This is a genomic window from Streptomyces sp. NPDC001985, assembly GCF_040296845.1.
Classification (GTDB): Bacteria; Actinomycetota; Actinomycetes; order Streptomycetales; family Streptomycetaceae; genus Streptomyces.
The window spans coordinates 1-57,671 of the sequence record NZ_JBEOYB010000045.1 but is presented as its reverse complement, the minus strand read 5'-3'; the positions used below and the strand labels follow the sequence as shown (position 1 = coordinate 57,671).

Annotated in this window: 43 protein-coding genes and 3 tRNA genes (1 of these 46 running past the window's edge); 23 read left to right on the top strand and 23 right to left on the bottom strand. The window is 71.4% G+C overall.

Translation table 11 applies throughout. From position 1 onward, the window contains the following. The 4 genes from ABT122_RS21025 to ABT122_RS21005 all read right to left on the bottom strand — a co-directional run. Positions 1 to 2,851 carry the 5' portion of a helicase-related protein gene (locus ABT122_RS21025; RefSeq protein WP_351554214.1) on the bottom strand. 374 nt of this gene lie to the left of the window's left edge, so 2,851 of the gene's 3,225 nt are visible here — the first part of the coding sequence; the start codon lies at positions 2,849 to 2,851; its stop codon lies beyond the left edge, outside the window. Next, the gene (locus tag ABT122_RS21020; protein ID WP_351554211.1) at positions 2,848 to 4,758 is read right to left on the bottom strand and encodes a UvrD-helicase domain-containing protein; all 1,911 of its coding nucleotides are present in this window, start codon (positions 4,756 to 4,758) and stop codon (positions 2,848 to 2,850) included. Before ABT122_RS21020 ends, ABT122_RS21025 begins: the two co-directional genes overlap by 4 nt. Next, entirely contained in the window at positions 4,755 to 9,521 is a 4,767-nt protein-coding gene (locus ABT122_RS21015; protein ID WP_502976171.1) for a DEAD/DEAH box helicase, read from the bottom strand. Before ABT122_RS21015 ends, ABT122_RS21020 begins: the two co-directional genes overlap by 4 nt. A gap of 133 nt (positions 9,522 to 9,654) precedes the next feature. After that, positions 9,655 to 9,978: a hypothetical protein gene (locus ABT122_RS21005; protein WP_351554202.1), complete on the bottom strand. Its 324-nt coding sequence runs from the start codon at positions 9,976 to 9,978 to the stop codon at positions 9,655 to 9,657. Between the two features lie 530 nt (positions 9,979 to 10,508). On the opposite strand from ABT122_RS21005, the gene ABT122_RS21000 reads away from it, so the two are divergent. The 3 genes from ABT122_RS21000 to ABT122_RS20990 are packed head-to-tail and all read left to right on the top strand — an operon-like array spanning position 10,509 to position 14,571. Further along, complete coding sequence (locus tag ABT122_RS21000; protein WP_351554199.1) at positions 10,509 to 12,716, top strand: helix-turn-helix transcriptional regulator; 2,208 nt, start codon at positions 10,509 to 10,511, stop codon at positions 12,714 to 12,716. Beyond that, entirely contained in the window at positions 12,713 to 13,690 is a 978-nt protein-coding gene (locus tag ABT122_RS20995) for a hypothetical protein (RefSeq protein ID WP_351554196.1), read from the top strand. Before ABT122_RS21000 ends, ABT122_RS20995 begins: the two co-directional genes overlap by 4 nt. Continuing rightward, the gene (locus ABT122_RS20990) at positions 13,687 to 14,571 is read left to right on the top strand and encodes a DUF6339 family protein (RefSeq protein WP_351554193.1); all 885 of its coding nucleotides are present in this window, start codon (positions 13,687 to 13,689) and stop codon (positions 14,569 to 14,571) included. Before ABT122_RS20995 ends, ABT122_RS20990 begins: the two co-directional genes overlap by 4 nt. A gap of 4 nt (positions 14,572 to 14,575) precedes the next feature. Here the strand turns inward: ABT122_RS20990 and ABT122_RS20985 are convergent, their stop codons facing one another. The 4 genes from ABT122_RS20985 to ABT122_RS20970 all read right to left on the bottom strand — a co-directional run bounded on the left by ABT122_RS20985 (position 14,576) and on the right by ABT122_RS20970 (position 18,304). Continuing rightward, positions 14,576 to 15,652: a DNA cytosine methyltransferase gene (locus ABT122_RS20985; RefSeq protein WP_351554190.1), complete on the bottom strand. Its 1,077-nt coding sequence runs from the start codon at positions 15,650 to 15,652 to the stop codon at positions 14,576 to 14,578. A gap of 125 nt (positions 15,653 to 15,777) precedes the next feature. Continuing rightward, positions 15,778 to 16,749, bottom strand: a complete 972-nt coding sequence (locus ABT122_RS20980) for a DNA cytosine methyltransferase (protein ID WP_351554187.1) — start codon at positions 16,747 to 16,749, stop codon at positions 15,778 to 15,780. A 104-nt stretch (positions 16,750 to 16,853) separates the two neighbouring features. Next, complete coding sequence (locus tag ABT122_RS20975; RefSeq protein WP_351554184.1) at positions 16,854 to 17,291, bottom strand: very short patch repair endonuclease; 438 nt, start codon at positions 17,289 to 17,291, stop codon at positions 16,854 to 16,856. Further along, positions 17,288 to 18,304: an SEC-C domain-containing protein gene (locus tag ABT122_RS20970; protein ID WP_351554181.1), complete on the bottom strand. Its 1,017-nt coding sequence runs from the start codon at positions 18,302 to 18,304 to the stop codon at positions 17,288 to 17,290. Before ABT122_RS20970 ends, ABT122_RS20975 begins: the two co-directional genes overlap by 4 nt. Before the next feature lie 285 nt (positions 18,305 to 18,589). Here ABT122_RS20970 and ABT122_RS20965 point away from each other — a divergent pair, with 285 nt between their 5' ends. Together ABT122_RS20965 and ABT122_RS20960 are read left to right on the top strand one after the other, a co-directional pair. After that, positions 18,590 to 18,913: a DUF6412 domain-containing protein gene (locus tag ABT122_RS20965; protein WP_351554178.1), complete on the top strand. Its 324-nt coding sequence runs from the start codon at positions 18,590 to 18,592 to the stop codon at positions 18,911 to 18,913. A gap of 84 nt (positions 18,914 to 18,997) precedes the next feature. Further along, entirely contained in the window at positions 18,998 to 19,741 is a 744-nt protein-coding gene (locus ABT122_RS20960) for a YidC/Oxa1 family membrane protein insertase (RefSeq protein ID WP_351554175.1), read from the top strand. A 10-nt stretch (positions 19,742 to 19,751) separates the two neighbouring features. Here ABT122_RS20960 and ABT122_RS20955 read toward each other — a convergent pair whose 3' ends face one another. Beyond that, positions 19,752 to 20,843 carry a Gfo/Idh/MocA family oxidoreductase gene (locus ABT122_RS20955; RefSeq protein WP_351554172.1) on the bottom strand — a complete coding sequence of 364 codons (1,092 nt, stop codon included), beginning with the start codon at positions 20,841 to 20,843 and terminating at the stop codon, positions 19,752 to 19,754. A 488-nt stretch (positions 20,844 to 21,331) separates the two neighbouring features. Between ABT122_RS20955 and ABT122_RS20950 the strand changes: the two genes are divergently transcribed. The 5 genes from ABT122_RS20950 (at position 21,332) to ABT122_RS20930 (ending at position 25,830) form a co-directional block, all read left to right on the top strand. Continuing rightward, positions 21,332 to 22,258: a hypothetical protein gene (locus tag ABT122_RS20950; RefSeq protein ID WP_351554169.1), complete on the top strand. Its 927-nt coding sequence runs from the start codon at positions 21,332 to 21,334 to the stop codon at positions 22,256 to 22,258. 102 nt (positions 22,259 to 22,360) lie between these two features. Beyond that, positions 22,361 to 23,140: an HAD-IIA family hydrolase gene (locus ABT122_RS20945; protein ID WP_351554166.1), complete on the top strand. Its 780-nt coding sequence runs from the start codon at positions 22,361 to 22,363 to the stop codon at positions 23,138 to 23,140. Positions 23,141 to 23,278: 138 nt separating this feature from the next. Next, a complete protein-coding gene (locus ABT122_RS20940; protein WP_351554163.1) occupies positions 23,279 to 23,998 on the top strand; it encodes a hypothetical protein in 720 nt (239 codons plus the stop codon). 1 nt (position 23,999) lies between these two features. After that, positions 24,000 to 24,665: a class F sortase gene (locus ABT122_RS20935; protein ID WP_351554160.1), complete on the top strand. Its 666-nt coding sequence runs from the start codon at positions 24,000 to 24,002 to the stop codon at positions 24,663 to 24,665. A 163-nt stretch (positions 24,666 to 24,828) separates the two neighbouring features. Beyond that, positions 24,829 to 25,830, top strand: a complete 1,002-nt coding sequence (locus tag ABT122_RS20930; protein WP_351554157.1) for a glycoside hydrolase family 6 protein — start codon at positions 24,829 to 24,831, stop codon at positions 25,828 to 25,830. Positions 25,831 to 25,972: 142 nt separating this feature from the next. Here the strand turns inward: ABT122_RS20930 and glxA are convergent, their stop codons facing one another. The 3 genes from glxA to ABT122_RS20915 form a co-directional block, all read right to left on the bottom strand. Further along, positions 25,973 to 27,925, bottom strand: a complete 1,953-nt coding sequence (gene glxA / locus ABT122_RS20925) for a radical copper oxidase GlxA (protein WP_351554155.1) — start codon at positions 27,923 to 27,925, stop codon at positions 25,973 to 25,975. Beyond that, a complete protein-coding gene (locus ABT122_RS20920; protein ID WP_351554153.1) occupies positions 27,922 to 29,913 on the bottom strand; it encodes a glycosyltransferase family 2 protein in 1,992 nt (663 codons plus the stop codon). The genes glxA and ABT122_RS20920 overlap by 4 nt, the downstream gene beginning before the upstream one ends. A gap of 501 nt (positions 29,914 to 30,414) precedes the next feature. Beyond that, positions 30,415 to 30,488: transfer RNA gene (locus ABT122_RS20915), tRNA-Lys, on the bottom strand. A gap of 175 nt (positions 30,489 to 30,663) precedes the next feature. On the opposite strand from ABT122_RS20915, the gene ABT122_RS20910 reads away from it, so the two are divergent. From ABT122_RS20910 to ABT122_RS20890, 4 genes are all read left to right on the top strand, one after another. Further along, positions 30,664 to 32,388 (top strand): peptidoglycan-binding protein, encoded by a 1,725-nt coding sequence (locus ABT122_RS20910; RefSeq protein WP_351554150.1) that lies wholly within the window; start codon positions 30,664 to 30,666, stop codon positions 32,386 to 32,388. After that, positions 32,385 to 33,590, top strand: coding sequence for an SPFH domain-containing protein (locus tag ABT122_RS20905; protein ID WP_351554147.1), 1,206 nt, complete (start codon positions 32,385 to 32,387; stop codon positions 33,588 to 33,590). The genes ABT122_RS20910 and ABT122_RS20905 overlap by 4 nt, the downstream gene beginning before the upstream one ends. Before the next feature lie 382 nt (positions 33,591 to 33,972). Continuing rightward, positions 33,973 to 34,560: a lytic polysaccharide monooxygenase auxiliary activity family 9 protein gene (locus ABT122_RS20900; protein ID WP_351554144.1), complete on the top strand. Its 588-nt coding sequence runs from the start codon at positions 33,973 to 33,975 to the stop codon at positions 34,558 to 34,560. A gap of 448 nt (positions 34,561 to 35,008) precedes the next feature. Continuing rightward, positions 35,009 to 35,082: transfer RNA gene (locus ABT122_RS20890), tRNA-Lys, on the top strand. A gap of 75 nt (positions 35,083 to 35,157) precedes the next feature. Here ABT122_RS20890 and ABT122_RS20885 read toward each other — a convergent pair. The 6 genes from ABT122_RS20885 to ABT122_RS20860 all read right to left on the bottom strand — a co-directional run bounded on the left by ABT122_RS20885 (position 35,158) and on the right by ABT122_RS20860 (position 40,726). Continuing rightward, positions 35,158 to 35,916, bottom strand: coding sequence for an IclR family transcriptional regulator (locus tag ABT122_RS20885; protein WP_351554141.1), 759 nt, complete (start codon positions 35,914 to 35,916; stop codon positions 35,158 to 35,160). 166 nt (positions 35,917 to 36,082) lie between these two features. Beyond that, entirely contained in the window at positions 36,083 to 36,910 is an 828-nt protein-coding gene (ehuA, locus tag ABT122_RS20880) for an ectoine/hydroxyectoine ABC transporter ATP-binding protein EhuA (protein ID WP_451068845.1), read from the bottom strand. Then, positions 36,900 to 37,550 carry an ectoine/hydroxyectoine ABC transporter permease subunit EhuD gene (gene ehuD / locus ABT122_RS20875; RefSeq protein ID WP_351554138.1) on the bottom strand — a complete coding sequence of 217 codons (651 nt, stop codon included), beginning with the start codon at positions 37,548 to 37,550 and terminating at the stop codon, positions 36,900 to 36,902. The genes ehuA and ehuD overlap by 11 nt, the downstream gene beginning before the upstream one ends. After that, positions 37,550 to 38,302, bottom strand: a complete 753-nt coding sequence (ehuC, locus tag ABT122_RS20870) for an ectoine/hydroxyectoine ABC transporter permease subunit EhuC (protein WP_351554135.1) — start codon at positions 38,300 to 38,302, stop codon at positions 37,550 to 37,552. The genes ehuD and ehuC overlap by 1 nt, the downstream gene beginning before the upstream one ends. Further along, entirely contained in the window at positions 38,299 to 39,222 is a 924-nt protein-coding gene (gene ehuB / locus ABT122_RS20865) for an ectoine/hydroxyectoine ABC transporter substrate-binding protein EhuB (RefSeq protein ID WP_351554132.1), read from the bottom strand. Before ehuB ends, ehuC begins: the two co-directional genes overlap by 4 nt. A 91-nt stretch (positions 39,223 to 39,313) precedes the next feature. Continuing rightward, positions 39,314 to 40,726, bottom strand: coding sequence for an amidase (locus tag ABT122_RS20860; RefSeq protein WP_351554129.1), 1,413 nt, complete (start codon positions 40,724 to 40,726; stop codon positions 39,314 to 39,316). A 167-nt stretch (positions 40,727 to 40,893) separates the two neighbouring features. Between ABT122_RS20860 and ABT122_RS20855 the strand changes: the two genes are divergently transcribed. The 3 genes from ABT122_RS20855 to ABT122_RS20845 all read left to right on the top strand — a co-directional run bounded on the left by ABT122_RS20855 (position 40,894) and on the right by ABT122_RS20845 (position 45,249). After that, entirely contained in the window at positions 40,894 to 41,616 is a 723-nt protein-coding gene (locus tag ABT122_RS20855; protein ID WP_351554126.1) for a maleate cis-trans isomerase family protein, read from the top strand. A 600-nt stretch (positions 41,617 to 42,216) separates the two neighbouring features. Then, positions 42,217 to 43,293: an LLM class flavin-dependent oxidoreductase gene (locus ABT122_RS20850; RefSeq protein WP_351554123.1), complete on the top strand. Its 1,077-nt coding sequence runs from the start codon at positions 42,217 to 42,219 to the stop codon at positions 43,291 to 43,293. Positions 43,294 to 43,518: 225 nt separating this feature from the next. Then, the gene (locus ABT122_RS20845; protein ID WP_351554120.1) at positions 43,519 to 45,249 is read left to right on the top strand and encodes a glycosyl hydrolase family 18 protein; all 1,731 of its coding nucleotides are present in this window, start codon (positions 43,519 to 43,521) and stop codon (positions 45,247 to 45,249) included. 206 nt (positions 45,250 to 45,455) lie between these two features. Here ABT122_RS20845 and ABT122_RS20840 read toward each other — a convergent pair whose 3' ends face one another. Beyond that, positions 45,456 to 47,258, bottom strand: a complete 1,803-nt coding sequence (locus ABT122_RS20840) for a putative bifunctional diguanylate cyclase/phosphodiesterase (RefSeq protein ID WP_351554117.1) — start codon at positions 47,256 to 47,258, stop codon at positions 45,456 to 45,458. Positions 47,259 to 47,842: 584 nt separating this feature from the next. Here ABT122_RS20840 and ABT122_RS20835 point away from each other — a divergent pair. Together ABT122_RS20835 and ABT122_RS20830 are read left to right on the top strand one after the other, a co-directional pair. Further along, entirely contained in the window at positions 47,843 to 49,033 is a 1,191-nt protein-coding gene (locus ABT122_RS20835) for a M6 family metalloprotease domain-containing protein (RefSeq protein ID WP_351554239.1), read from the top strand. Between the two features lie 380 nt (positions 49,034 to 49,413). Next, positions 49,414 to 50,196: a calcium-binding protein gene (locus ABT122_RS20830; RefSeq protein WP_351554114.1), complete on the top strand. Its 783-nt coding sequence runs from the start codon at positions 49,414 to 49,416 to the stop codon at positions 50,194 to 50,196. A 52-nt stretch (positions 50,197 to 50,248) separates the two neighbouring features. Here the strand turns inward: ABT122_RS20830 and ABT122_RS20825 are convergent. From ABT122_RS20825 to ABT122_RS20810, 4 genes are all read right to left on the bottom strand, one after another. Next, positions 50,249 to 50,322, bottom strand: a tRNA-Lys gene (locus ABT122_RS20825). Continuing rightward, the gene (locus tag ABT122_RS20820; RefSeq protein WP_351554111.1) at positions 50,313 to 50,912 is read right to left on the bottom strand and encodes a bifunctional DNA primase/polymerase; all 600 of its coding nucleotides are present in this window, start codon (positions 50,910 to 50,912) and stop codon (positions 50,313 to 50,315) included. The genes ABT122_RS20825 and ABT122_RS20820 overlap by 10 nt, the downstream gene beginning before the upstream one ends. Before the next feature lie 286 nt (positions 50,913 to 51,198). Then, a complete protein-coding gene (locus tag ABT122_RS20815; RefSeq protein ID WP_351554108.1) occupies positions 51,199 to 51,540 on the bottom strand; it encodes a DUF8844 domain-containing protein in 342 nt (113 codons plus the stop codon). Between the two features lie 76 nt (positions 51,541 to 51,616). After that, positions 51,617 to 52,219: a histidine phosphatase family protein gene (locus ABT122_RS20810; protein WP_351554106.1), complete on the bottom strand. Its 603-nt coding sequence runs from the start codon at positions 52,217 to 52,219 to the stop codon at positions 51,617 to 51,619. A gap of 209 nt (positions 52,220 to 52,428) precedes the next feature. Between ABT122_RS20810 and ABT122_RS20805 the strand changes: the two genes are divergently transcribed. The 4 genes from ABT122_RS20805 to ABT122_RS20790 are packed head-to-tail and all read left to right on the top strand — an operon-like array spanning position 52,429 to position 57,446. Beyond that, positions 52,429 to 53,373 (top strand): phosphatase PAP2 family protein, encoded by a 945-nt coding sequence (locus tag ABT122_RS20805; RefSeq protein WP_351554103.1) that lies wholly within the window; start codon positions 52,429 to 52,431, stop codon positions 53,371 to 53,373. After that, on the top strand, positions 53,303 to 54,481 hold the full coding sequence (locus ABT122_RS20800) for a hypothetical protein (RefSeq protein ID WP_351554101.1): 1,179 nt from the start codon (positions 53,303 to 53,305) through the stop codon (positions 54,479 to 54,481). Before ABT122_RS20805 ends, ABT122_RS20800 begins: the two co-directional genes overlap by 71 nt. Beyond that, complete coding sequence (locus ABT122_RS20795; protein ID WP_351554098.1) at positions 54,472 to 56,058, top strand: hypothetical protein; 1,587 nt, start codon at positions 54,472 to 54,474, stop codon at positions 56,056 to 56,058. Before ABT122_RS20800 ends, ABT122_RS20795 begins: the two co-directional genes overlap by 10 nt. Before the next feature lie 14 nt (positions 56,059 to 56,072). After that, on the top strand, positions 56,073 to 57,446 hold the full coding sequence (locus tag ABT122_RS20790) for an AAA domain-containing protein (protein ID WP_351554236.1): 1,374 nt from the start codon (positions 56,073 to 56,075) through the stop codon (positions 57,444 to 57,446). The last annotated feature ends 225 nt before the right edge of the window (positions 57,447 to 57,671 follow it).

The following is a 57,671-nucleotide window of genomic DNA, read 5'->3' as shown; positions in this document are numbered from 1 at the left end:
CTCGATCCCTCGCACGCGCCGAGAAGGGCGTGACACTTGTCGACTCCACCTCCCGGTACAGGGCGGAGTGGAAGTGCAGGAAGTTCTCGTAGTGGGAGCGGTCCCTCGAACGCGAGGAGTTGAGCATGACCGCGACCAACCCCGGTCTGCTGCGGCCCACGCGACTGGTCGCCTGGATGTACTCGGCGGTCGTCTGGGGCTGACCCATCACGGCCATGAGACCCAGCCGGTCCACATCGACACCCACGGAGATCATGTTCGTGGCGAGCAGGACGTCCACCGCCTCCTCGTGGGGGAGTCGCTTCTCGATCTGCTTGAGACGCGCCGGGATCTCACTCGAATTGGCGCGGCTGGTCAGCTCCGTCTGCTCACGTATCTCCCGTTTCGGGACTCCGTCCCGCTCCGCCAGATACTCCAGATGGGACACGACGTCGTCGTGCACCTGAAGCTCCGCCGCTGCCAGGAGTCGCAGGCTGTTGAAGTACCCCACCAGGGTCCAGTACGCGTCGCGCACCTCGTCGGACGTGTCCGAGCGCAGCGCCTGGTGCAGCAGAGTCGCATAGGTGCGAATCAGCAGCGTCGCCTGACTGGTGCTCGGCGTGAGCAGCCCGACGTACTGCCGACTGGCCTTCGACTCCCGAGGGGTCTCCACGGCGAACCAGGAGTCACGGGAGTCCAGCCCGGCGGGTGGGAACTGTGAGACCTCGCGGGCGAAGAGTGCCCTTCCCTGGGCCGCCGCCCGACGGATGGTGGCGGTCGAGGCGATCACCTTGGGACGGTCGGCGAGCAGGTCCACCGCGGTCTCGTACAGCCCGGTCAGTGTGCCGAGCGGTCCCGAGATCAGATGGAGTTCATCCTGGACGATCAGTTCGGGCGGCGGTGTGCCGTCCCCGCGGTCCCGGTTGAAGAGCGCCGCGGTCCTCTCGCGCCAGGGCATGGACGCGAACTTGTCCACGGTCGCGATCACCAGGGTGGGGCGGGCGTCGTAGACGGACTCGTCGACGAGATGCACCGGGAGTCCGTCCCGGAAGTCGCAGGACGCGTCCGGGCAGCGGACATGCATCCGCAGCGCCTCCTCGTCCACCTCGTACTGGTGTGCGTCGAGCCTGGCGCCACACCAGGGACAGGCATGGAGTTGGACCGGATTGTTCTCCTGGAGTGTCCTGGCCTTGCGCAGCTCCGCCAGGCTCTGCTCCGCGACCTTCAATGTGTTGGGCGTCGCCGACTGCCCCACCCACATGCCGAGGGAGATGGGCTCGGTGCCCAGCCGCTCCCGGTCCGCGAGGCGAATCCGCTCCATGGCACAGATGAGAATCGCGGCCCGTTCGAACTGCTGCAGGGTGAGCAGACGAAGGGTGTAGCGCATCAGGACCGATACGCCGGCCCCTCGCGCTCCGTGCCGCATGCGGCGCAGGAACACGGTGAAGGCGATCAGTCCGAGGTACGCCTCTGTCTTGCCGCCACCGGTCGGGAACCAGAGCAGGTCGGCGATGCCGCGGTCCTCGTGCTCGGGGTCCACGATGCCCTCGAGGCAGAGAAGCATGAACGAGACCTGGAAGGGGCGCCACCGGCCTGATTCGAGGTCCAGGGGCTTCGACCGATTCTCTTTGATCCATGAGCTGCGCGCCCGCTGCTGTGCCATGGCCTCGTTCGCGAGCCGGAACGCTTGCATGGCATCGGGTCGCGATTCGAGCATCCGGATTCCGCGGCGCATTCGTTCCAGCGCCGATCGGCAGAGCGCGATCTGTTCCGACGCCGGCGACTCGAATCCCGTACCGGAGAAGGAGTCGGCCTCGGCCTGCTTGCGTTCGATCCACTCGGCGTAGCCCGCGACCAGGTCGTCGAGGGCCTTCACCACTTCGGTCGGGGTGCGCGTGGCCAGGCCTCGCATGGTGAGCGCCGAGTCGTCGATCTCCGGGTTGGAATCGGTCAGCAGTACCTCGTGGGCGGGCAGGAACTCGGTTCTGACCTCAGCGATCGAGGCTCGTGCCGTGTTCGGCGCGCCGACCGGGGGAGGAGTCCAGTCCCAGACGGCGGCGCACCCATGGCCCCTGGCGAAGGTCGGGGCGTGGCGGTGAAGCAGTCGTGCCGCCGCCTGCTCGCTGTCGGCCGCGCCCGGAGCGGCGGCCCGTTCGACGAAGCCCCGCGCTCCGTCGGGTGTCCTGACGATGATGCGGGGCTGGTACAGACAGAAGGCGTCCTGCAGTTCGCGTTCGCTGATCCGATGACTGTTGACCAGCGTGACGGTGATGGTGACAGTCCCTCCCGATCCCGAGGGGCGTCGTACGAGCGCGCGGAGTTCCACGCCGTCACTCAGGGGTGTCGGCGGAAGAGATCCCGGTTCGGCGGTGTCGATGGTGACCGGTGAGGTTCGCAGCGCGCGTCGACGCCAGTGCTCGGACTGCTCGGCCGTGCTGCGGACCTCCGCCCGCTTGGCCGTCAGCGGGTGCCCATCGGTGTCCACGGGCTCGTACACCGCGCCCTCCGTGGTCACGACCACCTTCGGTGCGACCGCCGGATCAACGGCGAAGGTGATGCCCATGGACGACGGTCGGCGGTCGTTCGCCAGAGAGACACCGAGGTCCGGCACGGTGTCCTCGATATCCCTTCGCCTCATGACGGGGGTGTTGTCGGGGCCGTCGTTCTCGGCACTGTCGGCGGCGATCTCCTCCTCCGCCGACTGGCTCGCGGCCCTGGGGAAGAGCACCCCGATCGGATAGGTCGTGATCGGCGGGTCGAGCGTGAGCACCTCGTCGTCGGTGCCGGGGCCGAGCAGTTCCCGGCGCAGCCGGGAGACGATTTCGTCCCGCATCTCGTAGTGCGCGGCGTGTCGGTTCTCTTCCTTCGTCATGCGCTCAGTCCTTTCGACTGGCTTCCGCCCCAGACATGCCGACCGAGACCGGACATCCGGGGAACGACCCAGACCCCGTGGTCCCCGAGCCCGGCCCGGGCACTCGAGGCCGTGCTGCCCGCGACACTCTCGAGTGTGTCCACCCGGAAGCCCGTGATCTCCACGGGCCAACGAATCTCCCAATTCCTGTTGATTTTCAGCGATGTGTGCAATGCCCGTCGAAAGCTCTCCGACACCACTCCGACCGGACGGTTCCCGTGGAGGACTGTGTACGGAGGGCTCTCGTCCGGGCCCAGCGGCAGCTCGTGCTGGAGCCGAAGGGTCAAATCGTCACCGGCGCTGACCGAAGTGAGCAAATGATCCTGGATCGCCAGAGGATCTGCCGGCGGCCCGTCCGTGCCCGGCGGGTGCTCACGCGAGACGTCACGGCCGTCCGCCTCGATTCCGAGGCGAACATAGGACTCCCGGCCGCCCGCGTACCACCGACCGGTATCCCGGCTCCGGCGGATGTGCGCGGTCGACGGCGCTGTCATGCGGAACAGATCCTCACGTGCCCGGGTCATCGCGACGTACAGCAGGCGTGCCTCCGCCGCCGGATCGACGTGGGTGTGGTGCTTCCGCAGCTCCGCGGCGGTCGGGGGTTCGACCACGATCACCCGATCGAATTCCAGCCCCTTGGCGCGATGGGTGGTGGACACCACCAGCGACTCGGGCTCCGCAGCGGCCAGCTCGTCCGGGAATCCGCCGTCCGCGACGAGTCGACGCACCGCTGCCAGGTCCAGCAGACCGCGTGTCCCTCGGGCCGCGCCGCGCAGGGCACGCCAGACGTGCGTGGGATCGATCGACGGGGCGAGTCGCACTTCGGCGAGGATCTCCTGGAAACGCAGTTCCGTGAGAGTCGCCGACCCGGTTCGTCGCAGCAGGTCCGCGACCCAGGCGGGCACCGGGCGGTCCCGCAGGGAGCGCCGAGTCCGATGGGGAACACCGTGCTTCTGGAGTGTTCCCGAGACGGACAGTGCCTGCCGATTGTCGCGGCACAGGATCGCGCAGCTGCCGGGGAAGTCCCGGAGCGACGCCAGGGTGAATTCGTCGCCGAGATCGCCGAAGCTCGGGCAGGCGAGCAGTCGGGACCGCAGTTCACGGTGGACTGCCTCGCCCTCGACGTCCGCCTCCTCCCGATTCGACGACAGGCTCTGAAGCGCCGGCCCCAGGGAGAGCGCCGTGCGGGCTTCCTCCGTGACGGCGCGGAAATTGGCCGACAGGCGCAGTTCGATCAAATCGTCGGGGTACGAGGCGCGGAGCCAGTCGAAGAAGTAGTTGGTCTCGGACGCGCGCGCGTCGGGATTGGACACCTGGAACCCGAAGACGGCCTGAGCCCCGTCACCGACGACGGTGAATCCGCAACTGTCCTGAAAATGGTCCAGCAGCGTCTCCACCATGTCCCTGCGCGCCCCGACCAGGTCCTGGACCTCATCGATCATCACATGGGCCGGGGCACCCGACTCGCCGGTCTCGACCGCGCCGCGGAGGATTGCCCCGGCCGCCCGCTCGATACGGGTCTCGAAGGAGAGACCGCTCCACTCGAAGTCCGGCTGTTCGCTCCTCAGCAGGTCGTACGCCCAGGAGTCGAAGGTCCGGACACGGACCCTGCGGGCCGCTGCCGCATGTGCGGTGATGCGTTCCCGCAACTCCCGAACCGCCGCACGGGAGAAGCTGAGAACGAGAATCTCCTGAGCCTCCAGTGCCTCGTCGTCATCGGTCATGAGCGCGTCGAGCCGGCGCACCAGGGTGTGTGTTTTGCCCGACCCGGCCCCTGCGGTCACCAGAACCCGTGCGTCCCATGGTTGACGCACTACCTCCCACTGCTCTGCGGTGAGCGCCGGGCTGTCCGTGTACACGTCGTTCACTTGGCTCTCCACAGGTGCTCGAAGAGGGTGAAGGCCAGGGCCTTTCCGTAGTTGGAGATGTTGTCCCGGACGTTGAGGATGAGGCATTCCTCCTTGCCGCCGTTACGAGGGCCGCGCAGCCCTCGGCCGATCATCTGTTGGTAGACGTTCGGGCTGTAGGTGGGCCTGGCCACCACGACGGCGCGGGTGGCGGGCGCGTCGAACCCTTGCGTCAACACACCGTAGTTGGTCAGGACACGGGTCCTTCCGCGCCGGAACGCGTCGATGCGGTGCCGGCGGTCACTGGCCGAGGTGGTCGAGTCGACCGCAGCCGCACTGATCGACCGGTCATTCAACTTCGACGCCAGGACCTTCGCGTGGTCGACCGATGTCGCGAAGACCAGCACCGGCCAGTCCGAGGGCATGGCCGTGATCTCGTCGATGATCCGGCGGTTGCGATCGTGGTCCCGCGACAGGCGCTCCTCCGCGGACTTGGACAGCACGCTCAACTGCTCGGTCCGGTCCTTCTCGTCCTGCGTCAACTCGATGGTTCCACCGGTCAACTCCTTGTGTGCGACCCGCGCCAACATGCCCAGTTCCTGGAGTTCCGAGTAGGGATCGTCCGATGCGAAGACGCCGTCATCGAGCCGTCGTCCGCCGAATCGCCGGACCAGCCGACGGGTCTCGTCCTCATTGGTGTTGCGGAACGGCGTGGCCGTCAGCCCGAGCAGATGGCGATCGGTGCGCGAGTGCGTGAGTCCCAGCTCGCCGAGGATGTGCGTGTACTGCGGGGCGATGGCCGTATGGGCCTCGTCCACGATCACCAGAGCGGCCTCGCGCAGCCAGGCGTAGGAATCCGTCTCCAGGCAGTTGCGCAGCTTGGCATCGGTGGCGACGACCAGATGCGGGCGATCCGCCACCGGACCCGCCTCATTGGTCGTCCAGAGCCGATTGATGGCGAGCGGTTCGTCCGCGCCCACCTTCGACCAGACGAACGACCAGCTCTGCACGGCCTGCTCGCACAGCTCCTCGGTCTGGGCGATCCACAGGATGGGGCCGCTCAGCTTCCCGTACTGCCGCACCCATCGGATCACGGCCTCGGCCGCCACCCGTGTCTTGCCCGCTCCCGTGGGAAGGGAGAGCATGCCGCGCTGCGGAGCGACCCGGTCCAGCATGACGAAGACGTTCTCGGCGAGTCGCTCCTGGTAGCCGTGCAGCCGGGGGAACTCGGTCGGGCCGGGAATGTCGAGGCGCGCGGCGAGGGACGGTGCCCGCATCCCCGCGAAGGAATCGGGGAAGCCGAGATCCGCCACGAATTTCACGGCGGCGCTCGCTCCGGTGAACGCCGACGGCGCGTGACTGGGGTAGGCAGCGGTGAGATCGCGCACATGGGCACGGAGCACTCCGTCGCCATGAGCGTTGTACGCCATCTGGGCGATTCGCCTGGCTGACGGTTCCGCGCCTCCTGGTTCGGCCATCTCGCTCTCCACCAGCCCGGTTGGCAGACCCGAGCGCAGGGCGTCGCCACCGATGAGCAGTTCCAGTTTCTCGACCACGCTCTCCGCGTCCCGCACGCGCCGCAGGGTCACCTGCAGCAGACGGTCCTCCTCCTGCTTGCGGTGCGCGTCCAGCACTGCTCGGCAGCCCTTCACACCCAGCCCCCAGCGCAGCTCCCGATCGACCGCCATGAGGGTGTCCAGGGGGTTCCCGGGGTCGAGGACGAGCACGGTCGTGCCGTCGAGGGCGCTGTTCAGGGGCGTCGGATTGATCCCCTTGGGGGTGCGCAGCACCTCCTCCAGCTCGGAGCAGCGCTGCAGGGTGTAGTTGTTGACCACATTTCCGAGTCTCTGGCGCAGGGCGGGGAACTCGTCCCGCAGCGGAGTCGGATCGCCCGTGGGGACGTGTCGCGTCTCTCTGGTGATCACATCGGTGAAGCGCAGCATTCCCCAGGTGTCGACCATCAGCTCTGCGTCGTCGGGCGTGCCGGCGAGCAGTGCCGGTACCTGTTCGGCGCGCAGGGTCCGGTACTCCTCCGAGGACGCGGCGACGGCGATGTCCGCGTCCTCGCGAGTGTCCCACTCCTCGCCGACCCGGCAGCGTGTCAGTGAGTCCTCCGGGAAGGGCACGCCGAGCCGGGTCAGCATCACATAGGTCCGCCCGACGAAGGCGTCGTCCACACTCCGGGTCAGCTGCTCCAGAAGCTGGGCCCACTGCCGCTCCGGCACTTTCTCCACCGTGGTCGGCAGGTGCAGTTTCCGGGCCTTCTCCGCGCTGATGTCCGCCACGGGCAGCACATCGCTGTACGCACCGAGCTGCGGTCCCACGGCATCGACGAGCGGGACGACGCCCTTGGAGGTGTGCACTCGACCGTGCCGGCGCAGCATCCACCGGAGCGGTGAGGCGACCGGGCTCCGTGTGGACGCCTGGGCCCCGATCTGGCGAGTCCAGGTGTCGATCACCCCGTCGTCCGGGAGCGCCTTCACGAACGCGGCCCTGCCGTCCTCGGACAGCTCCGGGAGAAGGTGGAGCGAGCCGGCGACGGCCGCGCCCTCCAGCTTGAGGCGCTGCTGCTGGGGTCGACTGGCATTGCTGGGGAGATTGCGGCAGTAGCTCTCGTACACCGCGTTCCGGTACTCCGCGAACCACGCCTCGTCCTCCGGGCGGTGGCCACTCGACGGCCGGTCGCGCAGACCGAACTCGCGGAAGACCTGAACATCGTCGGAGTGGAAGGTCATGTCCACCGCCATGGAGGCGTCCCGTGAACCGTCGGCGGGGACGACCGGGCCGGGGATCAGGCAGTTCCTCATCCGGTGGAATCCGCCGTCCGAGGTGCGCACGAAGAGCTTCTCCAGCGGATCGGGGACACGTGATCGCACCTCTCCGCTGACATGACTGCCGCCCGCGCTGTGGAAGAGCTCCCAGAACCGGGTCCACTCGCGCGCGGTGTAGTGGTCGAAGCCCTGATCGAGCACCCCGGTGAAACGGCCGCGCGAGTCCGCTTCCCTGATGCCGATCGCGTTGAGCGCGCTCGCCAGGGAGGCGTCGTCCGAGAGCGCGGCATCGACGTACACGAGGTCGTCCTTGAGCCCGTCCTCGTCAACGCGGCGGAAGACCTTCCCTGCGACCGGGGCGACCATGCCCGCCGATTCGGTGAGAACCACGCGTGCGGTCCGCGCCTCCTCCGCATAGTGCGAGTCCTCCTGGATCAACTCGGCGAGGATGCGGATCGCAGCGGCCGACGCCTCCGCGGTGCCGTCGGAGACGAGGGCCTCCAGCCACGTCCGCACCGATTCGCGCGTTCGCCGTGCAGCTCTGAGGATGTGCTCCACCTTGCCGGAGCGGATCTCCACGCTCTCCACGGAGGGGTGCACCCAGTCGGCGGGCCGACCCGGGTGGGCGTTCCACATCCGGAGCCACTGCGGTTTGAGCTTGCCCCGGTTGCCGTCGTCCGGATGGAACCTCAGCTCACGGGGGATTCTGAGGACGCCGTTCTGATCGGGGAGTGAGGGCCGTTCGGTCGCCGTCCGCCAGATCTGCTCGGTCAGATACTGGTCCGCCCAGTTGAGGGTCTCCGACCCCTTGGTGCGGCCGGGCAGCAGGGGGAGATAGGCGCCCGGGTCGTGCGGAGGGGCCAGTTCGGAGAGTGATTCGACCACGAGCCGCGCCGCCACCCGGATGATCTCCTGGTTGAATGGACTGGCGTCCAGAAGATTCTGTCTGTCCTCATTTGTCTTCCACGCGCCGTTCAGTGCGCCACTGAGGGTCATGGGGTACTTCGTAGGGAAGAAGGACCAGAACTCTCCGCGTCCCTTCTGAGAGCTCAGCACCTGGTCGCCGGAGAACGCCGGCACTGCCCAGGAGATGTCGATCGTTCCGCGATCGTGCATCTCGCCGGCGCTCGCCCGCGCGGTCGCGCTGGGGCTGTGCGTCGTCGTGAAGACCCGCCATTCGCTCTCGGTGAGATTCTGCTGCCCGGTCCGCTCCTCGTTGATGATGTGCACGGAGCCCTCGTGCCGGACCGTGATCTCCCGGCGCACCGACTCCGTCGATCGACGGTCCTCCAGTACCACCGTGCCGACATGGTGGGAGAAGAGCTGGAAGCGTGCGGGGAACTCGCGTCGGTCGTCGCCCTTGTGCTGGTACATGTCCCGCGCCAGGTTCTCGGCGGCGCCCTGGAGCAGGGGGAGGCGCACCACCGTGGTCGCCCAGGCGAGGAGCTCGTCCAGCACGGGATCGGTCTCGCGCTCCCGTTCGGCGTCCATGGGGCGGGCCATGCGCAGCACCGGCGTTTCGGCCATGTCGTCGAGATTGACTCCGCCGGCCTTGACGATTTCCGAGCGGGACCAGTCGCGGTCGAATCCGAAACTTCCCGATGTGCTGAAGAATTGCGGGGCGTCCGTGACCACCAGAACCGACTTGACACCCACTCCGAAGCGCCCGATCTGACCGCCCCTCTTCTTCGAGACACTCATTCGAAGAATGGTTTCCGCGCCTTCAGGCGTGACGGCCGTGCCCTCGTTCGCGCAGTACAGGTGGGTATTCGTGAGAACTGCGTGGACCTTTCCGCCCGGTTCGGACGCAATTTCGTCCGCGGCGTTCTGCACCAGCTCGAAGAGCTGTCGGTCACCGTACCCGCCCTGGCTGATCCGTCGTTCGCCATTCGCGTGTTCCTGTATGAGACCTGGGTCAACGCGATATGTTTCCAGGACGCGTGCGGACTGTTCGACGACTTTACTGACGACCGGCGAGAGGATTCCGGTGTCCGTCGAATCCGGGTGACTCACGAGGGTTTCCGTTCCTGTAACCGCTGACAAGGCGCTGGAAATTAGGGAAAGCGGAGCGCCGGCCGCGGATTGTGTGCGCGACCGACAACTCACGTGAACAGTGGCCAAGAAGCCCGAATCCGTGCCCGAACTCCTACGGTTCGAGGATGATGCGCACGGTGATGGAGATGGTGGGGCGGCGGCGGTTACCTGAGCCGGGGTGTCCCGGAGGGGCGAGAGGGGCGGAGCCGCCGCCGCGGCGTGCCCGTCCCGTCCTGCGCGAGGTGCTGTGAGCGGTGGCGGAGGGGGTGGCGCTGGCGCGGCGCTCCTCGGCAGTGATGAGGCGGCGGTAGGTGGCGATGGTTTCCCGCGTCATGCCGTGCATGTCGAGGAATTCGGACCGGAGGTACGGGTCATCGAGAGAGTCGTAGGAGGCGACCAGGTGACGCATCTTATTCAGCGCGGACTCTTCGGACACGACTGTCCTGCTTTCTCTGAAGAAAGGAGAGGGCGAATTCAGGGCGCACTGCTGCGGGAGTTCATGCGTTCCGAAGGAGGGAAGCGCGTGAGGTGGTGGGGTGGAGAAGAATTCGATGGAGTCGACCGTAGGGCAAGATCGATCGGCCCGCAAGAATAAATGGAGTGGGCACATTTCTCGGTTGCGGATCACTGCACGCGAGCCACTGCCGATTTCCGTCGGCCTCGAAGTCGATCCCTGATCGAGGGCGCGACGAAGAAGGCCCTTTCCAGGGCTCCTGGATAAGTGCTGGGTAGACCGACCCAACCGTAGCCCCGTTGTCTCGCCGTCGTCAAATCGAAATTCTGCCGTGCCGTTGGGGGGAATGTGGGGCAGTCGAACTGCTGTGAACGGGTGGAAGTGGAGCGGGATGGTGCCCATGGGGTGGAATCGGGAAAGTGTCGACACTTGGGGACTGATTGGACAAGTTGACGTCATGGTTGATCGGTGGCGCAGAACCTTGATGTCAATCATTGGTATACATTCTACAGATGTCAAAAGCCCCTGGTAGGGTGGCCACTTGGCGGGTTCCGGTCGGCTGTCGAGGGGTGTTGAGCAGGGTGAGTGGCGAGGACTTCGGGCCCTGGCTGGCCCGTCAAATCCGACGTATGGGAATGAATCAGGCGGAGCTCGCTCAAGCGGTCGGAGTGACCCGAGCTGCGGTTTCCGCCTGGATCACTGGTCGAGCCGCTCCCCGTCCGGAGACGATGCAGGCCATCGCGGAGGCGATCGGGACCGACATCGGGACCATGCACACCCGGACGACCGACACGGTCCACACGACCGGACCGATCTCCTGGTACCACCGGCCGGCCCATCACGACGGTGGCCGCGACTTCGGCAACGCCGCCGCCTTCGCCTTCGAGGCCGATGTTCAAGTCGTTGCCCGTGAGGCGACCCAGAACAGTCTCGACGAACGGCTCGATCGGACGAGGCCCGTTCGGGTCCGCTACACCCTGCACGAACTGACCGGCGAGTCGCTGGCGAACTTTCGCGAGGCCATCCGGTGGGACGACCTCCATCCGCACTACGAGGCCGCCGCAGCACAGGAGCAGAAGGTCGGCCGAACGATCGCCGAGGGTCTCAAGGATCTCAGCCGGCGCGATCGGCTCGTCCTGCTGCGGATCGACGACTACAACGCAGCAGGCCTCACCGGTGACGATTACGAGGACGGTCGGTTCGCGGCTGTCGTCCGCCGGCAGCTCGACAGCCGGAAGTCGGACGGCCCCGGGCGGAGTGCCGGTGGATCGTACGGACTGGGCAAGGCCACGTTGTGGGCCACGAGTCGGCTCGGCATGGTGCTGATCAACTCCACCCTCTCCGAACCGCACGAAGGCCGTACGGAACGCCGGCTCATCGGGAGACTGGACCTTCCCTGGCGTGTCGTCGACGGTGAGGCGTGCGCGGGTCCCGCCTGGTTCGGCGAACCGGAAACCGCCCCCGGAAACAAGGGCGTGGCCCGCTCCTGGTGGGCGGACGAGGAGACCGTCGACCGCCTCCACCTCACCCGCGAGAGCGCCGATCCGGGCACGTCCTTCCTCATCGTCGGTGCCCACGACGTGGCGCAGGCGATCAACGACACGATCGAGGAGGACGACGCCGAGGACGCGCAGGGTGTGCAGACGATGCACCAGCGACTGGTCAACGGCCTCGCCGACAATTTCTGGGCCGCGATGACCTCGGGGGGCGACAGTGCCCCCCTTCTCGAGGCATCGGTCCGAACCCTGCGCAACGGCCGACTGCTCATCGAGGAGGAGCAGGTCGACCCGAGGCGTCGCCAGCCCTCCAGAACCCGTGCGCTCAGAACCTATCTCGAAGGCGGCACGGTCGAGCGCCTCACGGAGTTGGGGCAGGTCGCACTCGCCCGAGTACCACTGAAAGTACCTCTGCGCGGAGGAGGTCGGGAGACTCTCGAACACCCGGCCGTCCTGCTTGTCACGGCGGCGGAGGACGGCGACGGCAAGCCCAACCAACTGGTGAGCATGCGCGGAACTCGCATGACCGTGAAGACCAGCGGAGTGCCCGACCTCCAGCTCGGTACCAGTCCCTTCCAGGCCGTGCTCCTGGTGGGGCATGCCGCCGGGGCGGACGCGGAGTACGCGGAGGAGGCCGAGGAGTTCCTCCGTGCCTCGGAGCCGCCCGAGCACAATAAATGGGGGCAGACCGAGGAACTGTGGGCAGGCTGGTCCCCCACCGCCTACCGACGCATCAGAGCCTTCACCGGAGCGGCCAACACCGCCGTGCGTGAAATCGTCGGGAGGCGGGGGGAGCGACGCGCGGGTGGCCCTCGGGCGCTGCAGGAGCTGCTGAGACTGGAGCCGGTCCAGACCGGTGGCTCCAAGGCTCGGGCCAGGGCCAGAGCCAACGGCTTCCCCGTGATCCGTGACATCGGGGCCGAGATCGACGCGTTCGGGGCCTGGCGGGTTCGGGTCGAGGTCGGTCTCCCGGCGCGTCCCGATCCCTGGGCCATGGAGCCGACGGCTCGCTTCGACGTTCGTTCCGGAAGCAAACCGTCCGTCGGGTGGTCGGAGATTGTGGCGCTGGAGAACTGCCGCTTCGTCGACGGCGCACTTCACTTCGCCGCCGGTGCCCGGACCGCCACCTTCAGCGGCACCACGGACGTCTCCACCCACCCGGTGCGAGCCGAACTTGCCGGATTGATTGTCGAGCTGCACAAGGTGAGAGGGGTGTCCGAATGAAGGTGCTGCCGTACCGGGCCCTCGCCGGCGAGGTGGTGTTCCGGCCGACCGCCGTGAAACTGGACCGAAACAGTCTGGAGACGTCCGTCTTCTCCGAGCAGGAGCGGGTTGTCGCACTCCACCAGGTGGAACGCGAGGACTGGCGGATTTGTCGGCTCAGCCTCACCGCCACGCTTCCCGCGAACGAGGTGTCCGCCGGGCCGTGGAGTGATCTCGCCGTTATCGCGGTGCTCACGGAGGGGGCCACCAACTCGCGCACCACTGTCCGCCTTGAAAGGAGTCCGGGTGATGAGGCGGAGTGGGCGGGCAGTCTCCGCTTCAGTCGAACCGCGTACCGGGGACAGGCGGAACTCGCGGTGTTCGTCGTCGCCACGATTGGTGGTGTCCCGGGACGGATCATCGGAAGCAGCGAGGAGAACTGGCTCGTGGATCTCACCGCCCGCACGCCGGTTCACGGCCGTGAGCTGCGGGTCAACGAGGTCGACTTCCGGAACGGCGTGCACGACTGGCTCCGCCCCTTCAAGGATTCTCCCTGGGTGGTCGAAACCGCGGACGATCTGCCCACGGTCCATCTGAACACGGGCTTCGAAGGCATCGCCGAACTGCTCGGCACCGCCGTGGGACCTCTGGAGAGGGCCGTACGGGACATGCTCGCCGCGCAGATCGCCACCGATGTCTGGACGGCGGTTTTCCACTCGGCGGCAGGGGATCTCGAAGCGGACGCCGATGGGAATCCGCAGTGGCCTGCCGGCTGGCGGGGCACGGTTCTGCGAGGAATGCTCGCCGATGTGCTGCCCGAGCTCTCCGAGCCGGACGCCCTGCGCGAGGTGCACACGCGCCGTGCGGAGCCCTCGGGGTGGAACGATCTCCAGCCGCGCATCAACTACGCCGCCATGCGGCGGGCCAGAGTGCCCCGGCATGTCGGCACCGCGATTCGAGCCCTTGAGTCATCCCAGAAGGAGAGCGCGCAGTGACCGACAAGCCCGACCATCTGCCGGATCGGTTGGCGCTGCTGCCCGAGGTCAACGCCGTGCGCAGTCTGAGCCCGGGGGTGCTCGCAGGTGTGGAGAACCCTCCGGCCATCGCCCTCCACCGGTCCGCCGAAGAACTCCCCGGGGAGAGCAATCGCCTGTGGGTGCAACCCATCAGGGACCTCATCGACGATGCCATGCACCTTTACCGTGACGACAGGCGCACCAAGGCGGATGCCTGGCTGGCGCCCCGTATTCACGCCGCACTCCGGCTGACCCGGAGGGAGGCGGCCGACCGGCGGCTGTGGAACTTCATCGCGCTCTCCGTCGCCCCCGACTATGTGGTGTGGCGCCATCTGCCCGCCAAGGGAAAGGAGGGGCAGCCTCCTCTGGTCGCGCCGGACCGCTTCAGCGGTGCCCACTACACTCAGGCGTTCTCCCGCCTGTGGTGGGCGGCGGAACTCTTCCGGGACGGAACGAGCTACGCGCCGGCGGCTGTGGCCTGCGGAAATCAGGATGTCCTCAACACCGTGCTCAGGCTCGACCTCGTCGATCACCGTCCAACGGTGCAGGCGCTGATCCGACTGGTGGAGAAGGGCACCGTGACCACGGGACGCGAGGTCAACGCGCTGGCCATCGCGGTGAACGCCGCTGCGGGCACTCTGATGTACGACGTGCTCGCACCGGACGACGAGTGGGACTCGGAGAACCTGGACCACTGGATCGAGGAGGGTGAGTCGGCGCCCCCCGTCACTCGGCGGAGTCTGCCCAGCGGTCCCGACGACGGTCCAGTGCCGGAGGCATCGGTCGCCACCCTCCTCACACTTTTCGAGGAACTGTTCCGTGAGGCCTCGGTACGCGGGCGGACCAAGGGCGAGAGCTGATTCCTCAGCCGATCGCGGTCCACTCCGTCACGGCCAGGGCACGGTCGACCGTCTCGTCGTCGAGGCCCAGCGCGGCGGCGAGCACATGCACACCGAGTCGTGGCGGAATGGCGTTCCCGATCTGCTGGGGGATGGCGTTCCCGGCCCACGGATAGTCGGCGGGAAAAGTCTGGAGCAGCCCGGCCTCGGCATTCGAGAAGCGGTCCATCTCGATCTCCGTGTGATTGCCGTGCCACACACGGTTGCGGGAGATCTTGCCGGTCACCGTGGCGGACGGTTCCGTGGAGAGGCGGCGACCCCGGTCCTTGGGATTGCCACCGGTGCCGTAGTTGGAGACCACGGAGAACGGGTACCGCCGACTCTGCCCGAGCACCTCGCCCATGGGCACCCAGGGGAGCAGGGCCCGATCGCCCTCGTGCCGCTCCTCGCTCTTGCGGTAGACCCGGTGCGTGGGTCGAGGCATGACGGCCTCGGTGCTGCGGCGGGCGATGAGGATGGCCCGGCGGCGGGTCTGCGGCACTCCGAACTGTTCCGTGTGGAGCACGGCCGGCGGGGCCACGGAGTAGCCCTCGGCTTCCAGCAGCTCTCGCATGACCACCCACACCGGGAGCGCCGCCTGCACCTGCTCCAGCACGATCGCCTCGTACGGATTGCCCGAGTCGATGGCGGCCAGGGCCCACCGCAGCGGCTCCAGGACCAGCCCCGTGCGCTCGTCGTCGAGCCCTGCCAGGTGTGCGGAGACGTCCTCCCGGGCGGCCATGCGCTTGGCCAGCCCGATCGTGTCGTCGAGGTCGCGACGCCCTGCGCCGCCACCGGCGACGGTGTACGTCTGACACGGGGGCCCGCCGGTGAGAACCGTCGCGCTCGGGAAGTCGCTCGGCCCGAACTTCCGCACGTCACCCGGCTCGGTGGGCAGACCGGCGGCCACTCGGGTGGCGCACGCGTCCTTGTCCCACTCGATACCGGCCACCACGGGAACCCCCAGATGACGTGCGGCCACATCGAGACCGCCCGGTCCGGCAAATAGGTCAATAACCCCAAAAGGGGCGTTAACGGACTCGTCTGAAGTGGGGGCGGTCATGAGGTGGAAGTGTAGCCAGGGGCGGAGGGAGGTCGGCACTCCCGGGAGGAACGAGGTGGGGCCGACGGGCGGGGAGAGTCCCGTCGAGCGGGACGACTCCTGTCGTCGGGCGGACCCCGACCGTCTCAGGCGCGGAGCGCGCGGGCGATGGACCTGCCCAGTGCCTCCCCGACCGGTGGCGGAGAGGCATGGCCGATCTGGCGGTAGCGCAGCGTCTTGCCACCCGCGAAGTGCCAGTCCTTCGGGAAGGACTGAAGGATGGCCGCCTGGGACACAGTGATCTTCTTGTGCGGGGACCCCGAGGTGTCCGATTCCTGGAGGCCGTCAGGGCCCGGGACCTCATTGGCCAGGGCCGCACCGTTGATACCCATGCCGGCCCACTTCTTCTTCGTGCCGGTGGGGCCGAGATCCGGTCCTCCGCGGTCGTACGAACCGCCGACGAGGGCGGGCGCGGTGCTGATCGCCTGTGCGGCCCAGATGTCCGCGTCCCTCCAGCCGCGCTCCGCCATCGACTCGCGCAGGGCCTCGCCGGCCGAGACGTGGTGCTCCACGGTCCGCTCGGGTGGGCGGAACGCCTCGAACCAGCGCTCCTTCAACGCGACGAGCACTCCCTGATCGCGATTCTGCGGAACACCGAAGTCGGCTGCGTTGACGGCGAACCAGTGAAAGCCGTAACCGAGGTGCTCCAATTCCTTTTCAATGAAGTCGCGCACGTCCGCCAGCTCGGGAGCGCTGACCATTTTCGTGACGTTCTCGATGAGCAGGGCCCGCGGCTGAACGGCGTGAGCGAGGAGCGCGGTCGCTTTCAGGAGTTCGCGCTCCTGTCCCGTCTCCCTTCTCTGCGCGGTCGCGGCCGATGTCACCCGGGGCAGTCCGGCGGAGAGAAGGTCGACGTCGTAGGCCTCCTGGTGCTCTGCCGGATCGAAATCCAGCAAATCCATTTCGAGTACGTTCCAGGTCGGCCTGTTGAGGCGCAGGGTTTCACAGGCGATTGGCCTGCTGTCCAGGAGCAGCACCGGATCGAAGCCGGCTCGCTCCAGCCCCAGGGCGAGCCCGCCCGCCCCGGCGCACACGTCGACCGATGTGAGTCTCTGCACAGGATTCCCCCCGCCACGCGAACATCAACAGCCTTTGCGAAAGCCTATGCAGCGATGCGGGGAATGTCGATGCCGATGGCGCCCAAGCCGGGCCAGGGTGCAGTTCAGAGCGCGGCTCGCAGGCGGCGCACGGTTCGGGCGACGCGCGCGGCGACCTCTTCGGGTGCCTCGTGCTCCCAGAAGCGCAGCACCGTCCACCCCTGTGCCTCCAAATGCGCCGTCGTGGCTCGATCACGGGCCATGTTGCCGTCGAGTTTCCTGCTCCAGGAGGACGCGTTCGCCGCCGGCCTGGTCGCGTGCTGCGGACACCCGTGCCAGAAGCATCCGTCGAGGAAAACCGCCACCTTCACCGGCCGAAAGGCGACGTCGATATTGCGCCGCGGGATTCCCGGAACGGGCACATGAACGCGGTAGCGCAAGCCGTTCGCGTGCAGCAGTTTGCGCACCTCGATCTCGCACTTCGTGTCCCGTGACGACTGGCGGCGCATTCGTTCGGACACACCCGGGGACGAGGGAATCATGGGAGGAATCGCGGAACTCATGCCGAGATCGAGCCCCCGTGGCAGTTCCGATAGGCGGTGCCCGATCCACACCAGCAGTCCGAGCCCTTCGCCGGTGGCCAGGCCGTCGCCCGCCCACGGGCCGCCAGGGTTGTGGCGTACTGGGGGAGGAGGTCCGCGTTGGCCGGGGAGGACTGTTCGGAGGCGGCGAAGGCCTCGTAGGAGGGGACCGTCGCCGGGACCGTGCCCAGGTTGGCGGTGCCGGTGGAGGCGAGGTCGCGGAGGGAGGCCTCGATGTCGGTGAGGTGGGCCGCGTGGGTCGGGTACTCCGATTCCAGCTCGGGGTAGGACGCGAGGAGTTCGGACAGCTCGGGTTCGGTCCAGTGGAGGACCGCCACCGGGAAGGGGCGGGAGAGGGCCGAGCGGTAGGAGCCCAGTTCCGAGCGGAGACGGGCGATCTCGGCGCGGAGTTCCGCCGGGTTCTCGGAGCCGAGGGTCCACAGGCGCTTCGGGTCGTGGAGTTCGTCCAGGGAGATCGCGGCCCGGGCGGTGTGGCCCTTGTCGGCCAGGGCGTCCCACTCGTCGTGGGGGCGGCCGAGCAGCCGGCGGACGCGGTGGCGGCCGGTCAGCAGGGACTGGGTGTCGTAGGGGATCTCGTCGTCGCCCGGGGTGAGCAGCAGGGTGATCGCCGCGGTGAAGCAGTCGTGGGAGGCCTCCAGCTCGTCATGGGACTCCAGGGCCTCGGCGATGATCTCCCACGGGGCCGCGTCCGCCGGGGCGGCCGTGCGGATGCCCGCGATCAGCGCACGGGCCTCGGCCTCATGGCCGTACTCCCAGAGGTTCGCCGCCTGGAGGGCCTTCACCAGCAGGGGGCGCTCGGGCCCCGAGGTGACGAGCCGGTCGTACAGGGTGGAGGCGCGTTCGCGTGCGCCGGCCAGTTCGAGGTGGGCCGCGGCCCGGAGGAGGAGGGGCTCGTCGTCCTCCGGGTACCGCGTCGCGGTCCGCAGCAGGCGCTCGGCTTCGGCAATGTGATCGGCAGGCGTGTCGGGGCGCATGGTGGACACGGTACTGCGGCCATACGGCCGAAAGGGCGGCCGTATGGCACCGGTCACCTCGGCCCGTGTACGCGTGAAAGAGAAGTGGCGGGAGGGGCGAACTCTCCCGGGGGAGCGCCGGAGGGAGCGCCGGGGAGCCCCCGGGGATCACCCCGGACCCCGCCGCCCCCGCGACCGCCTCCGCCCCCCGGCCGCCCCGCCACCCGATCGTGTATAACGGGATCAACGGATCAACGGACCAGCGGACCAACGGACCAACGCACCACCGGAGACCGGGGAGGGGACATGGAGCTTCGCGCACGAACGCGCGCCCTCCGCCCCGCCGTCCTCGCGTTCCTCCTCCTCGCCGAGATCCTGCTCCTCGACGGCGGCGGTCTCTCCGCCGCCCTCGCGCTCGCCGCCACGGCGACCGCTTCCGCCGCGTCCGCCCTGGTCGTCTGCGCTGTCATCAGCGCCCGCTGTGCCCCCGCCGTGCCCCGCACCCGGGTCCGCACCGCCATCCGCGACCGCGAGAAACGCACCGCGTTCCTTCCGCAGCGCGACCCCGACGCCCGGGGCCGCACCCGCCCCCGCGCCCCCGGCCGTGCCCTCCTGACGGCCGCCGCGTAGGGGACCCCACAGCACCTCCACGCGGGACCGTCATGCCGCCTGTCTCCACACCCCGGCACGACGAGACCCCCGGAGGGCTCACCCATGTCCGTCTTCGCCCGTCTGGTCGAGCAGCTCGCCGACCTGCTCCAGCCGCTCTTCCTCACCTCGGCCACCGCCGCCGCGATCGTGCTCTTCACCGCGTTCGTACGGCTCGCGGTCCACCCCCTCTCCCGCGCCGCCGCCCGTGGCCAGAAGGCCAACGCCCGGCTCGCGCCGCAGGTCGCGGCCCTGCGCAGAAAGCACCGCGACAACCCGGAGCGGCAGAAGCAGGCGCTCATGGAGCTGTACGCCAAGGAGAAGGCGTCCCCGCTCTCCGGCTGTCTGCCGAGCCTGCTCCAGGTCCCGGCGTTCTTCCTCCTCTACCACCTCTTCTCCAGTGGCAGCATCGGCGGCGAGCCCAACGCCCTCCTCTCCCACCGGCTCCTCGCCGCCCCGCTCGGCGACCGCTGGACGGACGCCCTGGCGAGCGGCGGGGTCCTCGGGGACGCCGGTCTGGTCTACCTCGGGCTCTTCGCCGTCGTCACCGCCGTCGCCGTCTTCAACTACCGGCGCACCAGGCGCCAGCTCGCCGCGGCCCCGGCCCCGGCACCGGGCGATGTGCTCCCGGGCATGGGAGCGATGACGAAGGTCATGCCGCTGCTCTCCTTCGCCACCCTGATCACCGTGGCCGTGGTGCCGCTCGCCGCCGCGCTCTATGTCGTCACCAGCACCACCTGGGCGGCCGTCGAACGCGTCTTCCTCTACCGGGACATGCCGGTCGCGGGGGCCATGGCGAGCCCTCTGTGAGGAGAGGGGATCACAGGGAGACGGTGACGCCCTCCCGGGCCGAGCGGCGGGCCGCCTCCAGCACATCGAGCGCCGCGGCGGCCTCCGTCGCCGTCACCGGTGGTCCGGTGCCGTCGCGCAGGGCCCGCTCGACGGCCGCGTAGTACGCCGGGTAGTCGCCCGGCACCGTCTCGACCGGGCGGCCCCCGCCCGTCAGCGGTGACTCCCCGGCGCCGATCCGCCCCCAGGACGACTCGCCCTCCGTGCCCCAGCCCGTGCCGTCCCCCGGCCGGACGCCGGCGCGGAGGGCGGCCTCCTGGGGGTCCAGTCCGTACGTCACGAAGCCCGCCGCGCTGCCGAGCACCCGGAAGCGCGGACCCAGCTGCGCCGCCGTGGCGCTCATGTACAGATGGGAGCGGACCCCGTTGGCGTGGGTCAGCGCGATGAAGGTGTCATCGTCGGCCGCCGCTCCCGGGCGGCGCACCTCCGATTCGGCGTAGACCAGCGCGGCCGGGCCGAAGAGCGTCAGCGCCTGGTCGACGACATGGCTGCCCAGGTCGTACAGCAGTCCGCCGATCTCCTCGGGGTCCCCCGACTCCCGCCAGCCGCCCTTGAGCTGGGGCCGCCACCGTTCGAAGCGGGATTCGAAGCGCTGTACGTCGCCGAGTTCGCCGTCCTCGATGACGCGGGTGAGGGTGAGGAAGTCATTGTCCCAGCGCCGGTTCTGGAAGACCGAGAGCAGCAGTCCCCGCCGGGCGGCGAGCGCGGCCAGCTCCCGCGCCTCGGCGGCGGTGGCGGCGAGCGGTTTGTCCACGACCGCCGCGAGACCGGCGGTGAGGGCGGCCTCCGCCAGGGGGACATGGGTCTTGTTGGGGGAGGCGATCACCACCAGGTCCAGCTCGCCCGCCCGGCCCCACAGCTCCTCGGGCGCGGCGGCGAGGCGTACGCCGGGGAAGGCGGTACGGGCCTGTGCGCGCCGTTCCGGGTGGGAGGTGACGACCGTGTCCAGGGTCAGGCCCGGGGTGGCGGCGATCAGCGGGGCGTGGAAGACGGAGCCCGCGAGGCCGTAACCGATGAGTCCGACGCGGAGGGCGGTGCCGGTGCCGGTACCGGAGTCAGTCATGGGGCCCACTCAAGCAACGCTGTCGCCCTGGTGCAAGCGGCGCGGAGAGGGGGCGGGCGGGCCCTGGCGGCGCGGGTGACGGAAGCCCCGGGACGTGCGTCCCACCGGGCCGGGCGGCCTCACCGCGCGGCCCGGTGCTCAAGCGGCGGCGTGTGGCCTGCGGCGTGTGGTGGGCGATGCGCGGCCCCGCGGTGGGCGGTGGGCCGCGTGCGGCGTGCCGCGAGCCGCGGGCCCGGAGTGCGTCGGCCGGCCGGAGCCGGCCGCGAGGCCGGGCTCACCCCTCCGGCCGGTGGTCGCCCGAGGGGCGGGGCAGCGCGTTCCCGTGCCCGTCCTCGGGCGGGAAATACGCTGATAGGGCGGAGTTGCGCGGCTGTTCGGGGCCGTACGGGCCGGTAGCCGCACGGCGTGGCCCGCCCCGGGGAAGGGGGCCCGGGAGCGGGCTCAGCGGCCCGACCCGCAGCACGATCAGCAAAGGTCACCCCACACCCATGCGACTGCGCACTGCCCTCGCCGTCGGCGCCCTCGCAACCGCTGCCGCCCTCCCCGCGGCCGTGGCACCGGCCCCGGCGGCGGCGCTCCAGGCCCGGCCCGCCCCCGCCGCCCGGGAGGCCGGCACCCTCCCGGTCCTCCGGGCCCTCGCGCCCGCGCCCGCCTCCGTCCCGCGAAACCCCGCGCCCGCCTCCGTGCCCCGGGCCCCCGCCCCCCTCCCGAGGGAAGCCGCCCCGGGCCCCGCCCCCGCCCCCGGCCCCGTGCCCTTCGCCGACACCCGGCTGCCCCGCTGCGGCGCCGCGTCCGTCAAGGACTTCCCCATCGACACCCGTATCCACGCGGGCCCCTCCGTCCACCACCCCGGCGGCGGCTTCGAGCGGTGGTCCGTGGAGCTGACCAACACCACCGGCGCGACCTGCCGCAACATCCACCCCGTCCTCGTCTTCGCCGCCCGCGACCGGGGACTCACCCCCGCCCGGCTGATGCTCGAATTCCAGCAGGGGACCGGCGCCGGCGCCGGTGCCGTGCCCCGCTGGCTCCCCGCCGACCTGGAGACCACCGGCGAGGACGAGATCGTGGCCGTGCTCGACCGGGACGGCGCCGAGGGCTTCACCGTGCCGGCGCGGGCCTCCGTCACCGTGCCCGTCCGGCTCGCGCTCACCGCCGACACCCCGCCCAACCAGGTCACCGTCAACGCCGCCGTCGTCCAGCGCAGGGGCGACGACGGCGAGTGGCTCGGCCAGTCCGGCGACCACCGCTTCGCCGTGCTCGACGACAACGGCTACGGCGCCACCGTCACCCGCGACGAACTCGCCACCACCGGCTCCGGCTCCCTGCTGCGCCTCGCCGCCGCCCTCGGCGCGGTGCTCCTCGGCGGCGGCGCGCTGGCCCTGGTCTCCCGGCGGCTGCGCTCACCCGGCAGGTGATCGAGCCGATTAGGCTGTTGGTGTCGGGGTGACACAGGGCCGTGCCTCCGGCGTCCCAGCACCTCGCATCCCGTATGCAGCGCACGAGCAGGAGTCCCGTTGATGGCAGAGCGCAAGCCGATCGAATCCTGGCTCACCGACATGGACGGTGTCCTGATCCACGAAGGTGTGCCGATCCCGGGCGCCGACACCTTTCTCAGGAAGCTCCGGGAGACCGGCAAGCCCTTCCTCGTACTGACCAACAACTCCATCTACACCGCGCGCGATCTGCACGCCCGGCTCGCCCGGATGGGCCTGGACGTGCCGGTGGAGAACATCTGGACCTCCGCGCTCGCCACCGCTCGGTTCCTGGACGACCAGCGGCCGAACGGCACCGCGTATGTGATCGGCGAGGCCGGTCTCACCACCGCGCTGCACGACATCGGCTATGTCCTCACCGACCACGCCCCCGACTACGTGGTGCTCGGCGAGACCCGGACGTACAGCTTCGAGGCCCTCACCAAGGCGATCCGGCTCATCAACGGCGGCGCCAGGTTCATCTGCACCAACCCCGACGAGACCGGCCCCTCCACCGAGGGTCCGCTGCCCGCCGCCGGGTCGGTGGCCGCGCTGATCACCAAGGCGACCGGCAAGGACCCGTACTTCGCGGGCAAGCCGAACCCGCTGATGATGCGCACCGGGCTCAACGCGATCGGCGCGCACTCCGAGACCAGCGCGATGATCGGCGACCGGATGGACACCGACGTACTGGCCGGTCTGGAGGCGGGCATGGAGACCTTCCTCGTCCTGACCGGGGTCACCACCCCGCCCGACATCGACCGCTACCCCTTCCGCCCGTCCACGGTCGTGGACTCCATCGCCGACCTCGTCGAGCGCGTTTAGCCCCCCTCCCGGCGGTCGCCGTTCACTCCTGCCTCTCCGTATCGGCGCAGCTCAGCGGGGGGTACGGGAGGGAGGGCGGCCGCTGCGGATGCGAAAGCGCGCCGGACGCGTGAATCTTGCGGTACCAGGAGGTTCACGATGCGCTCACGTTCGATAGCGTTCCGTACCGCAGGGGTGGCGGCGGTGCTCGTCATGGCACCCGCGGCGGTCGGCGCGTACGCCCAGGACTCCGTCACCGTCACCGCGTATCCGGCCGAGGTCCGGCCCGGGGGTGAGGTCGAGATCCGGGTGCAGGGGTGCGCGGGCACCACCGGGACCGCCCGCTCCGGGGCCTTCGACGGCGAGGCGCGGCTCCACGGAGGCACCCGCGCGAACGAACAGCGCCCGGACGAACGGCGCCCGGATGAACAGCGCCCGGATGAACAGCGCCCGGACGAGCCGGGCACGGGACGGGACGACGAATCCGGCACCGGCTCCGGGCGGGACGACGAATCCGGCACCCGGCGCGAGGGCGGGCACGGCTCCCACACCCTCTCCGGGACCACCGGCGTCAAGTCCCGGCTGAGCCCCGGAGCCCACCACATCACCGTCCACTGCGACGGACGCGTCCACCACGCCTCCGGCACCCTCCGGGTCGTCCGCGACCACGCCCGCCCGGGCGAGCCCTCGCCCACCGCCCCGGTCCGCGCCGGTGGCGGCGGCACCGCGACACTGGCCGCGGCCGAGCAGCGGCGCGCGGAGGAGACCGAGGGCGCCGGCCCCGGCACCCCGCACACCGTCGTCGGACTGGTCCTCGCGGGCGCCGCCGCGCTCGCCGTCGCCCTCCGCTCCTCGCGCCGCCGCCAGACCGGCGGCTGAGTTGCCCGCCGCCGAACGCCCGCCGGGCTCCGGCCGGCTGTTCACCGGGGTGGCCTGGGCGGTACTGCTGCTCGGGCTCTGTCTCTGGGGCCGGGAGGCCGCCGACGGCCCCGGCACCAGCTCCGCCCCCACCACGGGCGATGTCGCCGCGGTCGGACGCCCTCTCGGGGTCCCGCTGCCCCCCGCCCACGAGCCGGTCGCGCCGGCCAGGCCCCAGCGGGTGGAGATTCCGTCGCTGGGCATCAGCGCCCCCGTGGTGCCGCGCGGCCTCGACGCCGCGGGCGCGATCGACCCGCCGCCGTACGCCCGGGCGCGGACGGTGGGCTGGTACGGCGCCGGTACGCAACCGGGCGCGCGGGGAGCGTCCCTGCTGGTCGGCCATGTGGACACCGAGACGGAGCCGGCCGTCTTCTACAGCCTGAGCACCGCCCGGCCCGGCGCCGAGGTGCGGGTGACCCGGGCGGACGGCTCGGTGGCGCGGTTCACCGTCGACGACGTCCAGGTCTTCGGCCGGGAGCGGTTCGACGCCCGGAAGGCGTACGGCCCGCGCCACTCCGGCCGGGCGGAGCTGCGGCTGATCACCTGTGGCGGCACCTTCGACCGGGCGACGGGCGGCTATACGGCCAATGTCGTGGTCTCCGCCTATCTCACCGGGGTCCGCCGGTAACGCCCGCCCCACACCGGCCCGACCGTGCGGCAACGGGGGCAAGACCGTGGGGAGACGGGCCTCGTACCCCGCTGACCTGGTGTGTCAGGATGGAATCGACCGGTTCCGACCGGGGCGGGAGGCTTCGTCGAGGCCCCGGATCAGCACGGCCGAGGGGGAGCGGATGTACGGGAGTCGGACCGGGCGCGCCATGGCGGGCGCGGCGGGGGCGGCGGCGCTGCTGCTCTCCGGGTGCTCGTCGGACAAGGGCGGGAGCCCGGCGCTGAAGGTGAGTCAGCAGCCCCGGGAGACCGACCCGTACTGGGTCAACCCGGAGGGGAACGCGGCCCGGCAGGTCGTCGCGTACCGCGAGGACGGGGACGACGAGAAGGCCGGGCTGATCGAGCGCATAGCCACCCAGCCGGTCGCCGAGTGGATCGGCACGGAGAACGTCGAGGCCGAGACCCGGCGGATCACCGAGGCGGCCACCGGGGTCGACCGGGACGCGCTGCTGGTGCTCTACAACATCCCGCACCGCGACTGCGGACAGTTCTCCAAGGGCGGCGCCGCCGACGCGGCCGCCTACCGCGACTTCGTCGACCAGGCGGCCAGGGGCATCGGCGACCGGCGGGCCACGGTGATCCTGGAACCCGACGCGGTGCTGCACCTGGTGGACAGCTGCACTCCCCGGGAGTTCCACGAGGAGCGCTACCACCTGCTGTGGGGAGCGGTCGACCGGTTGAAGAAGCAGCCGAACACCAAGGTCTACCTGGACGCGGGCAACGCCGGCTGGTCCCAGCCCGAGGCGCTCCAGGAGCCGCTGCGCCGGGCCGGTATCGACAAGGCGGACGGATTCGCCGTCAATGTGTCCAACTTCTATCCGACGGCGGCGAGCACCGAGTTCGGCAAGAGGCTCTCGGAGAAGGTCGGCGGCAAACCGTTCGTCATCGACACCAGCCGCAACGGCAGGGGCTCGTACACCGGTGGCGACCCCAAGGAGAAGTGGTGCAACCCGCCGGGCCGGGGGCTCGGTGAGGTGCCGACCACGAAGACGGCGGACCCGCTGGTGGACGCCTATCTGTGGATCAAGCGTCCGGGTGAGTCGGACGGGGACTGCAAGGGCGGCCCGAAGGCGGGCGACTGGTGGCCCGAGTACGCCCTGGGCCTGGCCCGCAACAGCGCCTGAGGCGCGCCGCCCGCCGGCCGTGCGGGGGGCCCCGGCCCGGAGCCCCCGCACCCGTGGTCAGCGGGGTCGCGCCCGTGGTCTGCGGGGTCGCGCCCGTGGTCTGCGGGATCGCGCCCGTGCTCTGCGGGATCGCGCCCGTGGCCTACGGGACCTCCACCCAGACCGCCTCCGACGGGGTCCCCCGGTCGTCCGTCACGAACAGCATGTACCGGCCCGACGGCACCAGCGCCCGGTTCCCGGGCACGGTCACCTCGACGCCGTCCGCCGTCCTCGTCATCTCCAGGGCGATGGTGCGCTGGTCCACATCGGTGACATGGGTGACCGCGCTGGGCTTCATCAGCTTCGCCGACGCCAGCGGGCGCTCGCCGCCGGCCTTGAAGGTGCCCTTGCCGCCGCGCTCGATGGTCTTCGGCCCCTCGCCCAGCTCGGGCCGGGAGTCCCGGTGGAGGTAGGGCGGGGTGTAGATCTCGATCCGCTGTTCGAAGACGCCCGGCTTGGTGTTGGCCTTGTCCGCGTAGAGCGAGTCCGAGCCGAAGATCATCACTCGGCCGTCCGGCAGCAGCAGCGAGCCCGAGTGGTAGTTGCGGCCCACCCGGGGGTCGGCGACGCGCTGGTACGTCCCGGTCTTCGGGTCGTACGTCCGGGCCTCCAGCACATTGGAGCCGCCGCGGCCCCGGTAGTCCTCGGAGCCGCCGGTGACCAGGACGGTGTCGTCGGGGAGCAGGGACGCGCTGGGGTAGCGGGTGCCCTTGTCCAGGGACGCGCCGTCCCTGAAGCGCGGCTCGTCCTCCTTGAGGTCCACCAGCCGGGACTTCTCGCTGGAGTTCTCGGACTCGCCGACCCCGCCGCCGCCGATGACCATGAACCGCTGGTCCTGGGCGGGCGGCAGCATCACCGTCGCCGAGGTCTCCATCTGGTCCGGGTCGCTCAGGCCGGGGATCTTGTCGAACTCATTGGTGTCCAGATCCCAGACGCCCGGGTCGCGGCCGACATCGGCGGGCCCGTAACCGGCGTTGGAGCCGGAGTAGAAGAGCTTGCCGTTGTCCATCAGGAAGATCGCCGGATAGGTGGGGAACTTCCGGATCTTCCCGGTGTACTCCCACTTCCTGGTCTCCGGGTCGTAGACCTCGTCCTTGCCGGGCACGATGGCGCCGATCTCGTCGAGGCCGGAGAGCGCGAGCACCTTGCCGTCGTCGAGCGTCGTCAGCGTCGGGTACCAGCGGGCCTCGTTCATCGGGTCGACGGGGATGTACTTCTCGGCCACCGGGTCGAACTCGTAGGAGTCCTTGATGCCCTGGAAGTCCTTCTTGTCGAGCGCGAGCTTCTGGGCGATGCCGTAGACATTGCGGGTGTCCGGCCCCTTGAGGCCGTGCACCCGGTAGTTGTCCTCGGTGCCGGTCTCGTGCTCCTTGCCGGTCTTCTCCGCCTCGACATAGATCCGGCCGAGCCCGGCCTCGGTCCGCAGGAACCGCCCGGTCGCCTTGTCGAAGACCTTCTTCGCCTTCTCCACCAGGACCGGGTCCTTGGAGACGAAGGTCTTGCCGTTCTCCTTGCCCGTGAACCTGGTCCCGGCGGGGATGGTCTTGGGCGCGTCGGGGTCCTCGTTGTGGACGATCATCAGACCGCCCGCCTTGGTGACATCGCCCTGGAGCTTCTCGTACCGCTTGGTGCCACCCGCCACCAGGAGCTTGCCGTCGGGGAGCTGGGTGTGTCCGGCGCAGAACATGTCGGCCGGGGTGGGGATCTTCTTGAAGGAGTTCTCCTTCGGGTCCCACAGCACGGTCTCGAACTTCTTCGCGTCGAAGTTCTTCTGGTTGTTGCCGGAGCCGGCGATCAGCAGCACCTTGCCGGTGTGCAGCAGCGCCGCGTGGATGGCGTTCACCCGGTACTCGGAGGGGATCTCCAGGAAGTCCCACTTGCCGTTGGCGGCCTTGTACTCCGGCTGGTTGATCTTGTAGTCGTGGTATTTCTCGGTGCCGAAGCGCCAGAGCGCCGGCCCGTTCATGCCGGCCACCGCGCAGGCCACCGCCGCGCCTATCGCTATGCGACGGGCGCGCCTCTTGCGGTGGTTGGTCCGGACGGCGCGCCTGCTCATTTCTTACGTCCCCCAAGGGCGATCTGCATGGTCTGTTCCGCGTCATGGGCCGGGCCGGTCCCACCGGGCGCGGGCCCGGCCTGCGGCGGCACGGCCGCCGGCGGTGCCGGTGCCGGTGCCGGGGCTGCTCCCGGGGCCGGCCCCGCGGCGCGCGCCCGGCCGCCGGACCCGCGCTTCCTGCGGCGGCTCCGCTTCTTCTTCTCCTCGCGCAGCGTGTGGCGCCAGATCAGGATCGGCGCGGCCGTGATCAGCATCGCCAGCGTCGCCCAGGTGATCATCGCCGGGTGGTCGTGCCCGAAGACGAAGGAGGCTCCGAGGGAGAGGCCGAAGACCGCGATGAAGAAGAGATGGATGCGGAAGGTGCCGAAGAGGGTGTCCGGGCTGGAGGAGTCGCCCTTCGGGGTGACGACGAAGGAGCTCTTGCGGCGCAGTACGGCGTCCATCAGCGAGCGGGCGTAGACGGGGGCGGAGAGCGCCGACATCATCATGCCCGCGAGGCCGCCGGAGCCCTCGGGCTCGTGCGGCGACACGTTGTGGCGCCGGTTCCAGATGTAGAGGCCGATCTGGAGCGCCGAGGCGTTGCCGTACAGCATCATCCAGATGACCGGGTCGATCTGCACACCCGACGCGCCCATGCCCAGGAAGAGCGCGCAGCTCAGCGCCGCCAGAATCCAGTTGAGGGCCGACATCGGATAGAAGATGATCATCATGGTGTAGTTGAAGAGCTTGCCGGCCGGCAGTGAGCCGTACCCCCTCCAGTACTGCTTGAGGATCGTCTCGTACGTGCCGCGGGACCAGCGCAGCTGCTGGGTGAAGAAGTCGGTCCAGGCGGTGGGGCCCTCGCCGACGGCCAGCACGTCCGGGGTGTAGACCGAGCGCCACCGGTTGCCGGAGGCCGGGTTCTTCGCCCGGTGCATCTCGAAGCCGGTCGCCATGTCCTCGGTGATCGAGTCGTACAGCCCGCCGATCTGCTTCAGCGCCGATATGCGCACCGCGTTGGAGGTGCCGACGAACATGGGCGCGCCATAGCGGTTGCCCGCGCGCTGGATCAGGGCGTGGAAGAGGAACTGCTGGGACTCGGCGGCCTTGGTGACGAAGGTGTCGTAGTTGCCGTACACCTGGGGGCCGATGACGAAGCCGACATCCGGGTCGCGGAAGTAGCCGAGCATCCGCTCCAGGTAGTTGGGGAGCGGGATGTGGTCGGTGTCGACGGAGGCGAAGAAGTCGTAGTCGCCGCCGTGCGCCTGGAGCCAGGCGTTGTAGTTGCCGTGCTTGGTCTTGGCGCGGTGCGGGCCCTTGGGCTGGTTCCACTTCTCGACGCCCTTGCGGGAGAAGTGGTGGACGCCGAGCCGGGCGCAGACCTCCTTGACCTCGGGGTCGTCGCCCTCGTCCAGCAGCCAGACGTGCATGACGCCCCGGTGGCGGATGCGCACCGCCGCCTCCAGGGTCTTCGTCACCATCTCCAGGGGCTCCTTGCCCGGCACGAAGGAGGTGAGGAAGGCGACCCTGGTGCCGCTCTCGGGGACCACCGGGACGGGGTCGCGCGCCACCAGCGTGGCGTGGGCGTTGGAGAGCACGTTCATCGTGCGGAACAGCTCGATCAGACCGATCGAGACCAGCATGACGATGTCGAGGACGAGCAGGGTGTCGTTCTTCAGGTTGGGGTCGCGCTCGGTCCAGTGCGACGGCTGCATCAGCCAGAGGAAGAGCCCGAGGGAGACCAGGGGGGCCGAGCCCAGCAGCAGGGCCGCCCGTATCCGGTGCGGTTCCTGGGAGAGGAGCGAGCGGTACTGGACGGTGTAGGGCTGGTCCGCGGGTATCTGGGTGAGGGGTCCGGCCAGCCGGCTGTAGTGCTCGTAGTCGTACCGGGGCGGCGCTTTGCGGGTCCGCGGGCCCCGGCCGCCGGTGCGGAGGTCCGCGGGCACTCTGAGCTGGGCCGTCCGGGCAGGGTCGCCGGACCCCCCGGCGTCCTTGGGCGTCGACGTCATTGGTCATCCCCCCGCACGCAGGAAGCTGCGTGTGCTGTGGTGGTGGTCGTTGAGTTCCGGCCACAGGACCCCTCGACCTGTTGACCTGAACTGGTGGGTGGCGGGCGGCTGTCGGCACAGACGGAGAACAGTCGCTCGCCGGTTGCATGATGCCTGGTGCCCGAGGGAGCCGCGCACGGGGCCCCCACCCCGTGCACACACAGCGGAATCATGCGTTCCAGGCGCCCTCAACTGCGCTGAACGCATGCTCGGCCGAGGGCGATGGATTCAGGATAGAGTCTCCGACCGCCTTCATGATCGCAAGGGTCAAATGACGCGGAATCGGTCATTTGTACGATTCACAAGGAGGCTGTGAAAATGCCGCCGCCATATGTGGATGGCTGGAAATCGGCTACCGAATGAACGGGTGGTCGCGTCGGTGGGGGGTGGGGGCCGGCGGTGGGCCGGGGGCGGATACGACGGAGACCTCCTCGCCGATGGCGAGGAGGTCTCCGTTGCGCGTGCGCCGCCAGGGACTCGAACCCCGGACCCGCTGATTAAGAGTCAGCTGCTCTAACCAACTGAGCTAGCGGCGCCTGCTGACCTGGAGAACTCTACCGGACCGCGCGGGGTGCTCCGGACCAACCGGCCGCACCCGGCCTGTCGGATGGTCGGTTTTTACCCTCGATCCCGCAAAATGTGAGAAATCATGACAAGAGGGGTTCATGGTGATGGGCCCGAGAGAACTTCCGTAGCGCGGAGGGGACACGTATGACAGTGCCGGTCTTCGAGGAGTACGAACCCGCTTCCGACTGCGACTGCCCCGGGTGCGTCCAGCAGCGCCGGGTGCTCGCGGCCGGGGGGCATCCGGCGGCCCACGGCTGCCGGCGGGCGCTGGTGCTGTTCACGGCGGCGGGGGTGGTGCTGGGCGGCGGGGGAGCCGGGCAGGCGCACGCGGACCGCGCGGCCGACCCGGTGGGCCGGGGCCGGGGTGCCGCACCCGTGGTGGGAGCGGGCCCCGGTGCGGCCCCGGTGCCGGTGCCGGCCGCCGTGCCCGTCCCGGGGGCCGGTGCGGCGTCCCCGGGCGGTACGGCCTCCGGTGCCGCGCCGGTTCCCGGAATCGGCGCCGCCGCCGGGGCGCGGGCCGACGAGGGGGGCGTCGGGGCCGAGCCGGGGCACGAGCAGGGGGGCCGGGGGCCGCTGCACGGGCGCCCGCTCCCCGGGCCCTCCGGCGAACCGGCCCCCGCCGCGCCGCGCGAGACCACCCGGGCCGAGATCATCGCCCGCGCCCGGGGGTGGGTCGACGCCAAGGTCCCGTACAGCATGCAGGCCTACTGGACCGACGGATACCGGCAGGACTGCTCGGGCTATGTCTCCATGGCCTGGAACCTGGCGGGCAACGAGTGGACGGGCACTCTCGCGCAGTACGGCACCCGCATCGCCCGGGAGGACCTCCAGCCCGGGGACATCCTGCTCTTCCACAACCCGGCCAGCCCCACCACCGGCTCGCACGTCACGATCTTCGGCGGCTGGACCGACGCCACCCGCAAGACCTATGTGGCCTATGAGCAGACCAAGCCGCACACCCTCAAGCGGTCCACCCCCATGGCGTACTGGTCCAACTCGGACCGCTATGTGGCCTACCGCTACAACGGGGTGACCGGCGAGGCGGCACCCGCCGGCACGGCCGCGGCGGGCGGCGAGTCGGCCGACTCCTACCCGGGCGCCTCCGCGTTCGGGCCCGGCGCGGTCAACGCGCATGTCACCCGGCTCGGCGAGCTGCTGATCGCGCGCGGCGGCAAGCGCTTCTACACCGAGGGCCCCGGCCCCGAGTGGGGCGAGGCCGACCGCCGGGCGACGGAGGCGTTCCAGCTCGCGCAGGGGTGGCGGGGCGCGGAGGCGGACGGACTCCCCGGCCCCGAGACCTGGCGGCTCCTGGTGACCGGCACGGGCCGGGACATCCCCCCGGCCCCGGCCCCGGGCGGTGCGGGAACGGTTCCGCCGCCCGCGCCGGGTGGTGCGGGACCGGCCCCGGCCGGCGGTGCGGCGCCCGCGTCCGGCGGCGCGACCCCGGCTCCCGCGCGCGGGTCCGGTGGGGTCGCCGCAGGGGTGCCGGCGTACCCCGGGCCGGGGTACTTCCGGCCCGGGGCCGGCAGCGACCATGTCACCCGGCTCGGGCGGCGGCTGGTCGAGCTGGGGCACGGCAGGCACTACACCGAGGGCCCCGGGCCGCGCTGGAGCGAGGCCGACCGGCGGAATGTGGAGTCCTTCCAGCGGGCCCAGGGGTGGAGCGGCCCGGCGGCCGACGGCTACCCCGGGCCGGAGACCTGGCGCCGGCTCTTCGCCGCCGACACCGCCGACACCGCCGACACCGCCGGCAGCGGCCCCGGGCCGACCCGGGGCGCCCGCGCCGGGCACCTCGCCCGGGAGGCCGCCGCCGCCCGGAGGCCGGACACGCAGGGGACACCGACAGGGGAAACGGGAGAGCAGTCATGAGCACCACGACATCGGGGCCCGCGCCGGGGCCGGAGGGCGGCGGCCGGTCCCCGGCCGCCCCGTCGAGACACACCCCGGTCATCGCCCAGGAGGCCACCACCGAGATCCCGGTGCATCTGCTCTTCCGCGACACCGACTCCCCGCCGGTGGCGCTGCGCACCGCCGTGGTGGGCCGCCGCCAGGGCACGGGGGAGCAGCCCAGGGTCGCCCGCGGACCGGCGGCCGGCCCCCCGGCGGCCCCCGCCCCCGCCCGGCGGGCCGCCCCGCCCGCCGACCCGGGGCTGGCGGAGCGGCCCGGAGCGGTGCTGCCCGGCTGGACCGGGCTGGTGGCGGGCGCCTGCGCGCTCGCCGGAACCGGCACCGTGCTGTGGGGCGCCGGGGCCGCCCCGGCGATGGTGACCAGGCTCCTCGGGCTCACCCCGTACCCCTTCCACGGCATCGGGCTCGGCCTGTGGTGTCTGCTCGCGCTCGGGGTGGTGCTGGTGCTCTTCACTCTCGGGGGGATCGGGCGCGGCACGGTCGGCCATGTCTGGGTGCTGACGCAGTTCGGCGAGTACCGGGGAAGCGTGCGCCGCACGGGGCTGCTCTGGATGAGCCCGCTGCTGCTGCGCCGCCGGGTCGATGTGCGGCTGCGGCACTGGCGCAGCGACCCGATGCCCGCCGTGGACGCGGACGGCACCGCGCTGCGGGTCGTGGTCCTGGTGGTGTGGCGGGTGCGCGATACGGCACGGGCGGTGCTCGGCGTGGAGGACCACGAGGAGTATCTGAGCGAGCAGGTGGAGTCGGCGATGGCGCGGGTCCTCTCGCAACTGCCCCTGGACGCGCCCTCGGTGTCCGGCGCGGGCGGTCTGCTCCACGAGGAGACACCGACGCTGCGGGACGCGGAGGCGGTCGGCGGCGCGCTCACCCGGATGCTGTCGGCGGAGTGCGCGCCGGTCGGGATCGAGGTCTTCTCGGCGCAGCCGGTGGGCATCGAGTACGCCCCGGAGGTGGCGGCGGCGATGCAGCGCACCCAGATCGCGGCGATCGACGCCCGGCACCGGGACCGGGTGCTCACCTCGGTGGTGGACGCGGTCGACGACACGGTGACCCGGCTGACCGCCCGGGGCCTGGTGGAGCTGGACGACTACGAGCGCAAGGCCCTGGTCAAGGATCTGACGGTGGCGTTCTACGCGAGCCGGTCGGCGCCCCGGGAGGAGTGAGGCGCACGGGTCCAGGCGGCTTCCGCGACCGCCGGGAGGCCGTTACCGGCTTGTTGGGGTTCGGCTGGTTCCGGGCGGACGGAAGCGTGCCTTCCGGGTAAGCGGAGGACGGCCGGCGCGACCCCTCGGAGCGCACAAGGGCAAGCCACAGCCAACGTACGGCGGTTTGGATGATTGATCACCGAGGTTAAGGGGAAGCCACCGCCGCATGGCGCCGAGGTTGGCAATTGGTCTGGACATGGTGAACTTCGGTCAATACATTGGTCCTTGGTCTAGACCTGACGGGACGCGAGAAGGAGCGTTCCCATATCCGCATTGATTCACCCCCACGCACGCGTGCAGTACGGCTCACTGAACTCCCCCACGTTCCCTGGAGCGAAGCATGCGCAAGAAGATGACCGCCGCCGCAGTCGGCCTTCTGGTGACGGGCGCGACCGTGCTCGCCACCGGCAGTGCCAACAGCCATGGCTACACCGAGTCCCCGATCAGCCGTCAGAAGCTCTGTGCCAATGGCACCGTGTCGAACTGTGGCTCCATCCAGTGGGAGCCCCAGAGCGTCGAGGGCCTGAAGGGCTTCCCGGCCGCGGGACCCGCTGACGGCCAGATCTGCGCCGGCGGCAACGGCGGATTCGCCCCGCTGGACAACCCGCGCGGTGGACAGTGGCCCGCCACCCAGCTCAGCTCGGGTGCGAACCACACCTTCTCCTGGCGCTTCACGGCCAGGCACGCCACCACCGATTTCAAGTACTACATCACCAAGCAGGGCTGGAACCCCAGTGACCCGCTGACCAGGGCGTCGCTTGAGCCGCAGCCGTTCCTGACGGTGCCCTACGGTGGCAAGCAGCCCCCGCAGACGCTCTCGCACGCGGGCAAGCTGCCCAACCGCACGGGCAAGCACCTCATCCTCGCGGTGTGGACCGTGCACGACACCCCGAACGCGTTCTACGCGTGCTCGGACGTCAAGTTCTGACGGTCAGCAGGTGACCGTGCGGCGGCACGGGAAGCGCGGACACACCCATGACCGCGGAACCCGTGCGGCGCCACTGAGGTGACCACCGGGTGGGGCTGAGGGACCGGAGCCGGGTCCTCAGCCACCACCGGGTGACCTCCGGCGCCGGCCGTACGGGCTGCGCTCCTCGTGGATCTTCCGCCGCGGGGAGCGGAGCCGCATACCGGGGTGCTGTCCCACAGCACCCCGTGTTCTCCGCTGTGGCTCGGCACGGCGGCCCTGGCCGGGGCCGCCGTCGCGGGCCGGAGCCGGCCGGGGCATCACCGCGCCGGCCGCTGATCTGCTCCGGGGGACGGCTCGCGGCGGCGGGCCGCTCCCCGGTGGATCACTTCCGGCCGCTCCCCGGTGGACCCCCGGGACGGGTGTGTCGGGAGCACCCCGTGGGACCGGGTACTATTTATGTCGTCAAGCGCCGCTAGCTCAGTTGGTTAGAGCAGCTGACTCTTAATCAGCGGGTCCGGGGTTCGAGTCCCTGGCGGCGCACACTGATCGTCTCGGGCGTTCCGGTTCACCGGAACGCCCGAGGTGTTTTCCCAGCTCAGACGGGGTGCCGGGGGCTCAGAGGGCCAGCGAGAGGACCACCGGCGCCGCCTTGCGGTTCAGCTTCTCCGCCGCCGCGCGCAGCCGGTGGGCGTGCTCGATCGGCAGCGAGAGCGCCAGGCACCCCACCGCGGCCCCCGCGGTCAGCGGGACCGCCGCGCAGACGGTGCCCACCGCGTACTCCTGGAGATCGAGGACCGGGACGGTCGGCGGCTGGCTGTCCAGCTTGGAGAAGAGCAGCTTCTCGCTGGTGATCGTCCGCGAGGTGAACCGGGTGATCCGGTGCCGCGCCAGATGGTCCCGGCGGCCGTCCCGGTCGAGCTGGGTCAGCAGACACTTCCCGAGCGCGCTGGCGTGCGCGGCGAAGCGGAAGTCCACGTACTCGTTGACCTTCGGGGTGCGCGGTCCGTCCGCGTACTGCGTGATCCGGACCTCGCCGTCGACATAGCGGCTGAGGTAGACGGCGGCGCCGACCGAGTCGCGGATCTCCGCCAGGGTGTCCTGGAGCTTCGCCTCCAGCGCCTGCTCGCGGCTGGCCCCGGAGCCCAGCAGCACCAGCGAGTCGCCGATGGCGTACGCGCCGCCGCTGAGCCGCTCGACATACCCCTCGCGCAGCAGCATCGCCAGCAGGGGAGCGAGATGGCCGGCCGGCAGTCCGGCCTCGCGGCCGATCTGCTCGTCGCTGACACCGCCGGAGTGCCGGGAGACCGTCTCCAGGACGCGCAGCACGTACTGCACCGAGTGGAACGGCGCGGTCGGCCCCGGGTTCAGCGTCACGGTCTCCCCCTTCACAGGTCGTCGCCGCACACCATCCGTACCACGATAGCCGCCAAGAGCATCCGGATGGACCGTGGTTGGCGAGAATACGGGGCAGCCCCCTCCGTATCCCGCGATCCACCGCGCGGACATATGCCAATGACAAGGAGGGGTGCCCCGGTGGTTCTCAGAGCACCGCGCTGAGAAACTCCCGGGTCCGCTGCTTCTCCGGATCGTTGAACATCTTCTCCGGGTGACCGAATTCAATCACCTTGCCCTCGTCGAACATCATCACGCAGTCGGAGACGTCCCGGGCGAAGTTCATCTCGTGCGTGACACAGAGCATGGTGATGTCGGTGGTGTGCGCGATGTCCCGGAGCAGATCCAGCACCCCGACCACCAGCTCCGGGTCGAGCGCCGATGTGACCTCGTCCAGGAGCAGCACCTTCGGCCGCATCGCCAGCGCCCGCGCGATCGCGACCCGCTGCTGCTGACCGCCCGAGAGCTGGCTCGGATAGGCGTCGCAGCGGTCCCCGAGCCCCACCAGGTCCAGCAGTTCACGGGCCCGCTCGTCGGCCTCGTCCCGGGAGAGGCCCAGCACGTGCACGGGAGCCTCGGTGATATTCCTGAGTACCTTCATATTGGGGAAGAGATTGAACTGCTGGAACACCATCCCGATGTTCTTGCGCACCTCCCGGATGTGTTTCTCGCCCGCCGGTACGAGCTTTCCGTCCCGGCGCTCATGGCACAGCAGTTCGCCGTCGACCGTGATGGTTCCCTCGTCCGGCTTCAGCAGGGTCATCAGCAGCCGCAGAATCGTGGTCTTGCCGGACCCGGAGGGCCCGATGAGCGTCACGTGCTTGCGCGGATAGACCGTGAAGTCCAGCGAGTCGAGGACGGTGTTGGAGCCGAACCTCTTGGTGACGTTGTCGAAGCGGATCAGCCCCTGATCGGTGGCGGGGGCGGGCGCCGCGGCGGGGGCGGCGGCCGGGTTGGCGTTGGTGTCAGCGGACAAGACGACGCTCCAGTGCTCGCATGAGAAGGGATGCCGGATAGGAGATGAGGATGAAGGCGACACCCACGACGGTGAACGCCTCGACCGTCAGGAAGGTCTCGGAGGCGAACTGCCGGGCCTCGCCGAGCATGTCCATCACACCGATGACGAAGATCATCGGAGTGTCCTTCAGCATCGCGATGACATAGTTCCCGAGCGCCGGCGCGACCCGGCGGACCGCCTGGGGCAGGATCACCGCGCCCCAGGTGCGCCGCCGCGGCAGGCTCAGCGCGGTCGCGGCCTCCCACTGGCCCCGGGGAACGCCGTCGATACCCGCGCGGTAGACCTCGGAGGTGTACGTCGAGTAGTGCAGACCGAGCCCCACGACACCGGTCACCATCGCCGAGAGGGTGATCCCCCACTCCGGCAGGACGTAGTAGAGGAAGAAGAGCTGCACCAGCAGCGGCGTGTTGCGGATGAACTCGGTGACCACCGCCACCGGCCAGCGCACCACCGCCGGGCCCGAGCGCTGCGCCACCGCCCACACCAGACCGAGGGCGAACGCGAGGAGCGCGCCCAGCACCAGCGCCTGCACGGTGACCAGCAGACCGTCCCAGAAACGCGGCATGAAGGCGTCGACCGCCGACCAGTCCCACCGCATCAGCGCTCACCTCCCGCGGCGACCGGGGTCTTCGCGCTCTTCGGCGCGGCGGCGGACCGCACCCGCTCGCGCAGCGAGGGTTCCCGTTTCACCGGCCGCTGCCCGATCCCGGCCTTCGCCTGGCGCTCCAGCACCCGCATCCCGCGCGTCAGCACAAAGGCGAGGACGAAGTACATCACCAGGATCACCGTGTACACGGGAGCGCTCTGGCCGGTGGCGTTGCGCACCAGCGAGGCGCCGAAGGCGATATCGGCGACCCCCATGATGGAGACCAGCGCGGTGCCCTTGAGCAGCTCGACCAGCAGATTGTTGAACGGCGGGATCATCTCCGGCCACGCCTGCGGAAGAACGATTTTCCGCAGCTGCTGGGAGGGGGTGAAGCTCAGCGCGATCCCCGCCTCCCGCTGCCCCGCCGACACGGCGGCCACCGCTCCCCGCACCACCTCGGAGCCGTACGCGCCGTAAGTGAGACCCAGCGACAGCACGGCGGCCCACATCGGCACCAGCTGCCAGCCGAAGCCCAGCGGCAGCACGAAGAAGATCCAGAACATCAGGATCAGCGCCGACGTGCCCCGGAAGATCTCGAAGTAGGTCCCCGCGAGGAAGCGCACGATCCAGAGCCGGTGGGCGCGTGCCAGCCCGATGACCAGGGAGACGGCCGCGGCGAGCGCGGCGCTGTAGACGGTGAGCTGGACGGTGATCCAGACACCTTTCAGGAGGAGTTCCCACAAACCCGGGCTGATTTCGCTCATGGCCGGCACTTCTCCTCGGCGGTGATGGTGGTCATCTGGTCCTTCGTGAAACCGAAGGGCCGCATGATGTCCAGCAGCTCACCGCTCTTCTTCAGCTTGTGCAGCTCGCGGTTGAACGCGTCCCGGAGATCGGTCTCCGGGGTGCGGAAGGCGAATCCGCCGACGTCGATGACGGGTTTCCCGTCGACGTACGGAGTCACCTCGTCGGTCGCCTCGACCCGCTCGCTGTCGCTCTCCCGCACGACATTGCGCACGGTGACGGCGGTGCCGACGAAGACGTCGACCCGGCCCTGCTCCACGGCGAGCAGCCCCGCGAGCTGGTCGGGGAGGGTGCTGACCTTCCCGACCCCGGCCTCCTTGGCGTACTCGATCTCGGCGAAGCCGACACCGGTCGCCATGCTCGCCCCGGACTCGGCGATGTCCTTGTAGGTGCGGAGGTTCTTCGGATTGCCCTTCGGCACGATGAAGGCGTCGAGCATCTGGTACTCGGGGTCCGCGAAGATGACCTGTTCGCAGCGGGCGGGGTTGATGTACATCCCGGCCGCCACCACATCGAACTGGAGCGAGTTGAGCCCGGTGATCAGCGAGCCGAACTCGGTGGGGAACGGCTCGACGCTCTCGACGCCCAGCTCCCGGAAGATCCGCCGGGCGATGGCCGGCGCGGAGCCGGTCATTTCTCCGTCCTTGCCGATATAGCTGTAGGGCTGCTCACCCGCCAGCCCCAGCCGTACGGTGCCCTGCGCGCGCAACTGCTCCAGCAGCCGGCCGCCGTCTCCGGCGTCGGCCGTCGCCACCCGGCTGCAGCCGCTGAGCGCCCCGGCCGTGCCGAGCGTGCCCAGCGCCGCGGCCCCGGCGAGCAGCGAACGCCGCCGCAGGGCCGGTCCGCCGGCCTGTCCTGTTCTCTGCCGTGGTCGAGCCATGACGGCGCGGCTACCCCGAAGCGCGCCGGGTATGCGGATGAAATCCGGCCCCTCGGGGGGCCGGGGGCCGGATCTCAGCGCCGGCGGGCGCTCAGGGCAGCCGGGGCGCGGGGATCGCCGCCGCCCCCGACTCGTACAGCGCGTGCGCCGCCCGCAGCACCAGCGCGTCCGCGTGCCGCGCCCCGACGATCTGGACCCCGATCGGCAGCCCGTCCCCGTCCACCCCGCACGGCACGGTCGCGGCGGGCTGGTGGGTCAGGTTGAAGGGGTACGTGAAGGGGGTCCATCCGGACCAGCGCCCGCGCCCCGACCGGGCCGGGGCCTGCGCCCCCGCCTCGAACGCGGTGATCGGCAGGGTGGGGGTGACCAGCAGATCGTACGAGGTGTGGAAGCGGCCCATCCGCCGCCCCAGCTCCGCCCGCGCGTCCACCGCCGCCAGATGGCGCACCGCGCTGATCCGCGCCCCGGCCGCCGCCAGCTCCCGCAGCCCGGGGTCGAGGGCCTTCCGCTGCCCCGCCCCCAGCCGCTGGACCAGCCGGGCCGCCCCCGACGACCACAGGGTCCGGAAGATCTCCACCGGGTCGGTGATGTCCGGATCGGCCTCCTCCACATACGCCCCGAGCCCGGCGAGCGCCGTCACCGCTCCCCGTACCGCCGAGGCGACCGCCGGGGCCACCGCGACCTGGCCGCCGAACGACGCCGAGTAGCCGATCCGCAGCCCCCGGACGCCGTCCGAGAGCCGCTGCCGCACCGGTTCGGCGGCGGCCAGATGCGACCAGTCCCGCCAGTCCGGGCCGCTGACCACATCGAGCAGCAGCGCCGCGTCCGCCGCGTCCCGGGCCATCGGGCCGATGTGCGAGAGCGTCCCGAAGGCGCTCCCGGGGTGGAGCGGGACACGGCCGTACGTGGGTTTGAGGCCGAAGACGCCGCAGAAGGAGGCCGGGATACGGATCGAGCCGCCGCCGTCCGTCCCCAGCGACAGGGCGCCCGCGCCCAGCGCCAGCGCCGCGGCGCTGCCCCCGCTGGAGCCGCCCGCCGTGCGGGAGGGGTCGTGGGGGTTGCGGGTCACCCCGTGCCGGGGCGAGTCCGTCACCCCCTTCCAGCCGAACTCCGGGGTCGTGGTCCGCCCGATGAGGATCGCGCCGTGCGCGCGCAGCCGCCCCACCGACGGGGCGTCCTCGGCGGCGGGCACCCCCTCGCCCGTGGTCAGGGACCCGCACAGGGCCGGCACCCCGCGCTGTATCAGCAGATCCTTCAAGGTCACCGGCACCCCGTCGAGCAGCCCATCGGGCTCGCCCCGGCGCCACCGCGCGGCCGACTCCTCCGCCCGGGCGAGCGCCTCCTCGGCGTCGACCCGGACAAACGCGTTGACCAGCGGCTGCACCCTCTCGATCCGCTCCAGCGCGGCACGGGTCGCGTCGAGCGGCGAGAGGTTCCCCGAGCGGTAGCCGGAGAGCAGTTGGCGGGCGGTCGATTCGGTCGGCTCAGTCAGCGGTGCAGTCATGCAGGGGGACGTACCCACGTTTCCCGCCGGCCACCTGCGGGAAGGGGAATCCGGCCGGTCGGCCGGGTGCCCGTCCCGGGCGGCCCCGGGACGCGTCCGGGATGCTTGGGCGGCGGCCCTGCGTGGTACCTGGTCCCCGAGGTGCCCGACGAACAGGAAGGCTGCACATGACCACGGTCGGACTTCTCCACCCCGGACACTCCGCCGAGGACGACTTCCCCCGCATGGAGGTACTGCTCGACAGCGACATCCGGCTCGCCATCGTCCACACCGGTGCCGGTGAGGACGTCCAGCGGGTGGGCGCGCTGCTGTCCATGGGCGCCGCGGACCGGCTCGCGGCCGGGGTCGAGGAGCTGAGGCTCGCGGGGGCGGAGTCGGTGGTGTGGGCGTGCGCCAGCGGGAGCTTCGTGTACGGGTGGGAGGGGGCGCACCAGCAGATCCGGGCGCTCGCCCGGACGGCCGGGCTGCCCGCGTCGAGCACGTCGTTCGCCTTTGTGCACGCGGCGCGGAAGCTGGGGGCGACCCGGGTCGCCGTGGCCTCCGCGACCTACCCGGAGGACATCACCGCGCACTTCACCGAGTTCCTCGCGTCGGGCGGCCTGGACGTGGTGGCCGCGCGCGGGGGCGAGGTGCCGATGGAGGAGGCGGTGGGGTGGGGGTTCGAGGAGGTGCTGGAGCTGGCGCGGGCGGGGGATGTTCCGTCGGCGGAGGTGGTGGTGGTGCCGGATGCGGTGCTGCACACGGTGGGGTGGCTGGGGGAGCTGGAGGAGGGGGTGGGGAAGCCGGTGCTCACGGCGAATCAGGTGACGGTGTGGGAGGGGTTGCGCCTGGCGGACCGTCGGACCTGGGCGCACCATCTGGGCAGGCTCTTCGCCAAACCGTCCCCCTAGCCCCAGCCCGGGCCCGCCGCGCGCCGGGGCCGCTCCCTGAGGTGCCCCGCCCCCACGGGCGACCCGTGCACCCCCGGCCGGCCCGGGCACCCTCAGCCCGTCTGGGGGCACCTCCCGGAGGCAGCTCTGGGGGAGTGTGAGGACGGACGTCCGCACCACAGGTAACCCGAGCAGTTTCAGCCTGTCCGGCGATTGAGGACGGGCCCTGTGCCACAGGACCCCGCACCCTGCGGGCCACGGTCGGGGGCCAGCCCCCGAACCCCCGCGCCTCAAACGCCGGCGAGGCTGGGTGGCTGTGGCTCAAGCGGCGGCGGGCCGGGATTCGTGGCTCGGCTCGCCCGGTGGAGCTGAATATCGTGCCTCGGCCTGCCCGGCAGGGACGGGTGGTACGGCTCAAGCGGCGGCGGGGCCGGGTTTCGTGGCTCGGCCTGCCCGGCAGGGACGGGTGGTGTGGCTCAAGCGGCGGCGGGCCGGGATTGTTCGGGTCGCGGAGCGGGGCCGGGGTCCCGGGGGCCGCCCGGGGGCGGGCCGTCCCCGGGAATAAACGGAGACTCCCTCCTGTCGCTCCTGGTAGGCGAACCCACCACCCAGGAGGCCCCCGTGCACCCCCCAGCCCTCGGCACCGCCCCCACCCCCCTCTCCGTCCTCGACCTCGTCACCGTCGGCGACGGCACCACCCCCACCGACGCCTTCCGCGCCAGCGTCCTCCTCGCCCGCTACGCCGAGTCCCGGGGCTTCCACCGGCACTGGGTCGCCGAGCACCACTCCATGCCCGGGGTCGCCTCCTCCTCCCCGGCCGTGATCCTCGCGCACCTCGCCGCCCACACCCGCCGCATCCGGCTCGGCTCCGGCGGGGTCATGCTCCCCAACCACGCCCCCCTGGTCATCGCCGAGCAGTTCGGCACCCTGGAGGCGCTCGCCCCGGGGCGGATCGATCTCGGGCTCGGGCGCGCCCCCGGCACCGACGGCGGGACCGCCGCCGCGCTGCGCCGGAGCGACCGGATCGGCGAGGGCGCCGAGGACTTCCCCCAGCAGCTCGCCGAGCTGACCCGGTTCCTGGACGACGACTTCCCCGACGGCCACCCCTACACCCGTATCCACTCCGTCCCCGGCCCGGTCCAGGGCACCACCTCCCGGCCGCCCGTCTGGCTCCTCGGCTCCTCCGGCTTCAGCGCCCGGCTCGCCGGCGTCCTCGGGCTGCCCTTCGCCTTCGCGCACCACTTCTCCGCGCAGAACACCGTCCCCGCGCTGGAGCTGTACCGGGAGTCCTTCCGGCCGTCGGCCGCGCTGGACACGCCGTACGCCCTGGTCTGTGTCGCCGCCCTCGCGGCGGACAGCGAGCGGGAGGCCCGGCGCCAGGTGATGGCCGGCGCCCTGGCCATGCTGCGGCTGCGCACCGGCCGCCCGGGGCTGATCCCCACCCCCGAGGAGGCGGAGGCGTACCCCTTCAGCGCCCCGGAGCGGGAGTTCGTGGACGGCTGGGTCGCCACCATCCCGCACGGCACCCCGGGCACCGTCCGCGAGGGCCTCGATCTGCTCCACAAGCGCACCGGGGCCGACGAGCTGATGCTCACCGCGCACACGCACAGCAGCGCGACCCTGCTCCGCTCCTACGAACTGATCGCCGACGCCTACGACTTGCCCCGGGAAGAGGCGTCCGATGTGATTTATTCCTGAACGGTTCCTATGGCTTGTTCAAGGCATCCTTAACCGGTCCTTAAGCCGCTTGTCATGCTGGTGGCAAGCGGCTTTTCTTATGCCTGAACGGCCCTGACGAGCGGATTCTCACCAGGATTGGTCTAGTCCTTCTGTGGTCAAGACCATTGACGAGGTGGTGGCCGGATCGCTGTCCGTTCCCCCAACTCCTCCCCAGGAGACCTCCCCCCACCTCGGAGGCTGTACGTGAGCTCCCGCAGACCCCTGATCGCGGCCCTGACGACGGCGGCGGTCGCCGCCGGTGTCATGGCCGGCTTCGCCGCCACCGGCACGGCGAGTGCGACCTCTCCCCAGAGCGCCGCCGCTGCCGCCCCCACCACCGGCGGCGTGAAGATCGCGTATTACGACCAGTGGAGCGTGTACGGCAACGCCTTCTACCCCAAGCACCTGGACACCCGCGGCATCGCGGGCAAGCTGGACATCATCAACTACTCGTTCGGCAATATCCACCCCACCGAACTGACCTGCTTCCAGGCGAACAAGGCGGCGGGCGACGACAACAACCCCAACGCCGGTGACGGCGCGGGCGACTCGTACGCCGACTACCAGAAGACCTTCAACGCGGAGACCAGCGTCGACGGCGTGGCCGACCGCTGGGACCAGCCGATCGCGGGTGTCTTCAACCAGTTCAAGAAGCTGAAGGCCAAGCACCCCAAGCTGAAGATCAACATCTCGCTGGGCGGCTGGACGTACTCCAAGTACTTCCACGACGCGGCCAAGACCGACGCCACCCGCAAGAAGTTCGTCGCGTCCTGTATCAAGCAGTACATCGACGGCGATCTGCCGGTCGCGGACGGCTTCGGCGGCGTCGGATCGGCCGCCGGTGTCTTCGACGGCATCGACATCGACTGGGAGTACCCCGGCTCGAACGGCGGCCACCTGGGCAACCACTACGGCCCCGAGGACAAGGCCAACTTCACCCTGCTGCTGGCCGAGTTCCGCAAGCAGCTCGACGCCCACGGCGCGGCCAAGGGCGGCAAGAAGTACCTGCTGACCGCCGCCATGCCGGCCGGCCAGGACAAGATCAAGCACATCGAGACGGACAAGGTGGGCGCGTACCTCGACTACGCGAACATCATGACGTACGACATGCACGGATCGTGGCGCTCCAAGGGCCCGACGTACCACCAGTCGCCGCTCTACTCGCCCGCGTCCGACCCGACCGACCCGATCGCGCCGGGCACCGAGAAGTACTCGATCGACAACGCCGTGAGCGCCTGGATCGACGGCAAGCCCGCCTACGGCATCGCGGGCGGCTTCCCGGCGAAGAAGATCACGCTCGGGTACGAGATGTACTACCGCGGCTGGAAGAACGTCCCGGCCGGCGCCAAGAACGGCCTCGGCGGCTCCGCCAACGGCGGCAGCGCCCCGCGTCCGCTGAGCCAGGGCGCCGGTATCGCCAACTACAACGAGCTGGGCGGCATCGTCGACAACCCGGCGACCACCTTCTGGGACGACGAGGCGAAGGCCTCCTACTTCTACAAGGACGGCGAGTTCTTCACCGGTCTCGACAAGCGGTCCATCCAGGCCCGTGCCGACTACGCCCACCAGCGCGGTCTGGGCGGCGCGATGCTCTACTCCCTGATCGGTCTGGACCCCCAGACCAAGCTGCTCAACGACGTGGTCGCGGCGGTCGGGCCCTCCCCGGTGGACCCGAACCCCACGCCGAGCCCGAGCAACCCGAACCCGTCGCCGAGCAACCCGAACCCCTCGCCCAGCCCCAGCAACCCCAACCCGTCCCCCTCGCAGCCGGGCCCCGGCTGCACGGCGGCGGCGTGGGCCGCGAGCGGTACGTACAACACCAACGCGCTGGTCTCGCACAAGGGCCGCGTCTGGAAGGCCGGTTGGTGGACCCAGGGCGAAGAGCCCGGGACCACGGGCCAGTGGGGCGTCTGGCGCGACCAGGGCGCCTGCTGATCCAACCCCCCGGCAGCCGCCACCGCACCACCGCTGAACCGCACCACCGCACCACCCGGCAGTGAACCCCGCCGACCGGCCCCACCCGGCCGGCGGGGAAGCGGCCGGCGCACCGCACGGAAACCCAGAAGCCGCAGTGTCCCCCCACACGCCGCCCCCGCCCGGAAGCCCACCTCTTCCGGCCGGGGGCGGTCTCATGTCCCCGTTCACGCGGACAACGGAACGCCGATCAGCTCCCCGATCCGCTCCGGCGAGACCGCCCGCGAGTACAGCCACCCCTGCCCGGTGTCGCAGCCGATCCGCCGCAGCCGCGCCGCCTGGCCCGCCGTCTCCACGCACTCCGCCGTCACGGTGAGCCCCAGCCGGTGGGCGAGCTGCACCATGGCCTCCACGATCGTCTCGTCGGCCGGATTGGGGTGCGCCTCGTCCTGGAAGCCCCGGACGAAGGAGCCGTCCAGCTTCAGCACCGACACCGGCAGCCGGGAGAGATACGCCAGATTCGAGTACCCGGTCCCGAAGTCGTCGATCGCGATCTGCACCCGCATATCGCTCAGCGCCTGGAGCGCCTGGAGCGGCCGGCCCGCCGAGCCCATCACCGCCGACTCGGTCAGCTCCAGTTGCAGCAGCCCCGGATCGAGCCCGGTCTCCGCCAGGATCTCCGCCACATCCGCCACCAGGTCCGAGTCCCAGACCTGCCGTACGGCGACATTGACGCTCATCACCAGCGGCGGCGACTTCGGGTGCTCCCGCTGCCACTGCCGCGCCTGGCGGCAGGCGGTCCGCAGCACCCAGCGGCCCAGCTGCACGATCGAGCCGTCCTCCTCCGCGATCCCGATGAACCGATTCGGCGCGAGACTCCCGAACTGCGGGTGGTTCCAGCGCACCAGCGCCTCCACGCCGTGCATGGCCCCGTCGGCGAGCCCCACCAGCGGCTGGTACTCCAGCGCGAACTCCCCGCGCTCCACGGCCGGCCGCAGCGTGGAGGCCAGCGCCTGCCGGGTCACCCGGTGCGCGTTGCGCTCCGGGTCGAAGAGCGTCCAGCGGGCCTTGCCGTCCTCCTTGGCCCAGAACAGCGTGGTGTCCGCCGCCTGCATCAGCCCCGTCGCGGTGGTACCGGCGACGGTGCGCTCCACCACCCCGATCGACGCCGACACCGAGAGCCGCTGCCCGTCCAGATCGAACGGGCGCTGGAGCGCGGCCAGTACGGAACGGGCGACATCGGCGAGCTGCTCCGTCCCGGTGGAGTCCTCCACCAGCACCGCGAACTCGTCCCCGCCGAGCCGGGCCACCAGATGGCCGCAGCCCGCCTCGCCGTCCCCGGCCGCGCACTCGGTCAGCCGGGCGGCGACCGCGGCGAGCAGCCGGTCCCCGGTGCGGTGGCCGAGGGTGTCGTTGATGGCCTTGAAGCCGTCGAGATCGAGATAGCAGAGCCCGATCCGCCCGGTGGAGCCCGCCTCGTACACCGAGGACTCCAGCGCCGCCGTGAGCCGCTCGAAGAACAGGGTGCGGTTGGGCAGCCGGGTCACCGCGTCGTGCATCTGGAGGTGGCGCAGCCGCGCCTTGAGTTCGCGCCGGTCGCCGATGTCCGCGACACACAGCAGCACACTGCGGCTCTCGGGCAGCGGTGCCACGGTCACCTCCGCCCAGAGGGGGCGCCCGTCGGGGTGCTTGAGCCGCCTGGTGCACCGGAACCGGGAGCGCCGGCCGCGCAGCACCTCGCGGTACGCGTGCCAGACACGGCGGTCGGACGCCAGGTCCACCAGCTCGGCCGCGGGCCGGGCGCACAGGGTCGCGGGGTCGCCGCCCAGCAGTGCGGCGAGCGCCGGGTTGGCGCTGACGATCAGGCCCTCGTGGTCCACCAGCGCCATCGCGATATGTGCCGCGGTGAACGCGGCACGGTGGTCGCGCAGTTCGGAGATGGAACAGCCGTTACGCTCCGTGATCCGCTGCCGGGTCCTGTTGGGAGCTGCGACTCCCGTGGGCCCTGTTCCTTCGGAGGTTGCGCTCACCGCTCACTCCCGTAGTGCAGTTGTGTCGTGCAGGGGCGTACAGATGTGGTCGGGAAAGGTCGGGTACTTGGGCAAAGAGGTCGGGAAAGTGTGCCGATCATAGGGGCTGCTCCCAGCGCCGTACCAGCTCCGCCACATGGGTGGTGCCCGTTCACGGCCCCGGCCGATCGTTTCTGCGCGGGTCTTTACCGAGGCCGTTACCCGAGCGACCGGATGTGACATTCCGTGACTCGTCGGAGTGTCGATATCTCCCGTTGGCGTGTGCTCCAGGGGTGGCGGGATCACTCGACTGGGGCACCGGAACAGGGCGTACACCGGTAAAACACCACAAAGTGGTCTCGGTGTCTCCCATTCCGCAGCCGGAGGTCTACGTGGAGGGTCAGCAGTCACCCGAGGGAACACCCGGGGGAGTGGAACCGGCCGGGCCGCACGGCGGGTACGGGACCGCCGGTGCCGGGCGCTCCGGCGATGACGGTGTGGGTGTGGGTGGCGGTGGCGATCGCTGCGAGGGCGAGGGCGAGGGCGAGGGCGAGGGCGAGGGCGTCGGCGGCGGTACGGGGGCGGGGGAGCGGGACCGGGGGCGGTTGCGCAGTGCCGCCGCCGCCCTCACCTCGCTCATGGCGATCGCCGCCACCTCCCTGGTGACGGGGCCGGCCGTCGCGAAGACCTCCGCCACCCCCTGCGCCCTGCCGCGCACCCAGGCCCACCACTCCCTGGGCCTGGACACCTGGAACACCGCCTACCCCCGCCCGGCCCGCAGGCTCGACGCGGTCATGATCTTTCTGTCCTTCCCGGACGCGGGCCCCCACTACCCACCGGACCGGCTCGCCGCCGACCACTTCCCCGCCACCAGCCAGTTCTTCGACCGCGCCTCGTACGGCAAGTTCGAGCTGCGCCCGCACCCCCAGCCCGGCTGGACGCAGATGCCGAAGGCCTCCACCGCCTACGGGATAAGCCGCGACTGGGACCCCGCGCAGCGCTCCGCGTATCTGCGGGACGCCTTCGCCGCCGCCGACCGGGACGTCGACTTCTCGCGGTACGACATCGTCTATCTGGTCGCCGACCCGGACGCTCCCGGGGTGGACTCCGACGCCACCAAGGTCGTCAACTTCGACCGTCCGATGAGTGCCGACGGCGCCCAGATCCGGCGGGTGGTCACCGTCTTCGAACGGCACCCCCCGGACCGCAATGTGCTCGCCCATGAGACGGGCCATGTCTTCGACCTGCCGGACCTCTACCACCGGCCGGCGGACGGCAAGGGCGACTGGGACACCTATGTCGGCGACTGGGACGTCATGGGCAGCCAGTTCGGGATGGCGCCCGACCTCTTCGGCTGGCACAAGTGGAAGCTGGGCTGGCTGGACGGACGGGCCGTGCGCTGTGTGACCCGGCCGGAGCTGATCACCCTGGAGCCGATCGCCGCCCCCGCGCCGGGCGGCGGCCTCGGGACCCGGCTGGCGGTGGTGCGCACCGGGGCGGGCACCGCGCTGGCCATCGAGGCGCGCGGGGCCACCGGGAACGACGAGTCGCTCTGCACGGAGGGGGTGCTGCTCTACCGGGTGCAGTCGGACACCGCGTCCGGCGGCGGTCCGATCGAGGTGCTGGACACCCACCCGGAGAGCGAGGCGTGCTGGGACCAGTCGGTGTATCCGCAGCTCGCGGACGCGCCGCTGGGGGTGGGGGAGACCTTCACGCTGGGCGAGGAGCGGACCCGGGTGGAGGTCCGCGACCGCACGGAGTCCGGGGCCTGGACCGTCAGGATCACCACGGCCTAGGGCGTTTCCTGTGGATCGTCCGGCGACGGTGCTCCCTGCCGCCGGCGCTCCGGTGCTTCCGCCGCTCCGGTGCCGCAGCGCTTCCGCGCGCCTGTCGCCGGTGCCGGTCGTCCCGCCGTGATTCCGCGGAGCCCTGGTTTGGTCTAGACCAAGAGGGGTACGCTTCCGTCGCCGCCCGGGGCGTCCTGGAGTTGCCTCTTGACATGGTCATGCCCTTTATGTCCTGCGGGCGGGCGGTACGCGCAGGAGTGCCCACGAGCCCCGTCCGGGAGGCGGCGGCCACGAGGACGCGGCCGTCGTGACCGCCCGCCGGGTCCCCGGCGGCCGCCCCGCCGGCCGGCCGAACCGGCCCACCGGACGCCACACCGAGATGAGGTCCCATGAACCGGCACCAAGCCACCGCCCGCGCGGTCGCCGTGGCCCTGCTCGCCACCGGCCTCGCCGTCACCCCGGCGACCGCCGCCCCCGCAGCCCCGGCCACCGGCGTGGCGAAGGCCCGCGTCAGCGCCGACTGGGCCACCCAGTCGATCGTCTTCACCGCCGCCGCGGGGCAGGCCAACGACCTCCATGTGATCCCCAGGGACCTCGGCGACGGGGTCCGGCGGATCGGCTTCCGTGACGCGGTCCCGCTCCAGCCCGGCGACCACTGCGCGTACCTCGAACCCGGGGACGACTCCTATGTCGTCTGCGAACTGCCCACCGGGAGCCCCCGGCCGGACAGGATCGACGTCTTCCTCGGCGACCGCGACGACACCATCGCCACCAGCGACCCCGGGGTCGCCACCGTCCGGGGCGGCACCGGCGACGACACCCTGCACGCCCACACCGCGCACACGGTGCGGGGCGACGCGGGGGACGACATGGTCATGGGGCTCGCGGTCCTGGACGGCGGCGACGGCATGGACCATCTGATGGGCGACGACAGCGACCAGCGGCTGTGGGGCGGCCGGGGCGACGACATGATCGAGGCGTACGGCGGTGCGGACGTCGTGCACGCGGGGCCGGGCGACGACCACGCCATGGGCGGGGACGGCCGGGACGTCCTTCTCGGTGGCCCCGGCAACGACACGCTCCACGGCGAGGGCGGCGACGACCTGGTCAGCGGCGGCCCCGGGAGGGACACCCTCGACGGCGGCCCGGGCCGCGACATCGTCCTGCGGTAGACGAAAGAGACGAGAGAGCCCCCCGGCTGTGCCGGGGGGCTCTCTCCGTCTGTGCGCCGCCAGGGACTCGAACCCCGGACCCGCTGATTAAGAGTCAGCTGCTCTAACCAACTGAGCTAGCGGCGCCTGCTGACGTCGTAGACATTAGCACCCTGTCCCGCGCGGAGAAAAATCGATATGGCGACCTCCGGGGCGGGGGTGGTGCGGGCGGCCCGGACACAGGCCCAGAGCAGCACCTCGGGGCCCGGGAGCCAGGGGTGACGGGTGTCGGGGGCCACCAGCCAGCGGGCGTCGGCGGGCGCGCCCGCGCCCTCGGTCAGCGGGGGGACGGTCACCGCGTCGCCGGTGCCGTGACAGAGCAGCGGCGGTACGGCGCCGCCCCACTCCTCCCACCCGAGCAGGGCGGGGAGCCGGCCCGCCGAGCCCGGCGCGGCGAAGATCAGCATCCGCCCCCGGTGGGTGGCGACGGGCCCGGACCCCGGGCCCTCCTCCCAGAGCCGGTCGAGCATCTGGCGGCCGAAGACGGCCGGGGCGCTGACGACGTCGAAGACGGAGCCGCAGGGGAGCTGGGCGGTGGTGGCGGGGGTGCGCTGCCACTGGGCGAGGAGGGAGTGCGGATACGTTCCGGCGGAGGCGAGCCACTGCGCACCGGGCGCGGTGACCCGGGTCTCCGGGGCAGGGGCGTCGGGGGTGGGGTCCGGTGGCCATAAGCTCATGAGAGAGATGTACCCGCAGTAACGGGGGGATCGCCGGGTGTCGGTGAAACCGGGGACAGGGAGCCCTGCCCCGGGGTATCTTGCACGCCCCCGTCATATGCCCCTGGCGCGCCACCCCGGGCATGGCGCGCCGTGCGGGCCGTGCTCGGGGCCGGCCCCGAGCCCTCGCGCCTCAATCGCCGGCGGGGCTGGGTTTGCTCGGGTTCCCCAGCCCGTCCCGGGACACCTTCCCGAGGCGGCTCCAGGGGAGGCCGAGGACGACCCCCCCCTGTGCCACAGGCGAGTCCTACTGGTGCGGGCCGTCGCGGAGGAGGGACTCGCCGAACTCGATCATCTTGAGGGCGTAGTCCTCGGTCCAGCCGGCCCGCCCGGCGATATCCCCGGCGGTCAGCCGGTCGAACCGCCTCGCATCCGCCAACTGCGCCGCCGCCACCGCCTGGAACTCCACCGCCCGGTCCGCCGCCGCGCGGAACGCCAGCGCCAGCTCCGTCGACCGCGCCAGCAGCTCGCGCGGGTCGTCCATGGACTCCAGGTCGAAGAAGTGCTCGGGATCGGCGACGGCCTCCGAGGGCTCGAAGAGCAGGGGCGCGGGCCGCATCCGGCGCGCGGGCTGCTGGGGTTCCGCCATGTGCTGCTTCCTCCTCGCACGGGTCACCGGCTGATCCGGACCGCCCTCCATTCTCCAGGCGTCCGCAAGTGCGCGCTCACCCCTCCAGATGGGCCGAGTCGTTCCAGCGGTCGACCGCCGGCGCGCCGTACGCCCACCCCAGGACCGACAGCGACGCCGGGTCCAGCTTCATCCGCGCCGCGAACGCCGGATCGAGCGACAGCCACCGCGCCGCCAGCACCCGCAGAATGTGCCCGTGGGCGAAGACCAGGACATCCCGGTCCGCCGACCGGGCCCACCCGATCACCTCGTCCGCCCGCGCCGCCACCTGGGCCAGCGCCTCCCCGTCCCGTACCCCGTCCCGCCAGATGACCCAGTCGGGGCCGGCGGCCGTCTCCCGGATGCCCGGCGTCGTCAGGCCCTCGTACGCCCCGTAGTCCCACTCCATCAGCGCGTCCCACGGCGCCGCCCGGTCCCCGAACCCCGCCAGCTCGCAGGTCTCCGCCGCGCGCGCCAGCGGGCTGGTCCGCACCTCCGCGTCCTTCAGCCCCGACCAGGGGGACCTCCGCAGCCGCTCTCCCAGCAGTCTCGCCCCGCGCCTGCCCTCCTCCAGGAGGGGCAGATCGGTCCGGCCGGTGTGTCTGCCGGACAGGGACCACTCGGTCTGACCGTGCCGGACGAGCAGGATGCGCGGTGCCATATCACGGCCTCCGTCGGTAATAAGTGCAGGTGATGGCGGTCCATCATCGCTCAAGGAGATCCAGGGCAACCCGCGGGACTCCTGTGGCGTCCCTGTGTGAGTCGGTACCCGCCGACGGAGCGCCGCCCTTTGACACCGTACGGTTGTCCGGTGGTCGCCGACCCATGGACCACCGGGCCACCGGACAGCAACAGGGGGAGAACGCTCGGATGCAGTACCCCGTACCCGTTCCACGGCCCCGCTGGTGGTCCGAACTGGTTCTGATCGTCGTGGTCTACATCGCGTACTCGGCGGGCCGGCTCCTCGCCCGCGGCGACGTGAACACCGCCGTCGACAACGGCCTCGCGATACTCCGGGCCGAGAAGGCACTCCTCCTCGACGCCGAGACCCCGCTGAACAAGCTCTTCACCGAAACTCCGGCGATCGGCATACCCGCCGACTTCCTCTACGCCTCGCTCCACTACCTCGTCACCCCGGCCATCCTCGTCTGGCTCTTCCGCCGCCGCCCCGCCCACTACCGCGCGGCCCGCACCTGGCTGATGGCCTCCACCCTGCTCGGCCTGGTCGGCTTCACCCTCGTGCCGACCTGCCCCCCGCGCCTCCTCGACGCCAGCCACGGCTTCGTCGACACCATGGCCCAGTACAGCTCGTACGGCTGGTGGGGCGCCGAGGCCAGCGCCCCGCGCGGCATGGGCGGGCTGACCAACCAGTACGCCGCGATGCCCAGCCTCCACGTCGGCTGGGCGATCTGGTGCGGGGTGATCCTCTGGCAGCACGGACGGACCCCGCTGCTGCGGGCCCTCGCCGTCGCCTACCCCGTGGTCACCGTGATCGTGGTCATGGGCACCGCCAACCACTACTTCCTGGACGCCGTCGCCGGAGCCGCCGTGATGGGCGCGGGCGCCCTGCTCGCCCGGCCCGCGATGCGTCTCGCCGACCGGGTGCGGGCCCGTTTCACCGCCGCGTCCACCGCCGCCTCCCCGGCCGCCCCGCCGGATTCCGCCGACGCCCCCGGCCGCTCCGCACCGGCCACTTCGGACGGTACGGCCCCGATTGTCGGTGCCGGATGCCAGACTTCCCCGGGTGAGCGAATCCCAGGACAGCGCACCACCCCCGCGGACGCCGGAGACACCACTGCGGCAGCGGCTCGCTGAGCTGCGCGGGCCCGACACCCGCCCGCGCCCGCTGGACGCGCGGGCGCTGGCGGCCCTCGCCGCCAACCCCGGCTGCGAGCGGCGCGCCCTGCTCGACGGCGCCGGGGTGGACAAGGCCGCCCTCGCCGCCGCCCTCGGATCGCCCGCCCCCTTCGGCCAGTCCCAGTTCGCCTTCATGCGCGGCAACGCCTTCGAGGCCCGGGTCACCGCCGACGGCGGCGCGGAGCTGATGCGTCTGCTGGGCGTCGGCGAAGGGGTGGAGCCGCTCCTGCCCGACCTCGGCGCGGCGGGCCCCGAGGGCCGGGCCGCCCGCACCGCGCTGGCGCTGCGCGAGGCCACGGCGGCGGCCGGCTGGACCCTTCTCGACCACCCCATGCTCGCCCTGGAGGTCGCCGGCTCGCCCGCCTATCTGGAGCCGGACGCCGTGGTGGTCCACCCCGACGGCCGGTGGACCGTGGTCGAGATCAAGTCCTTCCCGATGATCGACGCGTCCGCCGACCCGGCGAAGGTCGGCTCGGCCGCCCGCCAGGCCGCCGTCTACGTCCTGGCCCTGGAGCGGGTCGCCGCCCACACCGAGGGGGCCCGGGTCGCCGACACCGTGCTGCTGGTCTGCCCCAAGGACTTCTCCAACCTGCCCACCGCATCCGTGGTCGACATCCGCAAACAGCTCTCCGTCACCCGCCGCCAGCTCGCCCGGCTGACCCGGATCGAGGAGATCGCCGCCGGGCTGCCCGAGGGCGCCTGCTTCGACCCCGAGCGGCCCGCGGCGGAGCTGACGGCCACCGTGGAGTCCGTCCCCGCCGCCTACGCCCCCGACTGCCTCGCCGCCTGCGAGCTGGCCTTCCACTGCCGCGCCCGGGCCCGGGCCCAGGGCGCGGTGGAGGCACTCGGCCGCTCCGTCCGAGGCGAGCTGGGCGGGCTCACCACCATCGGCGAGGTGCTGGCCGCCGCCCGGGGCGAGGCGGGCGACGGCCAGCACCCCGCGGACCCGGCCGTCGCCGCCCTGCGCCGCGCCGAGGCCCTGCGCGCGGAGGCCCTCGCCGGGGCGGCCGTCCCGCACGCCCGCGCCGGCCGCGACCACCTCCCGGAGGCCGCCGGATGTCACTGATCACCACCCTCGCCCGGCTGGAGGCGGTGGAGAGCGGCCGGGCCCGCCCGCTGGCCACCGTCCGCCACCGGTATCTGGCCGACCGGCCCCTCGTCCTCGTGCCGCTGACCACCGCGGGCGAGGCCGGGGCCCCGCTCGGCGCGCTCGTCGGCACCGACCCCGCGCGGCCCCGGCTGCTGACCGTGGCCCAGCCGCGCGACCGCGAGCTGCGCTTCGCCTTCCTCGCCGAGCTGGCCGACGCCGTCCTCCCGTACATCGACTCCTACGGCGACGAGACGGAACAGGTCGAGCGGACCGAGGCCGACCCGGAGACCGGCAGGCGCGTCAAGGTCGAGGCCGAGCTGGCGGCGGACGCGCCCCAGCTGATCGTCCCCGGCAGGGCCGCCATCGAGTTCGTCCGGCTCCTCGGCCGCTCCATGCGCTTCCGCCGCACCGCCGAGCAGGACCCCGACACGCCCTACCCCGCCCCGCCGCGCGTCCCGCTCCTCGGCCGCTGGCTCACCCACTACGGCGAGCGGGCCCGGGTCCCGGGGTCGTCACTGCTGCTCTCCGCCACCGACCTCCTCGGCCGGCACTGGGCGACCGGCCAGTCCTCGCTGGAGGACCAGCACCTGGGCGCGCTGCTCGCCTGGATCGACCCGCCGGACGGCGGCTCCGGGGCCGAGGCCGCGCTCCGCGCCGAGACCGGCCGGGACGCCCGGGGCCAGCTCCTCTGCCCGCCCGCCGGGCCCGCCACCGACCCCGCCTTCGACAACCGGCTCCTCGCCCCCGCCGTCGAGTCCTACGACCGGGTCCGCCAGGCGCTCGCCGCCGCCGAGGAGGGCGCGCACGCGGACGGCTGGCTCGGACAGCTCTCCGTCGCCGAGCGGGAGATCCGCCGGCTGCTGCTCACCCAGATGGAGCCCACCTGGCAGGCGGTCTGGCGCGGTCTCGACCTGCTCCGGGAGCTGCCCGAGGGCGCCCGGGTCGCCGACCGCTGGACCCGCGACCGCTGGTCGTTCACCTCCCACCGCGACCGCGTCCTGGCCGGCGAGCCGCCCCAGCCGCGCCGTGACGACGCGGTCACCGCCGCCCGCAAGCTCGCCTCCCGCGAGACCGCCCAGGCGCGGCTGGACGCCCAGGAGGCGCTGGACGACCCGCTGGTGCTCGCCGGGCGCAGACTGGCCGGCGAGGCGTTCAGCGGCGAGGTCATCGAGGTGGTGATGGCGCGCGCGGATTCGGCGCGCCGCTCGCCCCGCCCCCTGGTCACCTTCCGCACCGACGACCGGCCCCGGCTCACCGAGCGCGTCAAGGTGTACCGCTCGCTCGACGGCAGGCCCCAGACGGCGGAGTTCGCCGGGTACGAGGCGCCCGATGTGCTGGTGCTCCGGATCACCGACCGGATGGGCCGGGGCAAGGACCCGGCGGAGGGGTCCGTACCCGCCAAGGGCGACCGGATCGACTGGACCCTGTTCGCCCACGACCAGCGGAGCGGGCCCGCTCTGCCGGAGCCGGAGGAGACGCCGTGGACCCACGGCGGCCCGCCCGGCACGGCGGCCGAGGACCCGGACCCGGTGACCCCGGAGGATGTGCTGTGACCGCCCGTGACCCCATGGGGAGCCCGCTCGGCCCCACCGCGCCCGGGGCCGGCCCCGGGACGGCCTTCGACCCCGCCGCCGCGGCGGCCGGGGTCACCGAGCGCATTCTCGCCGACACCCTGCACGGCACCGCCCGGGGCGTGGTCGTCGACTCCCCGCCCGGCGCGGGCAAGTCCACCCTCGTCGTCCGGGCCGCCCGTGAACTGGCCGCCGCGGGACGTCCCCTGATGGTCATCGCCCAGACCAACGCCCAGGTCGACGATCTGGTGCTGCGTCTGGCGGAGAAGGACCCGGGACTGCCGGTGGGGCGGCTGCACAGCAGCGACCCCGACCCGTACGACAAGGCGCTGGACGACCTCCCGGGCGTCCGCAAGTCCAGCAAGGCGAACGATCTCGCCGGGCTCGACGTCGTGATCTCCACGGCGGCGAAGTGGGCCCATGTCCAGGGCGTCGAGCCCTGGGGGCACGCCATCGTCGACGAGGCGTACCAAATGCGCTCCGACGCGCTCCTCGCGGTCGCCGGGCTCTTCGAACGGGCCCTGTTCGTGGGCGATCCGGGCCAGCTCGACCCCTTCTCGATCGTGGGCGCCGAGCAGTGGGCCGGGCTGTCGTACGACCCGTCCATGAGCGCGGTCTCCACCCTCCTCGCGCACAATCCGGAGCTTCCCCAGCACCGGCTGCCGGTCTCCTGGCGGCTGCCCGCGTCGGCCGCGCCGCTGGTGTCGGCCGCCTTCTATCCGTACACCCCCTTCCGCAGCGGCACCGGCCCCGGCGACCGGCGGCTCTCCTTCGGCACGGCGTCGGACGGCTCGGCGCACGACCGGGTGCTGGACGAGGCGGCCGAGTCGGGATGGGGTCTGCTGGAGCTGCCCGCGCGGCACACCCCGCGCACCGACCCCGAGGCGGTACGGGCGGTGGCGCGGGTGGTCCGCAGGCTGCTGGACCGGGGGGCGGCGGCGACCGGGACGGCGGATGCCGTCCCCACCCCCGTCGGCGCCGACCGGATCGCGGTCGGCACCGCCCACCGCGACCAGGCCGCGGCGGTCCGGGCGGCCCTCGCGGAGCTGGGGGTGTCCGGGGTGACGGTGGACACGGCCAACCGCCTCCAGGGCCGCGAGTACGACGTCACCGTGGTCCTCCACCCCTTGTCGGGCCGCCCCGACGCGACCGCCTTCCATCTGGAGACGGGCCGGCTCTGTGTGCTGACCTCGCGCCACCGGAACGCGTGTGTGGTGGTGTGCCGCGCGGGGGTGGGTGAGCTGCTGGACGAGCATCCCTCGACGGAGCCGGTTCAGCTGGGGGTGACGGTGAAGTTTCCCGATGGCTGGGAGGCGAATCACGCGGTCCTGGCGAGACTCTCGGAACACCGCGTCCCGCTCCACCCCTGAGCCCCCTCTGCGCCACGTGCGCCCCGAGCACCCTCACCCGGCCCGGACAGCCCCAGCCTGTCCGGGGCCGCCCCCCGGAGGCAGCTCTGGGGGAGCCCGAGGCCGGACCCTGGTCCACAGGACCCCCGCATCCTGCGGGCCCGGGTCGGGGGCCAGCCCCCGAACCCCCGCTCCTCAATCGCCGGAGGGGCTGGAGTGGTGCGGCTCAATCACCGACGGGGCCGG

Coding starts and splice junctions, on each gene's coding strand:
- glxA (WP_351554155.1), bottom strand. CDS start 27,925: ATGAGCAGGCGCGCCGTCCGGACCAACCACCGCAAGAGGCGCGCCCGT.
- ehuD (WP_351554138.1), bottom strand. CDS start 37,550: ATGCGGTGGGACTGGTCGGCGGTCGACGCCTTCATGCCGCGTTTCTGG.
- ABT122_RS20815 (WP_351554108.1), bottom strand. CDS start 51,540: ATGGCGGAACCCCAGCAGCCCGCGCGCCGGATGCGGCCCGCGCCCCTG.
- ABT122_RS20795 (WP_351554098.1), top strand. CDS start 54,472: ATGTCACTGATCACCACCCTCGCCCGGCTGGAGGCGGTGGAGAGCGGC.
- ABT122_RS20955 (WP_351554172.1), bottom strand. CDS start 20,843: ATGACTGACTCCGGTACCGGCACCGGCACCGCCCTCCGCGTCGGACTC.
- ABT122_RS20985 (WP_351554190.1), bottom strand. CDS start 15,652: ATGACCGCCCCCACTTCAGACGAGTCCGTTAACGCCCCTTTTGGGGTT.
- ABT122_RS20905 (WP_351554147.1), top strand. CDS start 32,385: ATGAGCACCACGACATCGGGGCCCGCGCCGGGGCCGGAGGGCGGCGGC.
- ABT122_RS20910 (WP_351554150.1), top strand. CDS start 30,664: ATGACAGTGCCGGTCTTCGAGGAGTACGAACCCGCTTCCGACTGCGAC.
- ABT122_RS20855 (WP_351554126.1), top strand. CDS start 40,894: ATGACCACGGTCGGACTTCTCCACCCCGGACACTCCGCCGAGGACGAC.
- ABT122_RS21000 (WP_351554199.1), top strand. CDS start 10,509: ATGTCAAAAGCCCCTGGTAGGGTGGCCACTTGGCGGGTTCCGGTCGGC.
- ABT122_RS20805 (WP_351554103.1), top strand. CDS start 52,429: ATGCAGTACCCCGTACCCGTTCCACGGCCCCGCTGGTGGTCCGAACTG.
- ABT122_RS20970 (WP_351554181.1), bottom strand. CDS start 18,304: ATGCGCCCCGACACGCCTGCCGATCACATTGCCGAAGCCGAGCGCCTG.
- ABT122_RS20830 (WP_351554114.1), top strand. CDS start 49,414: ATGAACCGGCACCAAGCCACCGCCCGCGCGGTCGCCGTGGCCCTGCTC.
- ehuB (WP_351554132.1), bottom strand. CDS start 39,222: ATGGCTCGACCACGGCAGAGAACAGGACAGGCCGGCGGACCGGCCCTG.
- ABT122_RS20900 (WP_351554144.1), top strand. CDS start 33,973: ATGCGCAAGAAGATGACCGCCGCCGCAGTCGGCCTTCTGGTGACGGGC.
- ABT122_RS20820 (WP_351554111.1), bottom strand. CDS start 50,912: ATGAGCTTATGGCCACCGGACCCCACCCCCGACGCCCCTGCCCCGGAG.
- ABT122_RS20945 (WP_351554166.1), top strand. CDS start 22,361: ATGGCAGAGCGCAAGCCGATCGAATCCTGGCTCACCGACATGGACGGT.
- ehuC (WP_351554135.1), bottom strand. CDS start 38,302: ATGAGCGAAATCAGCCCGGGTTTGTGGGAACTCCTCCTGAAAGGTGTC.
- ABT122_RS20930 (WP_351554157.1), top strand. CDS start 24,829: ATGTACGGGAGTCGGACCGGGCGCGCCATGGCGGGCGCGGCGGGGGCG.
- ABT122_RS20950 (WP_351554169.1), top strand. CDS start 21,332: ATGCGACTGCGCACTGCCCTCGCCGTCGGCGCCCTCGCAACCGCTGCC.
- ABT122_RS20920 (WP_351554153.1), bottom strand. CDS start 29,913: ATGACGTCGACGCCCAAGGACGCCGGGGGGTCCGGCGACCCTGCCCGG.
- ABT122_RS20940 (WP_351554163.1), top strand. CDS start 23,279: ATGCGCTCACGTTCGATAGCGTTCCGTACCGCAGGGGTGGCGGCGGTG.
- ABT122_RS20960 (WP_351554175.1), top strand. CDS start 18,998: ATGTCCGTCTTCGCCCGTCTGGTCGAGCAGCTCGCCGACCTGCTCCAG.
- ABT122_RS20810 (WP_351554106.1), bottom strand. CDS start 52,219: ATGGCACCGCGCATCCTGCTCGTCCGGCACGGTCAGACCGAGTGGTCC.
- ABT122_RS20790 (WP_351554236.1), top strand. CDS start 56,073: ATGGGGAGCCCGCTCGGCCCCACCGCGCCCGGGGCCGGCCCCGGGACG.
- ABT122_RS20860 (WP_351554129.1), bottom strand. CDS start 40,726: ATGACTGCACCGCTGACTGAGCCGACCGAATCGACCGCCCGCCAACTG.
- ABT122_RS20965 (WP_351554178.1), top strand. CDS start 18,590: ATGGAGCTTCGCGCACGAACGCGCGCCCTCCGCCCCGCCGTCCTCGCG.
- ABT122_RS20975 (WP_351554184.1), bottom strand. CDS start 17,291: ATGAGTTCCGCGATTCCTCCCATGATTCCCTCGTCCCCGGGTGTGTCC.
- ABT122_RS20995 (WP_351554196.1), top strand. CDS start 12,713: ATGAAGGTGCTGCCGTACCGGGCCCTCGCCGGCGAGGTGGTGTTCCGG.